Genomic DNA, 55,119 nt, shown 5'->3' with positions numbered 1-55,119 from the left:
ACGGCGTCGGCGGAGCGGGGCACTGTCATGGGGAACACCCTAGTAGGCGGGGGCGCACGGTCTCGACGGTGGCCGTTGGCGTGGCGGCGGAGCCGTCGTCCGGGCGGGGAACGCGGTGCGCGCGGGCGAACCGTCCAGCGCGGCCGAGGTCAGTTCGGCGGGTCGGGCAGCACCCGGAGGTGCCCGCGGCGGCCGGTGCGTCCCGGTCGCGGCGGCGGGGGCAGGTGCTCGCGATACCCGCGCTGGTCGTGCTCCGGCGGCCTGCGGCGCAGCCCGGCCTCGCGGACCGCCTCGGCCAGCGCGGTCAGGTCGTCGTCGTCCGGGGTGCTGAAGCCACCCTCGTGCCGGACCATGTCCCAGCCCTTGGGGGCGGTGATCCGGGAGGCGTGCGTTTCGCAGAGATCCCAGGAGTGCGGCTCGGCGACCACGGCCAGCGGCCCGACCACGGCGGTCGAGTCCGAATAGACGAACGTCAGCGTCGCGACGGCTGGATTCTTGCAGCCGGGCCGGACGCAGCGACGCATGGGGATCACGAATGTGAGAGTAACCCCGTGGGCCCCGTCATGTGGACAGACACGCCTGGGGAATTCGTCGCACCGGCAGCGGAAAGGCATACCACGGACTACTCCTCCTCGTCGTCCGCCGGATCGATGACATCCGGGTCGACCCCGAGGTAGGTGGCGATCTGCTGGACGAGCACCTCGCGCAGCAGATCCACCAGATCGTCCGGATCGCCCGCGCGCAGCTCCAGCGGCTTCCGGAAGAGCACGACCCGCGCCCTGGTCGCGGTGCCGTGCCGATCGATGCCCGCGGGGACCAGCCGGGAGAGCGGCACCGGGCCGTCCGCCACCACCTCGTCCGGCCAGGTGACCGAATCCGGGTGCAGCGGACGGATTTTGGGAACATCATCGACGGCGATGTCCAGTTTGGTCAAGCGGTCGTGCCACTTGGAGTCGAGCGGCGCGAAGGCCTCGAGCACGAGCCGGTCGAACTTCTGCCCCCTGGTGCGCCACGCGGGCACCGTCGGCGGGAGCACCGGACCGCGCAGACCGCGGCCGCGGCGGATCACCGACCTCGCGGTCGGCGGGCGGCGGTGACGGGAACGGGCCATGGCTCGAACCTAGTCGTTCCGCCCGATGTCGTTGCTGTCGCGTGGCACGGCCGCCCGCGCCGGACCCCGGACGCTCGCGCGCCGGGGCGGCGTGAGCGACCGCTCAGACGATGCCGCGCTTGAGCCTGCGCCGCTCCCGTTCGGAGAGGCCGCCCCAGATGCCGAAGCGCTCGTCGTGCGCCAGGGCGTACTCGAGGCACTCGTCGCGCACCTCGCAGCCGAGGCAGATCCGCTTCGCCTCGCGGGTGGAGCCGCCCTTCTCGGGGAAGAACGCCTCCGGATCGGTCTGGGCGCAGAGCGCCCGCTCCTGCCACTGCTCCTCGATCGAGTCGAACATCTCGTCGAAGCCGGTGATGATCAGGCTCAACCGGGGTGGTTCGGCACCGCCCTCGTCCTGGCCACGACCGGTGTCTTCGCAGACGCCACGAACTGCGCCTGCGGTGGAATCGGTGTGCGATACGCCGTCCGGTATGCCCGAAGGGTCCAGCTCAATGGCCATCGCTCCGCCTCCTCACTGTGTGTTAGCGCAGAAAGATTCTTTCCGTCGGACCGATGCGCCCACCGACGGCCCTACCCCGCGACGTAGTCCCGCGGACATCCCCGAACGTGCCGTCCCGATGCGAACAGGTGTTCGAAAACTTGTTCGCGCGTTGATCTCTCGCGCGAACCCGGAATGACATGCTTGTGATTAGACACGCCGGTGCCAGCGGTGGTCAAGCCGATGAAGCTATTCCGTTACTATCCGGCACCGCATTACGCGGCGGGGTCCCCCGAGGGAATAGCAAATGAGCAGCAAATATACCGTCGAGAGTACTCCATCGCGCCAGGGCCTAGGCTCTGCGGATGTGAGTGGACAACGAGCGGATGCCGCGCCGGGCGCGGAGCGGCGGATCGCGGTGCTGGTCGGTGGAGTCGGTGGCGCGCGCTTCCTGCAGGGCGTCCGGGAATTGCTGCCGGATGCCGAGATCTCGGCGATCGTGAATGTCGGCGACGATGTCTGGATGCACGGCCTCCGCATCTGCCCCGACCTTGATACCTGCATGTACACGCTGGGCGGCGGGATCGATACGGAGCGCGGCTGGGGCCGGGTCGGCGAGAGCTGGCACGCGAAGGAGGAGCTGGCGGCTTATCGGGCGCAGCCGGACTGGTTCGGGCTCGGTGATCGAGATATCGCCACCCACCTGATTCGCAGTGAAATGTTGCGTGCCGGGTATCCGCTGTCGGCGGTCACCGAAGCGCTCTGCAATCGGTGGCAACCGGGGGTGAAACTTCTCCCGGCAACCGACGATCGCTGTGAAACCCACGTCGTTGTCGATGACGCGGACAACCCCGGCGAACGTCGCGCGATCCATTTCCAGGAGTGGTGGGTTCGCTATCGCGCGAACATCCGGACCCATGGATTCGCCACAATCGGGGCGGACGAGGCGAAACCCGGACCTAATGTGATCGAAGTCATAGAAGGTGCCGATGCGGTATTACTGGCCCCCTCGAACCCCGTGGTGAGCGTCGGTTCGATCCTCGCAGTTCCCGGTATTCGCGGCGCGCTGCGCACCACCGCGGCGCCGGTGATCGGGCTCTCGCCCGTCATCGATGGGAAGCCGCTGCGCGGCATGGCCGACGAGTGCCTCTCGGTGATCGGGGTGGAGACGACCGCCGAGGCCGTCGGCAGACACTACGGCGCGCGCTCCGGCACCGGCATCCTGGACGGCTGGCTCATCCACAGCACCGACACCGCAGCGATCGACGGCGTCGAGGTGCGCAGCGTCCCGCTGCTCATGACCGATCCCGCCGCGACGGCGGAAATGGTCAAGGCGGCCTTGGATCTGGCGGGGGTGAAGCCGTGACGTTCGAAGCGGGGCACGCACCGGGAAGCGCCGGTGCCGCGGATTCCGGCGGCCTGACCGAGCCGCTCGCCGATCATGCCGCCGGCGAGCTGCGCATCCTGCCGATCACCGGCCTGCCCGAGTTCCGGCCCGGCGACGACATCGCCGCCCACCTGGCCGAGCGGGCCCCCTGGCTCGCCGACGGCGACATCCTCGTGGTCACCAGCAAGATCGTCGCCAAGGTCGAGGGCCGGATCGCGCACGCGCCCAGCGACCCCGACGAGCGCGACGCCGCGCGCCGCGCCCTCGTCGCGCAGGAGGCCGTGCGCGTGCTCGCCCGCAAGGGCCGCACCCTGATCACCGAGAACAAGCTCGGCATCGTGCAGGCCGCCTCCGGCGTCGACGGCTCCAACGTCGAACGCGACGAGCTGGTGCTGCTCCCCGCCGACCCGGACGGCAGCGCCGCCGCCCTGTGCCGCGCGCTCGCCGAGCGGCTCGGTGTCCGGGTCGCCGTGGTGATCACCGACACCATGGGCCGGGCCTGGCGTAACGGCCAGACCGACGCCGCCATCGGCTCCAGCGGCCTGCGCGTCCTGCACGACTACAACGGCGCGATCGACGGGCAGGGCAACGAGCTCCAGGTGACGTTGGTCGCCGTCGCCGACGAACTCGCCGCGGCGGCGGATCTGGTGAAGGGCAAGCTCGGCGGCGTTCCGGTGGCCGTCGTCCGCGGGCTCCCGGTCACCGACGACGGCTCCACCGCCGCCGACCTGATCCGTCGCGGCGAGGAGGACCTCTTCTGGCTCGGCACCGCGGAGGCGATCGAGAAGGGCCGCAGGGAGGCGGTGCTGCTGCGCCGCTCGGTGCGGAGCTTCAGCACCGAGCCGGTCGAGCCGGAGCGGGTGCGCGCCGCCATCGGGGTCGCGCTCACCGCGCCCGCCCCGCACCACACCCGCCCGGTGCGCTTCGTCTGGGTGCGCAGCCCCGAGCTGCGCGCGCGGCTGCTCACCGAGCTGGCCGCCGCCTGGCGCGCCGACCTGACCGGAGACGGGCTCGACCCGGAGCGGATCGAGCGCCGGATCGCCAGGGGCCGCATCCTTTTCGACGCCCCCGAGGTGGTGATCCCGTTCTGCGTGCCGGACGGCGCGCACGACTACCCCGACGCCACCCGTCGCGCCGCCGAGGACACCATGTTCACCGTCGCCGTCGGGGCGGCGGTGCAGGGGCTGCTGGTCGCGCTGGCCGCCGAGGGGCTCGGCAGCTGCTGGATCGGCTCGACCATCTTCGCGCCCGCAGCCACCCGTGCCGTGCTCGGCCTGCCCGCGGAGTGGAAACCGCTGGGCGCCATCGCCATCGGGCACGCGGCGGAGGAGCTCACCGCGCGCTCGCCGCGCCCGCCGGGCGACGGCCTGGTCGAGTTGTGAGCGCGGAGTCGCTGCACGTCTCCGCGACCGCGCTGCTCACGGAGTGGACCCCGGCCGAGCCGGCCGAGCGCTCGCTGCGCGAGGCGATGCTCGCCTTCCTCGGCTCGGCGCCGCGGGGATGTCTGCGTGAGCACGCGCCCGGTCACGTGACGGCATCGGCGGTGGTCTGGTCGCACGACGGCCGCGAGGTGCTGCTCACCCTGCACCCCCGGGTCGGGCGCTGGATCCAGCTCGGCGGGCACTGCGAGGAGGGGGACGACACGGTCGCCGCCGCGGCGCTGCGCGAGGCCGTCGAGGAGTCCGGCATCCCGGACCTCACCCTCGAACCGGGGCTCTACGGCGCCCAGGCGCACCCCATCACCTGCTCGCTCGGGCAGCCCACCCGCCACCTCGACCTGCTCTTCCGGATCACCGCGCCCCCGGGCGCCGTGCCGGTGCGCAGCAGCGAATCGACCGATCTGCGCTGGTGGGCGGTGGATGCGCTGCCGCCGGATTCGGACCTCCTGCTGCACTGACTGTACAAATTCTTCGATTTGTATAGATTGCCGACACGATCGGCGGTATCGTCAATCCAACGCGGTAACGCATGTCACACCGTGCAACCGGGATGGGAGACGACGATGTCCACCGAAGCCGAACCTTCGTCCATCGAGGCGCCCGCGTGGCGCGACACCAAGCGCCTCTACTGGCTCTGGGGGCTGTTCGCCCCCGCGGGGCTGTTCCTCATCGGGCTGCCGACGATCTACCTCTTCAACCGGCTGGGCTGGGAGGGCGCCGCGCACGTTCCGTTCTGGCTCGGGCCGATCCTGATCTACCTGGTCATCCCGATCGCCGACGTCTTCATCGGCCCGGACGGCGACAACCCGCCGGACGAGGTGATGGAGTATCTGGAGAACGACCGGTACTACCGCTACCTCACCTACCTCTACCTGCCGCTGCAGTACGCCTCGCTGATCCTGGCCTGCTACCTGATCACCGCGGACAACCTCTCCTGGCTGCACATCGACGGCGGGCTGTGGACGGTGGACCGGATCGGGCTGGCGGTCACCGTCGGCATCATCGGCGGCGTCGGGATCAACACCGCGCACGAACTCGGGCACAAGAAGGTCGAGCTGGAGCGCTGGCTCTCCCGGATCGCGCTGGCCCAGTCCGGCTACGGCCACTTCTACATCGAGCACAACAAGGGGCACCACGTGCGGGTCGCGACGCCGGAGGACCCGGCCAGCTCCCGGCTCGGCGAGAGCTTCTACCGCTTCTGGCCGCGCACCGTGTGGGGCGGGATCACCTCCTCCTGGCGGCTGGAGAAGGCGCGGCTGGAGCGGACAGGCTCCGGGCCGTGGTCCGTGCACAACGAGGTGCTGAGCGCCTGGGCCATGACGGTGCTGCTCTTCGGCGCGCTCTGCGCGATCTTCGGGATCGGGCTGCTGCCGTACCTGCTGCTGCAGGCCGTCGTCGGGTTCAGCCTGCTGGAGGCGGTGAACTACCTGGAGCACTACGGCCTGCTCCGGCAGCGCACCCCGAGCGGCAGGTACGAGCGCGCCGCGCCGACGCACAGCTGGAACAGCGACCACCTGGTCACCAATATCTTCCTGTACCACCTGCAGCGGCACAGCGACCACCACGCTTACCCGACCCGCCGCTACCAGACCCTGCGCAGCTGGGAGGGCGCCCCGAACCTGCCCGCAGGCTACGCGACCATGATCCTGCTCGCGTACATTCCGCCGCTCTGGCGCAAGGTCATGGACCCGAAGGTGCTCGCGCACTACGACGGCGACGTCACCAGGGCCAATATCCTGCCCGCGCGGCGGGAGCAGGTGCTCGCCCGCTACGGCGCCGCCTCGTGAGCGCATTCCGCTGCCCCGTCTGCGAGTACACCTACGACGAGGCGAAAGGCGAACCGCACGAGGGCTTTCCGGCCGGGACGGCATGGTCGGCGGTACCGGACGACTGGGCCTGCCCGGACTGCGGGGTCCGCGAGAAAATCGACTTCGAGGAGGCTCCGGCATGACCGACTACAAGCTCTACCAGTGCATCCAGTGCGGTTTCGAGTACGACGAGGCGAAGGGCTGGCCGGACGACGACATCGCGCCCGGCACCCGCTGGGACGACATCCCGGACGACTGGAGCTGCCCCGACTGCGGCGCCGCCAAGGCCGATTTCTTCATGGTCGAGATCGAGCGGACGTGACATTTTGACTGCGGCGCATGCCCGTGCCACTGTCGCGGGTATGCCGCGCTCGGGATCAAGGCCTTCGTATCAGGAGGCCGCGCGGGAACTGCTGCGCACCTCGGTGCTCGACGCGGTGCGCGACCTGCTCACCGAGCGCGACTGGTCCAAGATCACCCTCGGTGACGTCGCGACCAGGGCCGGGGTGAGCAGGCAGACGCTCTACAACGAGTTCGGCTCGCGCACCGGCCTCTCCCAGGCCTACGCCCTGCGCCTCGCCGACGACCTGGTCGACCACGTCGCGGCGGCCATCGCCGCGAACGTGGGCGACGCCCGCGCCGCCATCCGCGACGGCATCGCCGACTTCCTGATCGACGCGGCCGGCGACCCGCTGGTCCGCTCGCTCGTCGCGGGCGAGGTGAAGCTGGACCTGCTGCGGCTCATCACCCTGGACGCCGGGCCGCTGCTCGAACACGCGGGGGAGCGGCTGGCCGCGGCGTTCCAGCACAGCTGGGTCGCGGCATCGGCCGCGGAATCCGCGGTGCTCGCGCACGCCATGGTGCGGCTGGCCATGAGCTACATCCCCACCCCGCCCGCGCCCGACCGCGACACCCCCGCGGAGCTGAGCCTGCTGCTCGGCCCGTACGTGGAGGCCATCCTCGCGGCCCGCGCCCCCTCCTGACGAGTTGTCCACAGGCGCCGGATCGGCCCTCGCCTCCGGCTTGTGGACCTTGTAGCCTCGTACGTGAGATCGCTTGGGGGAACCCGACAAATACCGACCGCTGTCATTGTGCTCGTGGCCACGTTTTTGTCTGTAAGGGGGGTGTAACACGCGCGTGATCTGGAACTATTCCTATGACACAGAAAGTACGGCTATACGTAGCGGAGCGAAGGTGCAATCGGCAGACTCACGGGCAGGCTCGTCGCCCGACTCGAAACGGCACCTATGGTTTCTGGGGTTGATCGCTCCCGCCTCGGCGTTGCTGCCCTCGCAGTTGGTGTATCAGACAGGGTTGGCGATCTTCTGGTGGATCGGGCCGTTCATCGTGCTGGTGGCGATCCCGGTGCTGGATTGGCTGGTCGGGGAAGACGGGTCCAATCCGCGCGACGAGGACTACGAACGGTTGTCGGCCGATCGGTACTACCGGTGGTGCACGTATCTGTTCCTCCCGATCCAGATGATCGGGTTGCTGATCGCCTGCTGGATGTGGGCCGGTTCGGAGCTGAGCGTGCTCGACAAGTTCGGGCTCGCCACGACCTTGGGGTTGGTCTCCGGGATCGGGATCAATGCCGCACACGAGCTGGGGCATCGAGTCGAGCATGTGGAGCGGTGGCTGGCGAAGCTCGCCCTCGCCCAGTCCGCGTACGGGCATTTCTTCGTCGAGCACAACCGTGGCCATCACGTGCGGGTCGCGACCCCGGAGGATCCGGCGAGCGCCCGGTTGGGGGAGTCGCTGTACGCGTTCCTCCCGCGCAGCGTGTCGGGGGGGTTCCGATCGGCGATCTCGATCGAGCGTCAGCGCTTGGCACGTAGGGGTGTGCGGTGGTGGTCGCCGCAGAACCACATTCTGCAAGCGTGGTCGATGACGATCGTTCTGTTCGGTGGCCTCGTGCTGGCGTTCGGGGTGGCGATCCTGCCGTGGCTGCTGTTGCAGGCGGTGATCGGTGCGGCGCTGCTGGAGACGGTCAACTATGTCGAGCACTACGGGCTGTTGCGGGAGCGGAAGCCCGACGGCCGCTGGGCGCGGTGCTCGCCGCGGGATTCGTGGAACAGTGATCGTCTGGTGACGAATATCTTCCTGTTCCATCTGCAGCGGCACAGTGATCATCATGCGAATCCGGGGCGGCGGTATCAGACGTTGCGGACCTCGGAGGTGGCGCCGCAGTTGCCCGCGGGGTATGCGTCGATGATCGTGTTCGCGGCGTTCCCGCCGCTGTGGCGACGGACCATGGACCACCGGGTGCTCGCCCACTACCGGGGCGACATCACCAGGGCCAACCTGCAGCCGGCCAAGCGCGAGCAACTGCTCGCGCAGTACGGCAGCGCCGCCTAGCACCCCACATCGCGGCGGGGTGAGGTTAGGCTGCGCTTCATGCTCAAGCGGATTCTGTTCGTCGGTCTCACGGCTGCGCTCGCCACGCTCGGCACCGCCGGTACCGGGCACGCCGAGCCCGCTCGCGGGGTCGTGGTGATCGTGCCCGGCCAGTACCTCGGCGCGCTGCCCTACCAGCCGCTGGCCGCCGCGCTCCGGGCCGACGGCTACGAACCCGTCGTGCTCGACCTGAAGGGCTTCGACATCGCCGCCGACGCCGCTGCCATCGACGGCGCCGTCGCGGCGGCGGCCGCCGCGAATCCGGGGCTGCCGGTCACCCTGACCGGGTTCAGCATCGGCGCGCTCAGCAGCCGGTACTACCTGCGGGAACTCGGCGGCGCCGACACCGTGGCGCGGTACGTCGGGATCGGCGCACCGCAGTACGGCTCGCCCGGCGCCTGCGGGCAGCCCGCCGCACCGGAGGCGTGCCCGGGCACGCCCTTCATGGAGCAGCTGAACGCCGGGGACGACACCCCCGGCGCCACCACCTACTACTCCATTCGCAGCGAGCGCGAATGGAGCGACGGCAGGCTGGACGGCGGCCAGTGCCGCCTCACCCCCTTCCCGACCCTCGGCAACGGCGGTATCGACCACTCGCTGGAACCGGTGCTGCCCGCGGTGCTCGACCAGCTGCGCTCCGCGCTCGCCGGCGGCTGCGCGGGCGAATACGCGGACGAACCGGACGGCGCGATCACCGCGGAGTCCACGCTCTTCCCGAGCGGCGCTCCGTTCGGCTGAGCCGCATCGAATTCGGCTCGGTACGTTCGGCCGCCGCAGCCGGGGACACCCCGGCACGGCACACGACCGAGCGGCTAGCCTTGCCGGGTACCGCCGCCCAATCCCTGGAGAGGCAGATGACGACTTCCGAACTTTCCACTGAAACCGCTTTGACGGCCGATGTCAGCAATGGCATCGACTACAAGGTGGCGGATCTGTCGCTGGCCGAGTTCGGCCGTAAGGAGATCCGGCTGGCCGAGCACGAGATGCCCGGCTTGATGGCGCTGCGCCGTGAATACGCGGAGGTGCAGCCGCTGAAGGGTGCGCGGATCTCCGGTTCGCTGCACATGACGGTGCAGACCGCGGTGCTGATCGAGACGCTGACCTCCCTCGGTGCCGAGGTGCGCTGGGCGTCGTGCAATATCTTCTCCACCCAGGACCACGCTGCCGCGGCGGTCGTGGTCGGCCCGCACGGCACGGTGGACGAGCCAAAGGGCACCCCGGTCTTCGCCTGGAAGGGCGAGACGCTGGAAGAGTACTGGTGGGCGGCGGAGCAGATGCTGACCTGGCCGGGCGAGCCGACGAACATGATCCTCGACGACGGCGGCGACGCGACCATGCTGGTGCTGCGCGGCGCGCAGTACGAGAAGGCCGGGGTCGTGCCGCCCGAGGACGAGGACCACTCCGCGGAGTTCAAGGTCTTCCTGAACCTGCTGCGTGAGCGGCTGGCGACCGAGGGCGGGAAGTGGTCGGCGATCGCGGAGTCGGTGCGCGGGGTGACCGAGGAGACCACGACCGGTGTGCTGCGGCTGTACCAGTTCGCGGCCGCGGGGGAGCTGGTGTTCCCGGCGATCAACGTCAACGATTCGGTGACCAAGTCGAAGTTCGACAACAAGTACGGCACCAGGCACTCGCTGATCGATGGCATCAACCGCGGCACCGATGTGCTGATCGGTGGCAAGAAGGTGCTGATCTGCGGGTACGGCGATGTCGGCAAGGGCTGTGCGGAATCGCTTGCCGGGCAGGGCGCGCGGGTGCAGGTCACCGAGATCGACCCGATCAACGCGCTGCAGGCGCTGATGGACGGCTACGACGTCGTCACCGTTGAGCAGGCGATCGGGCACGCCGATATCGTGATCACCTCCACCGGTAACAAGGACATCATCACCCTCGAGCACATGAAGGCGATGAAGGACCAGGCGATCCTGGGCAACATCGGCCACTTCGACAACGAGATCGATATCGCCGCGCTCGAGCGCTCGGGTGCGGACCGGTTGAACATCAAGCCGCAGGTCGATCTGTGGACCTTCGACTCGGGCAAGGCGATCATCGTGCTGTCCGAGGGCAGGCTGCTGAATCTGGGCAACGCGACCGGGCACCCGTCGTTCGTGATGTCGAACAGCTTCTCCAACCAGGTGATCGCCCAGATCGAGCTGTGGACGAAGCCGGAGGAGTACGACAACGAGGTCTACCGGCTGCCCAAGCACCTGGACGAGAAGGTCGCCAAGATCCACGTCGAGGCGCTCGGCGGCACGCTGACCAAGCTCACCAAGGACCAGGCCGAGTACATCGGCGTGGACGTGGAGGGCCCGTTCAAGCCGGACCACTACCGGTACTGACGCACCGGGCCCCGCCGGGCAGCCGGCGGGGCCCCGCGTAGTCTCCCTGCGCATGGGCACCCTCATCGCGCTGGAAGGGCTGGACGGCTCCGGCAAGCGCACGCTCACCGAGCGGGTCGTCAGCGATCTGGCCGCGCGCGGATCGCGCACCGCCACGCTCGCTTTCCCGCGGTACGGGCGCTCGGTGCACGCCGACCTCGCCGCCGAGGCGCTGCGCGGCGAGCACGGCGACCTGGCCGCCTCGGTCTCCGGCATGGCGCTGCTCTTCGCGCTGGACCGGGCGGGGGCGAAGGACGAGCTGGAGAAGCTGCTCGCCGAGCACGATTTCGTGGTGCTCGACCGCTACGTCGCCTCCAACGCCGCCTACAGCGCGGCCCGGCTCGGCCAGACCGCGGACGGCGAGATCGTCTCCTGGACAGCGGAACTGGAGTACGACCGGTTCGGGCTGCCGCGCCCCGACCTGCAGATCCTGCTCGACGTGCCGACCGAGCTGGCCGCCGAGCGGGCCCTGCGCCGCGGCCGCCTCGACCCCGGCCGCGGGCTCGACGCCTACGAACGCGATGCCGAGCTGCAACTTCGCACCGGCGCGGTGTACCGTGAGCTGGCCGAACGCGATTGGGCCGGTCCCTGGTGGCGCTACCGCCCGGATGACGATCCGGCCACGGTCACCGACCGGCTCGCCGCGGTACTGCGCCGATAGCGTGGCGGGTGCGGTGCGAATTCGCCAGTGTTGGCGTGGCGGCCCGTCGCCCGCCACCGAGATGACAACATAGGAATCATGAAGCCGAAGATTCTGGTCGTCGACGACGATATGGCTCTCGCCGAGATGCTGACCATCGTCCTGCGCGGGGAAGGGTTCGACCCGCACGTGGTCGGCGACGGTACCCAGGCGCTCTCCGCGGTGCGGGAGATCCGGCCGGACCTCGTGCTCCTCGACCTCATGCTGCCCGGCATGAACGGCATCGACGTGTGCCGGGTGCTGCGCGCCGACTCCGGCGTGCCGATCGTCATGCTGACCGCCAAGACCGACACCGTCGACGTGGTGCTCGGCCTGGAATCCGGCGCCGACGACTACATCGTCAAGCCGTTCAAGCCCAAGGAGCTGGTGGCCAGGGTGCGGGCGCGGCTGCGCCGCACCGAGGACGAGCCCTCCGAGCAGCTCTCCATCGCCGACATCGTGATCGACGTGCCCGCGCACAAGGTGACCAGGGACGGCACCCAGATCTCGCTCACCCCGCTGGAGTTCGACCTGCTCGTCGCGCTGGCCCGCAAGCCGCGCCAGGTCTTCACCCGCGAGGTGCTGCTGGAACAGGTCTGGGGCTACCGGCACGCCGCCGACACCAGGCTGGTGAACGTGCACGTGCAGCGGCTGCGCGCGAAAGTCGAGAAGGACCCGGAGAATCCGGAGATCGTACTGACCGTTCGCGGGGTCGGGTACAAGGCCGGACCGCCGTGATCGACCGCCTGATCGCGCGCCTGCGCCCGGCGGTCGAGATCGCCGCGGCGTGGGCGCAGCGCCAGGGCGTCGCACTCGGCCACCTGTGGCGGCGATCGCTGCAGCTGCGCGTCATCGTCTCCACCCTCACCCTCTCGCTCATCGTCATCACCGTGCTCGGCGTCGTGCTCACCAGCCAGATCACCGACCGGCTGCTGGACGCCAAGCTGAACGCGGCGATCGAGGAGATGGAGCGCGCCAGGAACACGGTGGAGAGCCAGCTGGCGGGCGCGCACGGCAACGGCATCCAGCAGCAGCAGCTGGCCGAGGCGCGGGACTCGCTCTCCAACCGCGGCGGCACCGGGCAGTCCGGCGGCGTCGCGGGCAGCTTCGACTCCGCGCTCACCGTCATCGGCGGCACCCCGCCGCAGCAGATGACCTCGGGGCCGGTGCAGGAGGTGCCGGAGGAGCTGCGCCGCTTCGTGCAGCGCAGCCAGATCAGCTACCAGTTCGCCACCGTCGACGACCCGGACGGTTACCGCGGCCGCGCGCTGGTGATCGGCAGCCCGAGCGCCGAGATCCCGACCCTGGAGATCTACCTGGTCTTCCCGCTGGTGAACGAGGAGCGCAGCCTCGCGCTCATGCGCGGCACCATGCTGGTCGGCGGCGCCGTGCTGCTGGTCCTGCTCGCCGCCATCTCCGCACTGGTGACCAGGCAGGTGGTGCTGCCGATCCGGTCGGCCGCCCGGATCGCGGGGCGCTTCGCCGACGGCAGGCTCAAGGAGCGCATGCTGGTCCGCGGCGAGGACGACATGGCCAAGCTGGCGCAGGCCTTCAACGAGATGGCCGAGAGCCTCTCCACCCAGATCAACCAGCTGGAGGAGTTCGGCAACCTGCAGAAGGGCTTCACCTCCGACGTCAGCCACGAGCTGCGCACCCCGCTCACCACCGTGCGGATGGCCGCCGACCTCATCCACAGCAGCAGCGACGAGCTCTCGCCCGCGCTGGCCCGCAGCGCCGAGCTGCTCGTCAACGAGCTGGACCGGTTCGAGGGGCTGCTCAACGACCTGCTGGAGATCAGCCGCCACGACGCGGGCGTCGCCGAACTGCAGGTGGAGTCGCTGGACGTGCGGATGTGTGCCAAGGCCGCCATCTCCACCGTGCGGCACCTGGCCAAGGACGCCGGGGTCGAGGTCGTCGCCGACCTGCCGGAGGATCCGCTGGTCGCCGAGGTGGACCCGCGCCGCGTCGAGCGGGTGCTGCGCAACCTGCTCGCCAATGCCATCGACCACGGCGACGGCAAGCCGGTGCTGATCCGGATGCGCGGCGACCAGCAGGCCAACGCGCTCGCCGTCATCGTCCGCGACCAGGGCGTCGGGCTCCGGCCGGGCGAGGAGAAGCTGGTCTTCAACCGCTTCTGGCGCTCCGACCCCTCGCGCATGCGCCGCTCCGGCGGCACCGGCCTCGGGCTCTCGATCAGCCAGGAGGACGCGCACCTGCACGAGGGCAGACTGGAGGCGTGGGGCGAGCTCGGCAGCGGCGCCAGCTTCCGGCTCACCCTGCCGATGGCCCGCGGGAGCAAGCTCGGCCCGAGCCCGCTGCCGCTGGACGCGCCGCGCAAGGTGCCGATCCGCACCGAGCCCGAACCGGACGAGGCAGACACCGTCCGGCTTCCCCTTGACCCCATCGCGGAGTTCGTCGCGAGTGTGGAGAACGGCACGTACTCCACCGGTCGGGGGTTGGCCGAGAACCGGGACGTACAGTCATGACGATGCGTACCCGACCCCTCGCCGCCGTGCGCCGGGGAGTGATCGGCGTGCTGGTGGCCGCGCTGGTGCTGCTCACCGGCTGCGCCAGCCTGCCGGAGTCGTCGGCCCCGCAGGCGCTCGGCACGCTGGACCGCGAACCGACCTCGGACGGCCCGCCGCCGCCCATCTCCGGCCGCGACCCCGACCTGCTGCTCCGCGACTTCCTGCAGGCCACCGCCACCCCGGCGAACCGGCACGAGGCGGCGCGGCAGTACCTCACCGCGTCCGCCTCCACCCGCTGGGACGACGCGGCCGGCACCGTGATCGTGGAGAAGCCGGACACGCTGCGCGAATCGCGCGGCGGCGACGCCGCGACCTACGTCATCCGGGCGCGCAAGGTCGGCGAGCTCTCCGCGGACGGGTCGTACCGGCCGTCGGACGGCTCGATGCTGGAAAACAAGATCGAGATGACCAGGGTCGGCGGCGAGTGGCGGATCGACGAGCTGCCGGACGGCGTCGTCATGGACAATGCCGCCTTCGCCAAGGCGTACCAGCGGCACGCGCTCTACTTCCTCGACCCGAACGGCAGCTCGCTCGTTCCCGACCTGCGCTGGGTCTCGGTGCCGCCGGCGCAGCGCACCCAGCGCCTGCTCGACCTGCTGCTCGACGGCCCGCAGCCCGCGCTCACCGAGAACGTGCGCACCGTCGTCGCGCCGCCGGTGGCGCTGCGCGGGGCGGTGACCAAGGCCAACGGCGACCCGGAGGAGGTCGGGGTCGGGCTCGGCGGGGTCCGGATCGATCTGGCGGGCGCCGCGGCGCTGGCCCCGCGGGACAAGGAGCTGCTCGCGGCCCAGGTGGTCGCGACGCTCTCGGCGGCCGAGGTGCTCGGCCCGTACGTGCTGCTCGCCGACGGCAAGGCGCTGGACGACCGGTTCGCCGCCAACGGCTGGTCGGTCGCGGATATCGAGCAGTACACCCCCGACGCGCACCTGCGGAACAAGATCGGGCTCTTCGCGCTGCGCAACGGCACGCTGATGCAGGTGCGGGAGACCGGCATCACCCCGGTGCCCGGCTACTTCGGCGGGGTGAACAACCTGCAGTCGGCCGCGCTCTCCGAGGACGGCCAGCTTGTCGCCGCGGTGGCCGCCGACGCGGGCCGCGCCACCCTCATGGTCGGCAGCTACGGCGGCGACGCCTTCCCGGTCGCCGAGGGCGCCACCATCAGCCGACCCACCTGGAACTCGGACGGCAGCGCCGCCTGGGCCGTCGTCGACGGCGAGCGGGTGGTCAGGGCCGCCGCCGACCGGGCCACCGGCACCGTCTCCAAGCAGGATGTCGACATCTCCGCGCTGACCGCGGTCACCTCGGCGCTCTCGCCCCGGCCGCCCATCACCGAGCTGCGGATCTCCGGCAGCGGCGTGCGCGCCGCGCTGATCGCGGACGGCAAGGTGTACGTCGCGGTGGTGGAGCGCCGCCCGGACGGCCGCTACGCCTTCACCGCGCCGCAGCCGCTCGCCGTCGGGCTCAGCACCAGGGCGGTCTCGCTGAGCTGGCTCAGCGGCGACACCATCATCATCGCCCGCGAGGGCAATGTCGACCCGGTGGTCACGGTCTCCATCGACGGCTCCGAGCAGGTCACCCAGACCTCGCAGAACCTGACCCCGCCGATGCGGGTGGTCAGCGCGGCGCTGGACACCTGGTACGTCGCCGATTCCCGCGCGGTGCTGCAGCTGCAGTACGGCCAGCCGGTCACCACCGAGGGGTTCTGGCGCGAGGTACCCGGGCTGACCGGCGAGAACGTGGTCCCGGTGCTGCCAGGCTGATCGGCCCGAGCACCTCCGGCTCGGCGGCGATGCGTCGGCGCTGCCGATCCGGGCGGCGAACCCGTCGTGTCGGTGGCTCCGGCCACACTTGCCGGTCATGCGGACCCTGCTGGATCTGATCCTGCCCGTCGAGTGCGGCGGCTGCGGCCTGCCCGGCCTCCCGTGGTGTCCCGAGTGCGCGAGCGCGCTCGACGGCCCGCCGACCCGGCTGCGCCCGCGCACCGACCCGGGCGTGCCGTGCTGGGCGCTCGGCCCGTACGCGGGGCCGGGACGGCGCGCGGTGCTCGCGCTCAAGGAGCGCGGCCGCCGCGATCTGACGGCCCCGCTCGGCTACGCCCTCGCCCGCGGCCTGCACCGGCTGCGCACCCCCGGCCGCCCGCTGCTGCTGATCCCCGCGCCCGGCCGGGCCGCCGCCGCCCGCCGCCGCGGCGGCGATCCGGTGGCCCGGACAGCGGCGGTGGCGGCGAGTTGGCTGCCCGGTTGCCGGATGGCGCCACTGTTGCGATCGCGGCACGGTACGCGCGATTCGGTCGGGTTGACTCCGGCGCAACGCAGGCGCAATCTGACAGCGCGGGTCGTGGTCAGGCCCGAGGTGCTCGCCACGCTGTCCGGGACAGTGAATCCCCAGGTCTTCCTGGTCGACGATGTGCTGACCACCGGGGCGACCGCGGCCGAGTCGGTCCGGGTCGCGCGACGCTACCGGATACCCATTCATGACGTGCTGGTGACATGCGGAACGTGATCGACGGAAAATTTGCGTGAACAGTGGCGGACCGGTCGCGGGCGGACTAGCGTCGCGAACACACACCCGACACGGGAGTTGGAGGTGGGGCCTCGGACATTCGGTGCCGAGCGGAGAGCCGATCGGCACGATCAATCCCCGCCGCCCGCCATTTCGACGGTGCGGCCCTATCCGGGAGGTACGCGTGACGTCATCACGTCCTTCAGTCCAAGACGCAGATCCTTCGATGCCGCGCGGCGGCACGCTGGACGAACCGGAAACCACCGCCGAGGGAGGAGCCAGCCGGGCTGACATCGTGGTCAAGGGCCGCAATGTCGAAGTGCCCGACCACTTCCGCATCTACGTCGCCGACAAACTCTCCCGACTCGAACGGTTCGACCCGTCGATCTTCCTCTTCGACGTCGAGCTGTTCCACGAACGCAACCGCAGGCAGCGCAAGAGCTGCCAGCGCGTCGAGATCACCGCGCGCGGCAAGGGCCCGATCGTCCGGGCCGAGGCCTGCGCCGACAGCTTCTACGCCGCCTTCGAGTCGGTGACCGCCAAGCTGGAGAGCAGGCTGCGCCGCACCAAGGACCGGCGCAAGGTGCACTACGGCGAGAAGACGCCGCTCTCGGTCGCCGAGGCCACTGCCGAGCTGGTCGACGAGACGCTCTTCGGCCGGAACGGCTCCACGCACGCGCACCCCGACGCCCAGGCCGAGAGCGAGCCCGACCCCTGGGCGCCCGCCGACGAGAACCAGGGCCCCGGCCACATCGTCCGCACCAAGGTGCACTCCGCGGCGCCCATGACGGTCGACGACGCGCTGTACCAGATGGAGCTGGTCGGCCACGACTTCTTCCTGTTCCACGACAAGGAGACCGACCGGCCGTCCGTGGTCTACCGCAGGCACGCCTTCGACTACGGCCTGATCCGACTGGCCTGATCGAGCCCCCGCCTCCAGCCGCCGGCCGGTGCCTCGCGCACCGGCCGGTGGTGTGTCCGGGACAATCCGGCCCGGCGGACCTTACCGTAGGGTAAGTTACGGCCATGGCCTCCACCGCTCGCCGTGCCGTCGTCGTCGCAGGCGCCCGCACCCCCTTCGTCCGCGCCTTCACCGACTTCACCCGGCTCGATTCGATCGCGCTCGCGGACGCCGCCGTCGGCGGGCTGCTCGAGCGCACCGGGCTGGACAAGCAGCTGGTGCAGGCGATCGTCTGGGGCGGTGTGATCCTGCCGAGCGCGGCGCCGAACATCGCCAGGGAGATCGCGCTCGACCTCGGCTTCGACCCCGGCTGCGAGGGCCACACGGTGACCAGGGCCTGCGCCTCCGGGCTACAGGCCGTCACCACCGCGGCCGCCGCCATCGAGCGCGGCGAGTACGACGTGATGATCGCGGGCGGCAGCGACTCCACCAGCAATGCCGAGATCAAGCTGCCGCAGCACGTGGTGCACGCCGCCGCGCCGATCGCGCTCGGCAAGCCGAAGCCGAAGGACTACCTGGCCGCGGTGCGGCAGCTGGCGCCCTTCACCGACATCCTGCCGACCCGGCCGAAGATCGCCGAGCGCACCACCGGCGAGGTGATGGGGGAGTCGGCGGAGAAGATGGCGCGGATCCACGGCATCGGCCGAGCCGCGCAGGACGAGTTCGCCGTCCGCTCGCACCAGCGGGCCGCGGCCGCCATCGCCTCCGGCCGCTTCGACGCCGAGGTGGTGCCGGTGACCACCCCGGACGGTCGCACCGTCACCCGCGACGGCCTGGTCCGCGGCGATACCAGCGTCGAGAAGCTGGCCAGGCTGAAGCCGGTCTTCGCCGCCGACGGCACCGTCACCGCGGGCAATGCCAGCCCGCTCACCGACGGTGCCTCCGCCGTGCTGCTGATGAGCGAGGAGAAGGCCCGCGAACTGGGGCTGACTCCGCTCGCCGCCTTCCGCTCCTGGAGCTACGTCAGCGTCGACCCCACCGACCAGGTGCTGATCGGCCCGGCCATCTCCATGCCGCGCGCGCTGGACAAGGCGGGGCTCGCGCTCGCCGACGTCGACCTGGTCGACATCCACGAGGCGTTCGCCGCCCAGACGCTCTCCGTGCTCGCCGCGCTGGCCAGCGACGAATGGGCCAAGACCCGGCTGGACCGGGAGACCGCGGTCGGCGCGGTCGATCCCGCCAGGGTGAACGTGCACGGCGGCTCGGTCTCGCTCGGCCACCCGTTCGGCGCCACCGGCGCCCGCATGGTCACCACGATGGCCAACGAGCTCGCCCGCACCGGCGCGCAGACCGCGCTGCTCGGCATCTGTGCCGCCGGTGGCATCGGCGCGTCCGCGGTGCTGGAGCGGGTCTGACCGCTGCCGCGCCCCTGGCCCGGTGCCGCCGCGGCTCGGGCGTCCCTCACCCGCCGAACCGCTCCCGGTGCACCGCCTGCTCGAGGGTGCGCCCGGCCCGCCAGCCGAACCGCTCCAGATCCGGCACCTGCTGGAACTCGCGCACCGGACCGACGCAGAGCCAGGCCACCGGCTGCACCCCGGGCGGCAGCCCGACCAGCTCGGCGAGGTGGTCGGCGTCGTAGAACGACACCCAGCCGACGCCGATCTGCTCGGCCGTGGCCGCGAGCCACAGGTTCTGGATGGCGAGCACGGTGGAGAAGATCCCGGTCTCCGGCACCGTGGCGCGGCCGAGCACGTTCGGCCCGCCGCGGGCGTGGTCGTAGCTGACGACGACGCCGGTCCCGCTCTCCCGGATGCCCTCGATCCGGATCGGGTCGAAGGTGGCGGCCCGCTCCGGCGGCAGGCTGTCCCTGAACTCGCGGCGCTTCTCGGCGACGTGGCAGGCAAACCGCTCCAGCGTCGCCGGTTCGCGGACAACGACGAAGTCCCACGGCTGCGAATTGCCGACGCTCGGCGCCCGGTGCGCGGCGTCGAGCAGCCGCCACAGGGTGTCGTCGTCGATCGGGGTACCGGTGAACTCGGCGCGCACGTCGCGGCGCAGGCGGATGGCTTCGTAGACGCTCAGGGCGTGCTGGTGGACATCGTTGGCACACACCCCATCAGTGAATCAGGTTTCCGCACCCCGAACGGCCGAACGGCCCCGCACCGGGCAGGTGCGAGGCCGTTCGGGAAGCGTGGTCAGCGCCGGCTGAGCCGCCGCCTGCCCGCGGTCAGCGCGCTGCGCAGCCCGCGCCGCCGCCCGGTCTCCGGGTCGATGACCGGCACCGCGTTGCCGCCGAACTTGCGCTCCGACGCCGTCTCCGGCGCGTCGTCGGCGGTGGCGCGCAGGTACTTGTTCGGCAGCGAGAGCTTGAGGATGGTGCGCCACGCCTTGAAGTACTGCACCGGCAGCGAGCCGGTGGTGTACGGCAGGTCGTACTTGTCGGCCAGCTCGCGCACCCGCACCGCGATGTGCACGTAGCGGTTGCTCGGCAGGTCGGGGAAGAGGTGGTGCTCGATCTGGTGGCTCAGGTTGCCGGTCATGAAGTGGATCACCGGGCCGCCGCTGATGTTCGCGCTGCCGAGCATCTGCCGCAGGTACCACTGGCCCTTGGACTCGCCGTCGATATCGGCCTTGGTGAACTTCTCCGCGCCGTCCGGGAAGTGCCCGCAGAAGATCACCGCGTTGGTCCAGACATTGCGCACCATGTTGGCGGCGAGGTTCGCGGTCATGGTGCTCTTCCAGGCCGGGCCGGTGAGCGCGGGGAACACCACGTAGTCCTTGGCCATCTGGCGGCCGACCTTGACGAGCACCTCCTGGCGCTTGCGCTCGAACTCCGCGCGCTCGGCGTCGCCCTTGAACCGCCCCGCCGCGACCTTGCCCAGCTCCAGGTGCTGCACCGCGACCCCGAACTCGAAGAAGAGCTGCAGGAGCAGGTTGTACACCGGGTTGCCGAGATTGAACGGCTTCCAGCGCTGGTCCCTGGTGACGCGCAGCAGGCCGTAGCCGATGTCGTCGTCCATGCCGAGCACGTTGGTGTACTTGTGGTGCAGGAAGTTGTGCGTCTGCTTCCAGTGCTTGGACGGCCCGGTGTTGTCCCACTCCCACGAGCTGGAGTGGATCTCCGGATCGTTCATCCAGTCCCACTGGCCGTGCATGACGTTGTGGCCGATCTCCATGTTCTCGATGATCTTGGCCGTGCCGAGCAGGGCGACGCCCGCCAGCCACGCCGGGCGCTTGTTGCCGGCGAAGAGCGCCGTCCGCCCGGCGATCTCGAGGGCGCGCTGCAACCGGATGACGTTGCGGATGTAGCGGGCGTCGGCCGCGCCGCGCGACGACTCGATGTCACGCCGGATCGCGTCGAATTCCTCGCCGAGCGCCTCGACGTCGGTCTCCGTGAGGTGCGCGTACTCCTTGACATCCGAAATAGCCATGGTGGTTACTCTATCGTAAGTTACGAGACCGTAGGTTACGAGTTCTTTGCTCCCGCTGTGGTCTTGGTCACGCGGTTCCCCGGCGCCGCCAACGCCGGGCTCCGACCCGGTCCCGCAGCGTGATCCGGGCCTCGCGCAGCACGTCCTGCTCGTGCCGCGCCTTCTCGCCCAGCGCCTGTTTCGCCTCGCGGAGCACCTGCTTCTCCTGCTCCGCCTTCTGCCGCAGCGCGACCTTGGCCTCGGTCAGCGCGGAGCGCAGGCCGCGACGCTTCCCGGTTGCCGGGTCGACCTGCGCGGGCAGCGCGATGCCAGCGAACTTGCGCTCCGACGAGGTCTCCGGCGCGTCGTCCGCGGTGCGCCGCAGCATGCTGTCCGGCAGCGCCAGCTTGTGGATGGTGCGGAAGGCGAGCAGGTACTGCCTGCCCAGCGAGCCGGTGGTGTAGGGCAGGTCGTACTTGTCGCACAGCTCGCGCACCCGCTGCGCGATCTCCGCGTACCGGTTGCTCGGCAGGTCGGGGAAGAGGTGGTGCTCGATCTGGTAGCAGAGGTTGCCGCTCATGAAGGCCATCGACCGCCCGGCCCGGAAGTTGGCGCTGCCGAGCATCTGCCGCAGGTACCACTCGGCGCGGGTCTCGCCGGTGAGCTGCTCGATGGTGAACTTCTCCGCGCCGTCCGGGAAGTGCCCGCAGAAGATCACCGCGTAGGCCCACAGGTTGCGCACCAGGTTCGCGGTCATGTTGGCCTTCAGCGTGCTATTCCAGGCCGGGCCGGTGAGCGCGGGGTAGAACACGAAGTCCTTGCCGACCTGACGCGCGATCTTGCGCGCGAACTGCACGTTCGGCTCGGAGTTCAGCTGCTTGGGCGGTACCCCGGAGAGCTCCCTGTCGATGTGCCAGTCGTGCAGCGCGATACCCCACTCGAAGGTGGCGGCGAGCACCAGGTTGGCGAACGGCTGCACCAGGTGGACCGGGCGCCACGGCTCGTCCCGCGTCATCCGCAGGATGCCGAAGCCGAGGTCCTCGTCCTTGCCGAGCACGTTGGTGTAGGTGTGGTGCGAGTAGTTGTGCGCCCGCCGCCACTGCGCCGACGGCCCGGTCTGATCCCACTCCCAGGTGCCCGAGTGGATCTCCGGGTCGTTCATCCAGTCCCACTGCCCGTGGCTGATGTTGTGCCCGAGCTCCATGTTCTCGATGATCTTCGCCACCGAGAGCAGGGCGGTGCCGGTGAGCCAGGCCCACCGGTTCCTGCTGCCGAAGAGCACGGCGCGACCGGCGACCTCGAGCCCGCGCTGGGCGGCGATCGTGTGTCTGATGTATTTGGCGTCCCGTGCGCCGCGGGACAGCTCCACCGAACGGCGGATCGCGTCGAGTTCGTCCCCGAGGGTCTCGATGTCGGCGGCGGTGAGGTGTGCGAATGCGCGAATATCGGTGATGGCCACCGGGTTCCCTTTCCCTGCTCGGTCTGTGCTCGAGCGTACCGGTCTCAGACGTCGAGGGTGCAGTCGCCGGCGGCGGCGGAGATGCAGGTCTGTACCTTGTCGCCCTCGCGCCGCTCGTCGCCGTTGCGCAGGTCACGGGTGTGCCCGGCGGTGATGGTGAGCACGCAGGTCTGGCAGATGCCCATGCGGCAGCCGAACGGCATCCGCACGCCCGCCGCCTCGCCCGCCTCCAGCAGGCTGGTCGCGCCGTCGGCGACGGTGCTGCGGTCGCTCCTGGCGAAGGTGACGGTGCCGCCCTCGCCGACCGCGGAGCGCTCCACGTCGAACCGCTCGACGTTCAGCTTGCCCGCGAGCCCGGCTGCGGCCCAGTGCTTCTCGATGTCGTCCAGCATGGCGGCCGGGCCGCAGGCCCAGGTCTGCCGCTCGCGCCAATCCGGGAAGAGGGTGTCCAGGTCGGCCAGCTCGAGCTTGCCGTGCACGCCGGTGAGGTGCAGATGCGAGGTGAAGCCGGGGTGCCGCTCGGCGAGCCCGGTCAGCTCGGCGCCGAACATCACGTCGTCGGCGGTGCGCGCCGAGTGCACGTGCACCACGTCGGTGAAGGCATCGCGCCGATCCAGCGCGCGCAGCATGGACATCACCGGGGTGATGCCGCTGCCCGCGGTGAGGAAGAGCACCTTCGGCGGCGGTGGCGACGGCAGCACGAAGCCGCCCTGCGGGGCGGCCAGCCGCACCACGGTGCCAGGAGTCACACCGTTCACCAGGTGGCTGGAGAGCAGCCCCTCCGGCATCGCCTTGACCGCGATCGAGATCAGCCGCTTGCCGCGCGCCGCCGGGTCGTCGGACCAGTTCGGCGGGGAGGTCAGCGAGTACGAGCGCCAGTGCCAGCGGCCGTCGACCAGCACGCCGAAGCCGATGTACTGGCCCGGCTCGAAGGCCCAGTCGAAGCCCCAGCCCGGCTTGATCACCAGGGTCGCCGAGTCCGCGGTCTCCTTGCGGACCTCCAGCACCCGGCCGCGCAGCTCGCGCGCCGACCACAGCGGGTTCACCAGGTGCAGGTAGTCGTCCGGGAGCAGCGGTGTGGTGATCCGGGCGACCGCGCCGCGCAGTACGTTCAACCGGCCACCTCGGTCGGCCACCTCGGCCGCGGGCTCCTCCAGCCATTGCCGCACATTCTCGAACATCGTCGCCGGTCGTCTCCTGAGTTGCCGCGGGCCCCGTCGGGGCCCGTCCCGTGCCGTCAGGTTACGGCATCGTAGGTTGCCCTGTGGAGACGGCCGGAGCGGCTTTGTGACTACTCCCGAAGGTTCCGATCAGAGCAGCTCGAGCAGGAAGGGCAGCTCCTGGGTGGCGTACCAGGCCAGCTGGTGGTCCTCCGCGTCGCCGAGGGTGAACTCGGCGTCCGGGTCGCCCAGATCGGCGGCATCGATCACCTCGACGGCCTTCGCCACGTCCGCCTCGGCGTCGGCCAGGTCGACGTGCACCGAGGCGATCGTCGCGTACGGCACCGGCCCGGCCAGCCGGACCACCGCGTCGTCCAGGTCCGGCCGCGGGGCCGCGCCGGTGACGTCGGCGGCGATCACCGCGCGGCGCTGGATCGGCGGGGTCTCGGAGTCGTCGGCCTCGGCGGCGAGCAGCCGCAGCGCCGCCCGCGCCGCCTCGCCCATGGCGACCTCGGCCAGCTCCTCCTCGTCGCCGGAGGCGTACGCCTCGCGCAGCGCCGGGGTGACCGCGAAGGCGGTTCCGCTGACCGCGCGCAGCTCGCGGTCGGTGACCAGCGCGCGCAGCATCGCGATGGTCGCGGGCACGTAGACGCGCAGCGGGCGATCGTCAGGCGCAGGCACCGAGCAGCTCCTCCAGGGACTCGTGCACCGACGCGGCCAGCACCCCGAGATCCGCCATCGCGTCGCGGTCGGCGTTGAGCCCGTAGCAGACCTGCCCGTCGTAGGAGGTCAGCCCGAGGCTCAGCGCCTGATTGCGCAGCAGCGGCGACACCGGGTACATCTCCAGCATCCGCGCCCCGCCGATGTACATCGGGGACTGCGGACCCGGCGCGTTGGTGATCACCAGATTGAACGTGTGGTCTGCGAACGTACTCGCCGCCCTGACGCTCATCGCATGCAGGCTGGCCGGGGCGAAGCCGGCCAGGTGCACCAGGGTGCGGGCGCGCACCCCGCGGCGCTGCCTGCCCGCCGCCGCGGTGGCGTGCGTGATGTGCGAGAGCCGCATCACCGGATTCGGCTCGCCGACCGGGAGGTCGATCAGGAACGAGGAGACCTCGCCCGCCGTGTCGCCGGGCGGATCGTTCAGGTAGACCGACATCGGCACCACCGCGCGCAGCGTCGCCGACTCGGTGACGGCCTGGTCCCTGGAGAGCAGCCACTCGCGCAGCGCCCCGGTGATCACCGCCAGGATGACGTCGTTGATCGAGCAGTCGAAGCGGGCCCGGATCCGGCGGTAGTCGGCGAGCTCGGTGCGGACGACGTCGAAGCGGCGGTTGCGGGTCATCCTCGCGTTGAGCGGGCTGTCCGGCGCGCCCGCGGCGGCGGTGCGCACCGCCGACACCACCGAGTCCACCGCCTTGCTCGCCGCGCCGAGGACGGTGAACGCCGCCGTGCCCGCGTCCCTGGCGACCTCGAGCGCCTCCCGCGGCTGCGCCGCCAGGTGGCTCAGGGCGCCCGCGAGCAGCTCGGCGTCGCCCGGCTCGCGGGGCGGGTGCCAGGAGTCGAGGGGGAGGGCGCGCGGGTCGGGGCCGTCGTCCAGGATGACGTGCCCGATCTCCAGCGCCGTCTCGCCGTCGACCAGCGCCGCGTGCGTCTTGGTGAAGACCGCCGTGCGGCCGTCGGCGAGCCCCTCGATCAGGTACATCTCCCACAGCGGGCGGTCCTGGTCGAGCGGGCGCGAGGCGAGCCGCGCCACCAGGTCGTGCAGCTGGACCTCGCTCCCGGGAGCGGGCAGCGCGGAGCGCCGGATGTGGTAGGTCAGGTCGAAGCCGCTGTCCTCCACCCACACCGGCCTGCCGAGTGCCAGCGGGATCGCGCGCACCTTGCGGCGGTACCGCGGCACCATCGCCAGCCTGCCCTCCACCAGATCGAGCAGGCGGTCGTAGTCGAGTGGCCCCTCCAGGATGGCGAGGGAACCGATGTAGACGGGGTTGCTGCCCTGTTCCTGACGGTGGAACGACGCGTCCTGCGCCGTCAGTCTGGTGATCACGCTGCCCGCTGCTCCTTCCGTTGGCTTGCCGCCCATTGTGCGGGCAGGACCGGCTTTTGGCTCGTAGCCTGTGCGTTCGCCGTGTGATCGGCATCATTCTTTACCGTGTCGGGGGTGGGTGGCAGGATGTCGCGCATCGAGCTCGGGGGACTCGGCACAGGGGGAATTCGGATGGAAAGCAAGGTGTCGTTGTCGTGCGCGCCGCACGGGGAGCCGCCGCTGCGGCGTTCCCGGCCGCGACCGGGTTCGCGCGGCCGCACGTCGATCGATCCGGCCACCGGGGACGGCGCGGCTGCCGGGAGCACGGCCGGGCAGCCGGTGCGGGCGGTCGGGGACGGTGCGGCGGTGGTTACCGGGAACGCCGCTGTGCAGCCGGTGCCCGGGCCCGGCGGGGACGCTCGATCGGCGATGTTCCGCGCCCGGAACCATCAGACGGCTCGGCCGTGCGTGCCGGTCCGGCCGGGCCCGCGTTCCGGCACCGAGCGCGATGCGCAGCGCTTCGCCGAGCGGGCGGTGCGCGCGGCGCTCGAGGTGCTCGACGGCCGCCGCCGGGCCATGCACCTGCGCGATATCGCCGATCCCGAGGTGGTCGCCGTGCTGGAGACCTACGCCCGCACCGGCGAGCGGGAGCGCAGGCTCGGCGCCGCCGTGCTGGAGCGGGTGAGCTGCGCGCCGGGCGCGCGCGGCCGGGTCGAGGTGTTCGGCCGGTACCGGCGCGGCGAGCGCGTCTTCGCCGTCGCGGCCTGCCTGCGGGCGCACCGGGGCGGGTGGCGGCTCTGCGTGCTGCGGGTACGGTAGGGCCGGGGCGGTCGGGTGGGTCGTCGCCGCTCGGCGCCCACCGCTCGTCGGCGCCTACCATGGGTGCCGCATTACCATGAAACGTGCCGATGACGACGCGGGTCGCCTCGCCGAACGGCCCGGCCGAACGACGGGACCGCACGACACACCCGCACACCGACCAGAGGACTGACGAGACCCGTGCCTGCGCTGACACTTTCGAGGTTGCTACGGATTGGTGAAGGTCGCGTCGTGAAGCGGCTCGGCCAGGTCGCCGACCAGGTCACCGCGTACGGCTCGGACCTCGAGGAGCTGACCGACGCCGAGCTGCGGGCCAAGACCGACGAGTTCCGCGAACGCTACGCCGACGGCGAAGACCTGGACGATCTGCTGGTCGAGGCGTTCGCGGTGGCCCGCGAGGCCTCCTGGCGGGTGCTGAACCAGAAGCACTACAAGGTGCAGATCATGGGCGGCTCGGCGCTGCACCTCGGCAATATCGCCGAGATGAAGACCGGTGAGGGCAAGACCCTGACCTGCGTGCTCCCCGCCTACCTGAACGCCATCTCCGGCGGCGGCGTGCACGTCGTCACCGTGAACGACTACCTGGCCAAGCGCGACGCCGAGTGGATGGGGCGCGTGCACCGCTTCCTCGGGCTCGAGGTCGGCGTCATCCTCTCCGGCATGACGCCAGCGCAGCGCAGGCACGCCTACGCCGCGGACATCACCTACGGCACGAACAACGAGTTCGGCTTCGACTACCTGCGCGACAACATGACGCACTCGCTGGACGACCTGGTCCAGCGCGGGCACAACTTCGCCGTCGTCGACGAGGTCGACTCCATCCTGATCGACGAGGCGCGGACCCCGCTGATCATCTCCGGCCCGGCCGACGCCTCCTCCAAGTGGTACGCGGAGTTCGCGCGGATCGCCCCGCTGCTCAAGAAGGACCTGCACTACGAGGTCGACATCAAGAAGCGCACCATCGGCGTGCACGAGGCGGGCGTCGAGTTCGTCGAGGACCAGCTCGGCATCGACAACCTGTACGAGTCCGCGAACTCGCCGCTGGTCAGCTACCTGAACAACTCCATCAAGGCCAAGGAGCTGTACAACCGGGACAAGGACTACATCGTCCGCGACGGCGAGGTCATCATCGTCGACGAGTTCACCGGGCGCATCCTGGTCGGCCGCCGCTACAACGAGGGCATGCACCAGGCGATCGAGGCCAAGGAGAAGGTCGAGATCCAGCCGGAGAACCAGACCCTGGCGACGATCACGCTGCAGAACTACTTCCGGCTCTACGACAAGCTCTCCGGCATGACCGGCACCGCCGAGACCGAGGCCGCCGAGCTGCACCAGATCTACAGCCTCGGCGTCGTCCCGATCCCGACGAACCGCCAGATGGTCCGCTTGGACCAGGCCGACCTCATCTACAAGACCGAGGAGGCCAAGTTCGCCGCGGTCGTCGACGACGTCACCGAGCGGCACGAGAACGGCCAGCCGGTGCTGATCGGCACCACCAGCGTGGAGCGCTCGGAGTACCTGTCCAAGCAGTTCACCAAGCGCGGCATCCCGCACAACGTGCTGAACGCCAAGTTCCACGAGAACGAGGCCGCGATCATCGCCGAGGCGGGCCGCCCCGGCGCCGTCACCGTCGCCACCAACATGGCGGGCCGCGGTACCGACATCGTGCTCGGCGGCAACCCGGACATCATCGCCGACATCCTGCTCCGCAAGGAGGGGCTGGACCCGGTCGAGACGCCCGATCGGTACGAGGCCGCCTGGCTGCCCGCGCTGGAGCAGGTCAAGCGGCAGACCGAGGCGGACGCCGAGGCGGTGCGCGACGCGGGCGGGCTCTACGTGCTCGGCACCGAGCGGCACGAGTCGAGGCGCATCGACAACCAGCTGCGCGGCCGCTCCGGCCGCCAGGGCGACCCGGGCGAGTCCCGGTTCTACCTCTCGCTCGGCGACGAGCTCATGCGGCGCTTCAACGGCGCCGCCCTGGAAGCCATCATGACCAGGCTGAACCTGCCCGACGATGTGCCGATCGAGGCCAAGATGGTCTCCAAGGCGATCAAGAGCGCGCAGACCCAGGTCGAGCAGCAGAACTTCGAGATCCGCAAGAACGTGCTCAAGTACGACGAGGTGATGAACCAGCAGCGCACCATCATCTACGGCGAGCGCAACCGGATCCTCCGCGGCGAGGACATGGAGGGCCAGGTCCAGGGCATGATCAGCGACGTGATCACCGCCTACGTGGACGGCGCCACCGCCGAGGGGTACGTCGAGGACTGGGATCTGGAGAAGCTGTGGACGGCGCTCAAGACGCTGTACCCGATCGCGCTGAACCACAAGGACCTGACCGGCGAGACCGAGGTCGGCGAAGCCGGTGATCTGACCCGCGACGAACTGCTCGAGATCCTGCTCGACGACGCGCACGAGGCCTACTCGAAGCGCGCCGATGAGATCGACGGCCTGGCCGGCCAGGGCGCCATGCGCAACCTGGAGCGCCAGGTGCTGCTCTCCGTGCTCGACCGCAAGTGGCGCGAGCACCTCTACGAGATGGATTACCTCAAGGAGGGCATCGGCCTGCGCGCCATGGCCCAGCGCGACCCGCTGGTCGAGTACCAGCGCGAGGGCTTCGACATGTTCACCGCCATGCTGGAGGGGCTGAAGGAGGAGTCGGTCGGCTTCCTCTTCAACCTCCAGGTCGAGGTGCAGCAGCCGCAGCCCGCCGGTGTCGCCGTCGATCCCGGCCTGCGCTCCCCGGTCGGTGCAGGCGCCCCCCGCCCCCTCCCCACCCAGGAGGCGCCCGCCCAGGCAGCGCCGAGCGGCGCCCCCGCCGCCCTGCTCGCCAAGGGCATCGAGGACTCCGGGCCCCGCGGTCTCAGCTACTCCGGCCCGGACGAGGGCGGGCGCACCGCCGTGCACACCGACGACGAGGAGTACGGCGGCGACAGCTCCGGCTCCCGTCGCGAGCGGCGCGAAGCCGCGCGGACGGAGACCCGCGGTAAGCGCGGCCCGAAGAGCCGCCGCAGGCACTGATCTCTGCTCGAAGGCGCCCACCGAACCTCGGCGGGCGCCTTCGCTGTTCCCGACAACTGCTCTGACCAGCGCTGATGAGCGAGTGCTCGGCGAGGTCGACGCCATGCGGGAGGAACTGCTGCGCAGCACACCGACCAAGTGGACGGGCGGACTGCGCAAGTTACTGGTTGCGCTTCAACTCGATCGCCTACCACCAGCAGGCGCAGACCGTGCACGCGCGCTTCGAGCGCTCCGGGCGGGCGTGGGCGGGGCTGGCGGAGTTCGCCGCCGCGGAGCAGCTGGATCCGCGCTCGTGCGGCTCCACGACCCCTACGTCGACTGAGTAGTGCTGTCCGTCTTGCTCGGCGGCTCCCACTCGAACGGCTGCACCACGGCGAAACCGGGGCCGTGGAAGGCGTACTGGAACGCCTCGCCGCTGCCGCCGCGCAGCATGGACTTCAGGTTCATGCTGGAGACCACCTTGGGCGCCAGGTTCGCCGACCAGGCCACCGCGGCCTGGGTGTCCACGTAGGTGGGCTGTGTACTGCAATCCAGCACAACGGGTTTGCCGACCGCGCAGAGCGCGACGGTTCCGGTGCCGGTGACCGTGGTGTTGAACAGCCCGCCGGTGAAGAACCCGGCGCCCTTGACCCGGTTGATGTCCCACTCCAGCGCGGCGTCGAAGGCCAGCAGATTGGTGCCGTTGACGCTCAGCGCGTCGCCGGTGAGGTCGATGAGGAAGACGTGCCCGGCCTGGTTGGCGAAGAACACCTCGCCCTGCCCGGAGACCCGCATGAGCGGCACGTCCTCACTGGTGACCATCCGCTTGAGCAGCTTCCCGACGCTGCCCGACCCCTGGTGGTCGAAGCGGATATCGCCTTGGTAGGCGACCATCGCCCCCTTCACCGCGAGCACATCCGGCCCGAGCCCCACCCGCAGCATCTGGGAGTTCTGCAGCGAGAACCGCTGCTGCGCCTGCACCTCGAGATTGACCTGGTCGAACAGTACGCTTCGCATGGTTTCCAGGGTACGGAGCGCGGGGTCGGGTTCGCCGAGCCTCGGTCAGCCCGGCAGCGCGGCGAAATTCTCGGCGCAGCGCGGACAGACCGTGAGCCGGTCGGGGTCCCGGGTCGGGACGAAGACCACTCCGCACATGGCCCGGACCGCCTTGCCGTCCACGCTCGCCTCGGCGATATGGCTCCTGTGCGTGTAGTGGCTGACCGTGCCGTGTTCGGCGAACAGGGTCTCGTCCCGCCCGCCGACGGCGACGAGACGGTTGTACTGCCTGCTCCGATGCCCGGGCTCCGCCATCACGAAGTAGTGATTGCCGTGGCGATCCCAGTCCTGCACCGGCGGCGCGATCGAGATGAGGACGCGTTCGATTGCTCGCCATCCCCAAGTGCTCACCTGATGTTCGGAGCGGAGGTCGACGGTGAGGAAGAAGTCCTCGCGCGGTGTTCCGTCCTCGCGGACGACGTCGAGTTCGATGTCGACGGTACCGATGGCGATCGGCTTCGACGGATGTGGCAGCGCGATGCGGGTACTCGCCGCTTTCCCGAGGCGGTCGAGGGCCTGGGCCACCTCGGACTGCAGCGTCAGGTGCCATCGAGTGAGAGCCGCTGCGGCGGTTTCCCGTTTCAGCAGCAACACATCGTGTTCGGTGGGAAGCAGCGCGGTCGCCCCGGAGCCGATTCGTCTTTCGAGCACCTGATAGAAGTCGTCCTCGTCGCGATGGCCGCCCTTCGCCAGGCCGGCGGAGAGGATCCAGCGCACGCCGGAATCGGGATCGGTCCAGATTCCGGCTCGCCACTGCGCGTTCCGCAACTCCTGCAGCCGCAGCTCTCCCGAGCTCTTGATGAGTCGCGGCGCCGGATCCCCCAGTGGATCGGAGCCGTACAGCTCGACCGCTTTACGCAACAGCGGATGCGGCAGCTCGGCCACGGGGTGCAATTGCTGCCACCTGCGCTCGGCTATGGCGCGGAGATGATCGGGATCTTCCCAGCCGGTGGGCAGATCTTCAGCGAGCAGCCGCAGCGTCGGCCGCGCTCGGCGGTTGTGCTCCATTGATCCATCGTGCCAAGACATTCGAGGTTCCGGCGGGCGCAACACCCGGTGTCCGTCGTTCGACCTACAGCTCGTCCATCAGCTCCGCGATGGCGGCCTCTCGATCGGCATCCGTTCTGGCGAAGCGCTCGGCGAGCTCACGGCGATCGCGGTCCCGTTCGGCGGCGAAGATCACGACATCCTTGACGTAGAGACGCCGATCGCGACCGACGTGATGGAACGGCACCGCTCCCCTGTCGAGCAGCTTGTAGAGGTGGGTGCGGCTCATGCCGAGCCGTTTCGCCGCCTCGGCGGGGGTACACGTCGCGGTGTCGTCGAACACCGCGACATTCATCCCGGTCAGGGCGCCCTTGCTCATCTCGAGCAGAGCGTCGCGCAGTTCGGAGGGGGCGAGCGTACTGGCGAACGAGTGGAGTGCGTCGAGCTGGCCGTCCGGGACGCTCGCGGCCTTCACTTCGTGAATGGCGGCAGCCATCGCAGGTCTCCTCGGGCGAGTGGTGTGCTCAGATGTCACATCAGCATTAGATGTCACAGATGAAACTACAACTCGTGGTTGTGGCTTGTCAACCGCAGTTCGATCCCGGAGCGGCCGCGACCAGGTCGTCCACACTTCCGGACATGAGCACCCGCACCTGCGCGGTCAGATGTTCGATCGGCCAGTCCCACCAGGCCAGGTCGAGCAGCCGGGCGATGTCGGCATCGGGGTAGCGCATGCGGAGGACGCGGGCCGGGTTGCCACCGGCGACGGCGTAGTCGGGGATGTCGCGGGTGACGACGGAGCCCGCGGCGACGATCGCGCCGTTGCCGATCCGCACGCCGGGCATGACGGTGACCCCGTAGCCGAGCCAGACGTCGTTGCCGAGCACGGTGTCGCCGCGGTTCGGCAGCTCCATGAGCAGGTCGATGTGCTTGGCCCAGCCGCCGCCGATGGTGGGGAAGGGGAAGGTGGACGGGCCGTCCATGCGGTGGTTGGCGCCGTTCATGATGAACCGCACCCCGGTGGCGAGCGCGCAGAACCGGCCGATCACCAGCTTCTCGGGGCCGTAGTGGTAGAGCACGTTGGCGGTCTCGAAGGCGGTCGGGTCACCGGGGTCGTCGTAGTACGAGTACTCGCCGACCTCGATCAGCGCCGAGGTGACCAGCGGTTTCAGCAGCACTACCCGGGGTTGCCCGGCCATCGGGTGCAGGGTGGTCGGGTCCGGTGCGGTCACGGGGGCTCCTCGGCGTCGGCGGGCGGTGCGACGGTAGCCCACCGATCGCCGGGAGCGACAGCGCTTTTCGGCTCAGGCCCGGTTCTCGGGGCAGTACGCCTCGACCGCGGCGTAGACGAAGAGGTACGGGAACTCGATCGTCTCGCCCGCCGATTCGGCCAGGTAGATGTGCTCGTCGGGGGAGTTGCCGACCGCCGTCAGGTAGTCGCACTGGGTGCGCGCCAGTGTGATCGCCGCGTCCTGCACCGCCGCGGTCTCCTCGTCGTAGTGGCTGTCCCGGAGGAACTGCCGGTCCGCGGCGCTGTGCGGGGTCGTGCTCCCGACGATGTTCGACTGCGGGGCGGCGAGGGCGGCGGGCCCGCCGCCGAGCAGCAGCGCGGTCGCGGCGATGGCGGTGACGAGAGTGCGCATGGGGCCTTTCGGTTGGTTATCCGGGAACGGGCGGGACCTGCGGCACGGCGCCGTAGACGGGGTGGAACGGCCGCACGGCGACCGTCGTCATGCGTTGCGGCGCAGCCGGATACGCGGGCGAACCGTACAGCTCGGGCAGCGGCCCGGTGCGGCCATCCCTCGGGTCTGGGGTGGGCAGCGGGTCGGGCGATCCGGACATTCGAGACGGCTTTCTGTCGAGCGAGAGCAGCGCGCTTGAGAACGCCGCCGATCGGGTACTCCAGCTGGCGGCGGTCCGAACGGTAGTGGAAAAGGCTGCCGGAATGCCGGTTTCACCCGTCCGAGCAGCGACTGTTCGGGGCGTCACCGGCGGGTGGTCGGGGCTCGCCGGTGCGCCGGTGTGGTCGGTTTTCCCGCACCGGGAAAAGCCGGGCGGTCTGCAAGTTTCGCGGGTCAGCCGCGCCGGGCGTGGAAGTACTTGGCGATCACGTCGGCCGGGATCTCGACATTGCCCTCGTCCTGCTCGACGTACTCCTGCCAGGCGGGCTCGGCCTGCGTCATATTGCGCAGTTTCCAGCCCGCGATGCCGCCGTAGGTGTTCCAGACCTTGGTCAGGAAGCGGGTGGTGTCGGCGTCGACGGCGTCCCAGTGGAACGGGTCGTCCTCGGCGAGCACCACCCAGGCCGCGCCGAACCCCTCGAACTCGCGGAAGACCGCGGGCACAACCGGCCCGGAGCGCCAGGCCTGCACCGGATCCTCGAAGAGCGGCGCCTCGTACTCGGCGAGGTGGTGCCCCTGCGCGTAGTAGAGCAGCTTCTGCAGCTTGAGGTTGGAGACCCCGGCGTCCTCGGTGGTCGCCCAGTCGACGAACCAGCGGGCGATGGTCGGCGCCGGATAGCAGGGCACGGGTTCCGGCGTTCCCATGACATGCTCCTGCCCGTCGACGTTCTCTCCCCGTGTCGTGCAAGCCGAGTTTACGGCCGGGAAGGTGCGGCGCCGCCGTTTTCCGTTGTCACCAGGGATCGTTCGAGTTCAGCGCCACCAGCAGGCGGCGGATGGCGGCCACTCGGCGCTCCTTTCCCGGCAGCTCGTCGAGCGCGCACTCCGGGTCGGCGGGCGGGCCGAGGTGGGTGCAGCCGCGCGGGCAGTCCTCGATGGCGTCGGCGAGGTCGCTGAAGGCGGCGATCACGTCGTCCGGGGTGATGTGCGCGAGGCCGAAGGAGCGGACGCCGGGGGTGTCGATCACCCAGCCGCCGGAGGGGACCGGCAGCGCCACCGACTGAGTGGAGGTGTGCTTGCCCTTGCCGACCCCCGACACCTCGCCGACAGCGCGGAAGGCATCCGGCACCAGGCGGTTGACCAGCGTGGACTTGCCGACCCCCGAGTGCCCGATGAAGGCGGTGAGCCGGCCGGTGATGCGGTCGAGCACCGGCTGCAGCGGGTCCTCGATACCGCCGTGCACGATGATCAGGTCCAGGTCGGCGAAGTCGGTGGCGAAGTCGGACTCGGCGGCGAGGTCGTCCTTGGTCAGGCAGAGCACGGGCTGCAGCCCGCCGACGAAGGCGGCGACCATGGTGCGCTCAACGAAGCCGGTGCGCGGCGGCGGGTCGGCCAGCGCGACCACGATGAAGAGCTGCTCGGCATTGGCGACGACGATCCGCTCGAAGGGGTCGGTGTCGTCGGCGGTGCGGCGCAGCACGGTGCTGCGCTCGGTAACCCGGACGATCCTGGCCAGCGTGTCCGGCGCGCCGGAGAGATCGCCGACCACGTCGACCAGGTCGCCGACCACGATCGGGGTGCGGCCGAGCTCCCGCGCCCGCATGGCGACCAGGCGCCGCTCCGGGTCGCCCGCGAGCACGCAGCCCCAGCGTCCGCGGTCCACCGCGACCACCATCGCCTGCTCGGCGTCGCTGTGCAGCGGGCGGGTCTTGGTGCGCGGGCGCGACCGCCCGCCGGGGCGGATCCGGACGTCGGATTCGTCGTATGAGCTGCCCGCCGAGCGGTTCTGCCTGCTCAGCGCGGTACGCCCTGTCCGGCCGGTGCCGGGTCGAGCATGCGCTCCCAGAGCGCGACGAAATCGGGCAGCGTCTTGGCGGTGGTGCCGATGTCCTCGATCCGCACGTCCGGCACCCGGAGCCCGAGGATCGCGCCCGCGGTCGCCATCCGGTGGTCGGCGTAGGAGTGCCAGGTACCGCCGTGCAGCTCGGCCGGCTCGATCTCCAGCCCGTCCTCGGTCTCGGTGACCTTGCCGCCGAGCCGGTTGATCTCGGTGGAGAGCGCGGCCAGCCGGTCGGTCTCGTGCCCGCGCAGGTGCGCGATGCCGCGCAGCCGCGAGGGCGAGTCGGCGAGCGCGGCGAGCGCGGCGACGGTCGGGGTCAGCTCGCCGACGTCGTGCAGGTCGATATCGATGCCCGCCAGCCGCTCCGGGCCGCGGACGGTGAGCACGCCGTCGACGATCCCGGCCTCGCCGCCCATCCGGACCACGATCTCCCTGATCACGTCGCCGGGCTGGGTGGTGAGCCGCGGCCAGTGCGGGATGCTGACCTCGCCGCCGGTCACGGCGGCCGCGGCCAGGAACGGGGTGGCGTTGGAGAGGTCCGGCTCCACCTCGCGGTCGAGCGCGCGGATCGGGCCGGGCAGCACGGTCCAGGTCTGCGGGGCGCGCGGGTCCTCCGGCGCCTCCACCTTGACGTCGGCCTGGCGCAGCATCTCGACGGTCATCTCGATGTGCGGCATGGACGGCAGCGCCGCGCCGCTGTGGTGCACCGTGATGCCATCGGAGAAGCGGGCCGCGGAGAGCAGCAGCCCGGAGACGAACTGCGAGGAGCCGGAGGCGTCGATGGTCACCGGGCCGCCGCGCAGCCCGCCGGCGCCGCGCACGGTGAACGGGAGCTTGTCGCCGGTGATGTCGGCGCCGAGCTCGCGCAGGGCGTCCAGGATGGTGCGCAGCGGGCGGACCCTGGCCTGCGCGTCGCCGTCGAAGTGCACCTCGCCGGTGGCCAGCGCGGCCAGCGGCGGAAGGAACCGCATCACCGTGCCCGCGAGGCCGCAGTCGACGGTGCCCGCGCGCAGCGGGGCGGGGGTGACCACGAGGGTGTCGCCGTCGCCGGAGATGCCTGCGCCGAGCGCGCGCAGCGCCTCGATCATGAGGTTGGTGTCCCGGCTGCGCAGCGCGCCGGTGATGGTGGAGGGGCCGTCGGCGAGCGCGGCCAGGACGAGTGCCCGGTTGGTGATCGATTTCGATCCGGGCAGGGTCACGGTCGCGTGCACGGGGACATCGACTTGGGGCGCTGGCCAGAGACTCACCGGTCCATCTTCTCCCATGTGAGTGACAACTCGTGCACGCGGTACGGGCCGGAGCCGCCCCTCGACGGTTCCGGCCCGCGGATGGAGTGCGTGGCCGACGCCGTTGTCGCGCCACGCACCCCCGCCCCTGAATCGGGGCGGTCCGGCCCCTTACTTGTTGCGGCCGTGCAGCACCGGGACGACCTTGCGCAGCAGGTTCACGGTGGATTTGGTCCGGCTGAAGCTCAGCAGCGCCATGCCGGGCACGGTGAACTTCTGGATCGCGATCGAGTGCGGGCGGGCGAACTCCTTCAGCCCCGGCTCGCCGTGGATCCGGCCGATGCCGGAATCGCCGACGCCGCCGAAGGGCAGCCCCGGGATGGCGGCGAAGCCGAGCACCGAGTTCACCGAGGTGGCGCCGACCCGCAGCCTGCGCGCGATCTCCAGCCCCCTGCTCTTCGAGAAGACCGCAGAGGAGAGGCCGTACTTGGAGCTGTTGGTCAGCTCGATCGCCTCGTCGATGCTGTCCACCGTGCGCACGGTGACGGTCGGGCCGAAGGTCTCCTCGACCACCGCCTCCGACGACTCGTCCACGTCGACGAAGACCACCGGCTCGATGAACGCGCCCTTGATCGACTCCGGGCCGCCGAGCACGGCCTTGCCACCGCTGGCCAGCGCCGCGTCGATGTGCTTGCGCACGATCTCGATCTGGCTCGGCATGGTCATCGGGCCGTAGTTGGCGTCGTCGCCGGAGCCCGGCTTGACGTTCTTCAGGATCCGGGTGAGCTCGGCGACGAAGGGCTCGCGCACCGAGCGCTCCACGTACACCCGCTCGACACCCGCGCAGGTCTGGCCGCTGTTGCCGGCCGCGCCGAACGCCACCGCGTCGGCGGCGGCCTTGACGTCGGCGTCGGCGGCGACGATCACCGCGTCCTTGCCGCCGCACTCCAGCAGCACCGGGGTGAGCCGCTCGGCGGCCGCGGCCATGATCTTCTTGCCGGTCGCGGTGGAGCCGGTGAAGGCGATCTTGTCGATATCGGCCTTGACCAGCTCGGCGCCGGTCGCGCCGAAGCCGTTGATCGGGACGAAGACGCCGTCCGGCAGCTCCGGGTTGGCCGCGCGGAAGGCCTCGGCGAGGAAGTTGCCGATGCCGGTGGAGAACTCGCTCGGCTTGAACACGACGGTGTTGCCCGCGGAGAGCGCGTACGCGATCGAGCCGTTCGGGGTGTAGACCGGGTAGTTCCAGGGGCCGATGATGCCGACCACGCCGAGCGGGCGGTACTCCAGGCGCGCCGAGAAGTTGGACATCAGCGGCCCGGAGGCGATGCGCTTGGGGCCGAGCACCTTCTTGGCGTTCTTGGCGGCCCAGGCGATGTGCTCCAGCGCGAGCATGAGCTCGAGGAAGGCGTCGTCGTGCGTCTTGCCGGTCTCCCGGTGGATGAGATCGGTGAAGGCGTCCGACTCGCTGACCAGCCGGGTCGACCAGCGCAGCAGGGCCTTGCGGCGGTCGTCGAAGCTCAGCGCACCCCAGGCCGGGGCGGCGGCGCGGGCCTTGGCGACGGCCGCGCGCACCGCGTCCGCGTCGGCGATCGGATAGGTGGCGATGACCTCACCCGTGGCCGGGTCGACCGATTTCAACGCCGTGTCGGGAGCGGCCGGGGTGGTCTCGGTGGTTGTCACGGTGGGTTCTCTCCTTGTGCCTGGGTTGGCCGGTCGGTGCGCGACCGGCGCGTGAGGGTGGCGTGCGTCACCACCGCTGAGAGAATGCTAGGCCATATTTCTCACCAGGTCACCCCTGGTGTAGTCGATTGTTCCCGACGGTGTCGGCGCGTGGTGGGACTATCGAAGGATGTGCGGACGATATGCGACCACGACCGATCCAGGGCGGTTGGCAGCGGAGCTGGACGCCATCGACGAGGTCGGGGCCACCGAGACCATCCCCAACTACAACGTCGCGCCGACCACCCAGGTACTCACGGTGGTGCGCAGGCACGACCACGAGCGGCCGGACGACGAACCGCGGCTGCGGGTGCGCCGGATGCGCTGGGGGCTGATCCCGCTGTGGACCAAGGCCGCCGAGCCCGGCGTGCCCGTCAAGGGGAAGCCGCTGTTCAACGCGCGGGCGGACAAGGCGGCTACCACCCCGTCGTTTCGCGACGCGGTGAAGAAGCGGCGCTGCCTCGTCCCGATGGACGGCTGGTACGAGTGGCTGGTCGAGCCCGGCGCCGGGAAGGGCAAGGCCGCCAAGCAGCCGTACTTCATGGCCGCGGCCGATGGGGAGCGGCTGTACATGGCCGGGCTGTGGTCGGTGTGGCGCGATCGCGCGGTGCCGGACTCCGCGCCGCTGCTCTCCTGCACCATCCTCACCACCGACGCGGTCGGCGAGCTGACCCGCATCCACGACCGGATGCCGCTGCCCATGCCGCGCGCGCACTGGGACGCCTGGCTGGACCCGGACCACCCCGCCCCGGCGGAGCTGCTCGTCACCCCCGGCGCGGATGCGGTCGCCGACATCGTGGCGCGCCCGGTCTCGCCGCTGGTGAACAGCGTGCGGAACAACGGGCCTGAGCTGCTCGAGCCGGTCGACCCGAGCGCGCGGTCCGGGCAGATCAGCCTGCTCTGAGGCTCAGAGCGGGCAGTCCACCGCCGGGTTGGCGACGCTCAGCCCGCACTTGGCCGCGTCCGCGAGCAGGTCGATGATCTCGGCGGCCAGGTCGCCGCCGTACTCCGCCGCGCGGTCACCGGGGTTCGCGCCGCGGTCGGGGGCGTCGTCCGCGCCCTTGCCGTCGAACGGGAAGTCGGCCACCGGCGTCACCGCGGGCGCGGCGGTGGCCTGGGCGCCCGCCATCCCGGTCAGTGCGGCGGCGGTGCACAGGGCGGCGAGCAGGCGGGACGCGGACATTCGACATCACTCCTCGGTTCGGCGCGGACGCGGTGATACGGATCACGTATACCCCGAGCGTGGCAGTGGAATCGCGAGCGGCGGCGCCGGATCCGCCGCGCGCGGGGCGTCGCTAGGCGGCGATGGCCGCCGTCCGGGCGGAGGTAAGCCGGACCAGGTCGGCGGGGGCGAGCTCGATCTCCAGGCCGCGGCGCCCGGCGCTGCACAGCACCCGATCCCAGCCGAGCGCGGATTCGTCGATCACCGTCGGCAGCCGCCTGCGCTGGCCGAGCGGGGAGATGCCGCCGAGCACGTAGCCGGTGCTGCGCTGCGCGGCGGCGGCGTCCGCCATGACCGCCTTGCCCGCGCCGAGCGCGGCGGCCGCGGCCTTGAGCGCGAGCGAGCGCGGCACCGGGACGACGGCCACCGCGAGCCCGCCGGTGTTCAGGCTGATGACCAGGGTCTTGAAGACCTGCTCGCCGACGATGCCGAGCTCCGCGCAGAGGGCATCCACCGCCTCGGTGCCGTAGGAGTCCGCGCGCGGGTCGTGGCTGTAGGCGTGCACCCGGTGCGCGACGCCCGCCGCCGTCAGCACCGTGGTCGCGGGGGTGGCGGCTCCTGGCATGTGCGCAACGGTAGCGGGAACATGGCACGGTGCTCGCGGTGTTGCATGCCGTGAGAGAGCGAACCAACCGAAGGAGGAGTGGTGCCCGTTCTGGTCGAGGAACGCCCGGCGTGGGTCGCGGCTTCGCCGAATGCCCTGCGGTTCCCGGTCGCCGCGGAACTGCCGGTAGATTTGGCGGGTACGGCGACCGAAGGGACTCGTGTGACGAGCGACGATGACACCGGAGCCGGCCCCGCGGACGACAGCGGCGCCGGACAGGAGAGCGACGACGCGCGGTCCCAGCGGTTCGAGCGCGACGCGCTACCGCTGCTCGACCAGCTCTACGGCGCCGCGCTGCGGATGACCAGGAACCCGGCCGATGCCGAGGACCTGGTGCAGGAGACCTACATCAAGGCGTTCCAGGGCTTCAAGTCCTTCCGGGAGGGCACCAATCTGCGTGCCTGGCTCTACCGGATCCTGACGAACACCTACATCAACTCCTACCGCAAGAAGCAGCGCCAGCCCGCGCAGTACCCCACCGAGGAGATCACCGACTGGCAGCTCGCGGCAACCGCCGAGCACACCTCGACCGGGCTGCGCTCCGCCGAGGTGGAGGCGCTGGACGCGCTGCCGGACGACGACATCAAGGCGGCGCTGCAGGAACTCCCCGAGGAGTTCCGGATGGCGGTGTACTACGCCGACGTCGAGGGCTTCCCGTACAAGGAGATCGCCGAGATCATGGGCACTCCGATCGGTACGGTGATGTCCCGGCTGCACCGCGGGCGCAAGCAACTCAAGGGGTTGCTCGCCGATGTGGCGCGCGAGCGGGGGTTCAACCGGGCGGATCGGCAGGAGGTCAGGCAGTGAGCGAGCTGGACGAGGGCACGCCCGAACCCGACCTGGAGCTGGACTGCACCGCGGTCCTCACCGACGTCTGGCTGATGCTGGACGGCGAGTGCGACGCCGCGACCAGGGCCAGGCTGCAGCACCACATGGAGCACTGCTCGCCGTGTATCGAGGCGTACGGCATCGAGGAGAAGATCAAGGGCCTGCTCAGCCGCAAGTGCGGCGGCGACCGGGCGCCCGAGTCGCTCCGCGACCGGCTGACGCTGGAGATCAGGCGATCGGTCACGATCACCCGGATCGACCGCGCCGACCAGGGCTGATATCGAAAAACGAGCGGCACGCGCCTCCGGTGGAGGAGCGTGCCGCTCGTGCGTTCGGGCCGCGATTCAGGAATTGGGCCGCTTGCCGTGATTGGCCGCGTTCCCCTTGCGGCTGCGCTTCTTACGTCCGCGCTTACCCATAGGTAGTCTCCCTTCTGACTGATTCACGGCCATTCTTCCACGTGTGGTTGGCTGTAACCGCAGCGGATGGGCCGATGCGAGGACGGGGTGTCATGGCTGAGGAAGTGCGTGCGGAGATGGTCTCCACGGTGCTGACCGTCGAGGTCGCGGTGGGTGACGCGGTGCGGACCGACCAGACCCTCGTCCTGCTGGAGTCCATGAAGATGGAGATCCCGGTGCTCACCGAGTCCGACGGCGAGGTCACCTCGATCGCGGTCGAGCCCGGCCAGGTCCTGCAGCAGGGCGACCTGATCGCCGTCATCTCCTGATCCGGAGCGTTCGTGGCCACTCTGAGTGAACTGCTCGCCGAACATACCGACCTCCCCGGCCTCGCCGTCGACCACCTGCAGCGGGTGGTGGGTGACTGGCAGCTGCTGGCCGACCTCTCCTTCGCCGACCTGCTGCTCTGGGTCGGGGCGGGCCCGATCGATGACGGGGCCGACATCGTCTGCGTCGCGCAGTGCCGCCCGACCACCGCGCCCACCGTGCACCTGGAGGACCGGGTCGGCACCGCCGCGTCCAGGGGCGAGCACGCCCCGGTCTTCGAGGCGCTGCGCACCGGGCGGATCGTCCGGGCAGACAGCGAGACCGAGGCCGAGGGCGTCTATCACCCGCACCCCTCCTACGCGCTGCGCGAGGCCATCCCGGTGCGCTGCGGCGACGACGTGATCGCGGTGCTCAGCCGGGACACCGACCAGCAGCGCTCCCGGGTGCGCAGCGCGCTGGAGACCGCCTACATGGCCTGCTCCGACGACCTGTGCCAGATGATCGCGGACGGCACCTTCCCGACCACCGAGGACCGCGCGGCCACGCACTCCAGCCCGCGCGCAGGCGACGGCTTCATCCGGCTGGACACCGGCGGCACCGTCGTCTACGCCAGCCCGAACGCGCTCTCCGCCTACCACCGGATGGGGCTGCAGAGCGATCTGGCCGGTCAGGACCTCGCCATCACCACCCGCTCGCTGGTCACCGACCCGTTCGACGCGCAGGAGGTGGTCGGCGACATCCAGGCCGCGCTGGCCGGGCGCACCGGGCGGCGGATGGAGGTGGAGGCGCGTGGCGCGACCGTGCTGCTGCGCACCCTGGTACTGCGCCCGCACGGCGACCTGGCCGGCGCCGCGGTGCTGGTGCGCGACGTCACCGAGGTCAAGCGCCGGGACCGCGCGCTGCTCAGCAAGGACGCGACCATCCGGGAGATCCACCACCGGGTGAAGAACAACCTGCAGACCGTCGCCGCGCTGCTGCGGCTGCAGGCCCGCCGCACCGAGAACCCGGAGGCGCAGGTCGCGCTCACCGAGTCGGTGCGCCGGGTGACCTCCATCGCCTCGGTGCACGAGATGCTCTCCATGTCGGTGGACGAGGAGGTCGACCTCGACGAGGTGGTCGACCGGCTGCTGCCGATCATGGCCGACGTGGCAACCGTGCACACCGCGCGGATCAAGGTGCGCCGCGCCGGTTCGCTCGGCGTCTTCTCCGCCGAGCGGGCGACGCCGCTGGTCATGGTGCTGACCGAGCTGGTGCAGAACGCCATCGAGCACGCCTTCGACGCCGGCGAGAACGGCACCGTCACCATCCGCTCGGAGCGCTCCGCGCGCTGGCTCGACGTGATCATCAGCGACGACGGCCGCGGCCTCCCGCCCGGCTTCAGCCTGGAGGCGTCGGACCGGCTCGGCCTGCAGATCGTGCGCACCCTGGTGACCGCCGAGCTGGGTGGCTCGATCGGGCTGCACCCCGGCGCCGACATCGGCACCGACGCGGTGCTCCGGGTGCCGCTCGGCAGGCGGCAGGGGCGCTAGCAAACCGGCGCGGGAAGCAGAGAAGCCCGGCACCACGGGGGTGCCGGGCCGGGTGGCATCCGCCGAGCCGGGCTGGGCTCGGTTTCAGCCTGCCGTCGAAACTAGACGACGGTGCGGGTGCGGGTGCGGGCGTTGCGACGCTTCAGCGCCCTGCGCTCGTCCTCGCTCATACCACCCCACACGCCGGCGTCCTGCCCGGACTTCAGGGCCCAGGAAAGGCAGTCGGCAGTGACAGGGCAGCGAGCGCAGACCAGCTTGGCATCGGCAATCTGCGCGAGCGCCGGACCACTGTTTCCCACCGGGAAAAACAGCTCAGGGTCCTCGTCGCGACAGATGGCATTGTGGCGCCAGTCCATTCCACTGCTCCTTGTCTGGGCGCCCCGAAAGACGCTTTGGTTTGTTGGTGATCAGTTCACTTGTGCGTATCGAATGTTTCCGCACGGTTGCTTGTGAATGCTTTCACGAACACCGTAGATGTCAATAGGTCCGCGGTGCACCGTGTGGAAGCTCACGCTGTGAAGGAACCCCTCGGGGATCCTGCTCGGTCCTTTGTACTCGCTATACCCGATTCGTGCAGCCCAACCGGGCGGGTTCGGCCGGGATCACACCGGAGGGAGCGGCGGCGGGGCGATGACGCCGAGCCGGTCCGGCACCGCGGTGAACTCCACCGCGGTGCGCTTTCCGAGGTAGTCGCCATCGATTTGCAGGCCGATCGGCTCGTGCGCCTCGACCCGCACCGACTTCACGTCGTCGTCCCGGAAAAGGTTACGTGACTTGGGGTTTCCCCCCGGTCGGAGGAGCTGCCCGGCGAGCAGAACGGTGGGCACGACGGCGGTGGTGCGGACCGCGAAGAGCCCGAGCCCGGTCTCGAACCTGGTGCCCGGGTTGGTGTGCACCGGGGTGCTCTCCAGGTAGGTCCACGGTGTGGTGTTGGTGACGAAGGCGTAATGCACATCATCGATCGGTCCGTGGCCGGGGATATGCAGCCGGACCCTCGGTTCCCGGCCTTTCGCCCGGAAGAACTCGCGGACGGTGGTACGGACGTACCGCGCCGGCGTCGCGGCCCTGCCCCTGGCCCGGCTCGCGTCGATCGCCGCGCAGACGTCGGCGTCCAGCCCGACACCGGCGCTGAAGGTGAACCAGCGGTCCTCGGCGAGGCCGAGCCCGATCCTGCGGTCCGAGCCGGTGCCGAGCAACCCGATGAGCTGGTTGGTAGCTGTCACCGGGTCCGGGGAGATGCCGAGCGCGCGGGCGAAGACGTTGGCCGAGCCGCCGGGGATCACGCCGAGCCGGGGCAGCCAGGCCTCGCCGTCGTCCACCGCGGGCAGCGGCAGGAAGCCGTTGATGGTCTCGTTGACGGTGCCGTCGCCGCCGTGCACGACGATCAGGTCCATCTCGTTCGTCGACGCCCACTGCGCCAGCTCGGCCGCGTGGCCGCGGTGCTGGGTGTGCGCGACGGTCAGCTGGGTCCGGCTCTCCAGTGCGTGCGCCAGCAGATCGCGGGTCGCGGCGGTGGTGGAGGTGGCGTTGGGGTTGACGATGAGCAGCGTCCGCACACCGGAAGCCTAGTTGGCGGAGTACGCCGGTGCCGCCGGGGCGGCCATCGCTAGGCTGGGCGGGTGGTCGAGAGCGACGAGAACGAGGTGCCCGGTGCGCGCGCCGCGACGCCGAACTCGGTGCGCGGCGCCGGCGCCCTGGTGGCGCTGCAGGGCACGGTGGCGGTGGTGGTGGTGATCGTGCTGGTCGTGCGCGGCCTGCGGGGGTACGACCAGAGCCAGGCCAGCGGGTACGGCACCGCGGCCTGGTTCGGCATCCTCGGCGGCGCGGTGCTCGCCGCCGGGATCGCGCTGCTGGCCGGGCAGCGCTGGGGCCGGGCCATCGCGGTGATCGCGCAGGTCCTGCTGCTCCCGGTGACCTGGTCGCTGCTCACCGATTCGCACCAGCCGCTGCTCGGCGCGGTACTCGGCGTGATCGTCGTCTCCGCCCTCGTCCTGCTCTTCGCGCCGGGCACGAACCGCTGGATGGCCGAGGAGTACGGAGTCGACGCGCCCTGAGTCAGGGCCCGTCGCGCAGCGCGTCCCGGCACAGCCGGTCGGCCGCGCGGGTGGTCTCCGGCAGCCGGAAGCGCGGCGTCAGGGCGAGGACGAGGGCGCAGGCGGAGTCCGGGTCCGCGCGGTGCCCGACCGAGACGAACACCGGCTTGACGCCGTCCTGGGTGCGCAGCGCCCGGCCGACCACGTCGCCGTCCACCGTGACGTCGGCGCTCGCGCCGCGCTCGCGGCCGGGCTCGGCGTGCTCGCCCCAGGCGTTCTTCGCGACGCCGACGGTTGGCAGCCCGGTCAGCACGCCGAGGTGGCAGGCGAGGCCGAAGCGGCGCGGGTGCGCCAGCCCGTGCGCGTCGCAGATCAGCACGTCCGGCGGGGTGGCGAGCTGTTCGATGGCGCGCAGCGCGGTCGGGAGCTCGCGGAAGGCGAGCAGCCCGGGCAGGTAGGGGAAATCGGTGTGGCCGTGCGCGACGGCCGTGGCGACCGGCAACAGGGTCGCCGCGTCCAGCACGACGACCGCGGCGGCCACCGCGCCCGACTCGGTGTAGGCGGAGTCGAGCCCGGCGACGGTGCGGATGCGCGCGGGTAGCGGGGTGATCGCCACCCGGTGCCGCAGCCGCTCCTGCAGCGCGACCGCTGCGTCCGCGTCGGCGGGCAGCTCCGGTGCGGGAAGCCGCATCAGCCCCGGTCCGCGGTGGCGGCGAGGTCGGTGAGGGCGGTGCCCGCGAGGCGGTAGCCGATCCAGTCGTCCTGGGGGACGGCGCCGAGCGCGCGGTAGAACTCCAGGGATGGGGTGTTCCAGGTGAGCACGGACCAGGCCACCCGGCTGTAGCCCCGGTCGACCGCCTCGGCGGCCAGCGCGGTCAGCAGGGCCTTGCCGTGGCCGCTGCCGCGGGAATCCGGCGTGACGTAGAGATCCTCCAGGTAGATGCCGTGCACGCCGTCCCAGGTGGAGAAGTTCAGGAACCAGACGGCGCTGCCGACGACCCGCCCGTCCGGCTCCTCGGCGACGTGCGCGAAGAGCGCGGGTGCCGGGCCGAAGAGCGCGCCGTGCAGCTGCTCGACGGTGAGCGTGCACTGGTCGGCGGCCTTCTCGTACTCGGCGAGGTCGTGCACCAGCCCGACGATGGCGGGAATGTCGGAGGGGACTGCGCGGCGGATCACTCGGGGGCTCCTTCGGGTTCGGGGACGGTGCCGACCAGGTTGTGCGCGTGCAGGGTGCGGACCTCCCGGTCGAAGCCGAGCACCGAGATCCCGCCGGTCGACATCGCGAAGCGGCGCCCCTCCAGCACCGGGAGCTCGTTCCAGCGCGCGATCAGCGCGCGGGAGAAGTGGCCGTGGCCGACCAGCACCACGTCCCGCGCGGGCAGCTCGGGGAGTACCAGGCGCAGCACCGCGTCGGCCCGCGCGGTCACCTGCGCGGCCGATTCGCCGCCCGGCACGGCGCCGGTCCAGATGGTCCAGTCCGGGACGGTCTCCCTGATCTCCTCGGTGGTGCGGCCCTCGTAGTCGCCGTAGTCCCACTCGGCGAGGTTCTCGTCCACGACGTCCGGGGTGAGCCCGGCCAGCTCGGCGGTGTGCCGCGCGCGCTGCCTGGGGCTGGTGAAGACGAGCGGGGTGCGCAGGGCGAGCCCGGCCAGGACCGGGCCCGCCGCCGCGGCCTGGCGCTCGCCGAGCGCGGTCAGCGGCAGGTCGGTGCGGCCGGTGTGTTTGAGCAGCGTCGACCACGGGGTCTCGCCGTGCCGGAGCAGTACGAGCCTGGCCTCGTCGAGTGCGGACATGGCACCCATCATGTCCCCCCGCGCTCAGCCGAGGGCGTGCACCCGGCCGTCGCGCAGCTCCAGCACCGTGGCACCGCTCACCGCGAGCGCCACCGGGCCGGTGCTCGCACCGCGGTCGACCGGGATCCGGCCGAGCACCTCGCCGGTGATCGGGTCGAGGACGAGGACGGCGCCGGGTGCGGGCAGCAGCAGCCTGCCCGCCATGGTTGCGGGCGAGCCGATCGCCTCGGTGGCCACCCAGAGCGGGTCGAACGAGCTCACGTTCAGCGCGATCACGCTGTTGCCGGTGAAGAGCAGCGCGGCCGAGCCGACCCGGGTCAGCGTCGCCGACTCGGCGAGCGGCGCGGAGAGCTCGTGCGTGGTGACGCCGTTGCCGGTGCCGTCGAAGACCTCCAGCCGCGGCGTCACCACGGTGCCGTCCGGGCCGGGGCCGCCGGGCAGCGCGACCAGGACGCGGTTCTCGGTCACCGCGAGCACCCGCGCCCCCGGCGCGTCCGCGCCGGGGCCGGTGAGCACCCGGGAGCCGAACTCCTCGGGCACGGTGTTGTCCTTCGGCGCCGGGTCGAGCACGGTGAGCCGGGTGGAGGCGTCGTCGGGGCAGCGCTCCAGCACCGCGATCCGGGCGGCGGAGGAGGCCGCCGAGCGCAGCTCGCAGTCGTGCCGCGGCTGGGTCTTCACGTTCACCGGGGCGTCCACGTAGCCGTACTCGAGGGTGCGCACCAGGTCCGAGCGCCAGACCTCCAGCCTGCGGTCGCCCGCGGCGAGGGTGTAGGTGCCGTCAACCGTGAGCCGGATCTCGCCGTCCAGGTAGCTGCTGCGCGCGGTGCGCCTTGCGCCGGTGTCCGCGGCGAGCATGGTCGTCTGGCTGCAGCCGCGGTCGTCGCGGTAGGTGGCGATGACGGTGCCGAACTGGGTCTCCAGGCCGCAGAGCGGGAGGTCGCGGCGGTAGTGCCAGAGCTCGGCGCCGGTGCCCGCGTCGCGGCCGGTGACGGTGCCGCCGTCGCCGGTGATCAGCACGGAGCCGGAGACCAGGACCCTGGCCGAGACCGGGTCGGGGGCCTGCCACAGCTCGCGCAGCGCGGTAGGGACCGTGCCCGCCGCCGGCGGGGGCGCCACGGTCGTCGCCGCCGTCGCCGAATCGGTCTGCCGCGCGCCCGAGTTGACCCAGACCACCAGGGCGGCGAGCAGCACGAGCACGGCGATCCCGGCGGTGGTCAGGAGGTCGGCGCGGGTCTGCCGCTCGGGTTCGAGCACGCACGCGAGCGTAGCGCAGGGGTTTGCCGCGCCCGGGGCTGAGCGCTCGCGCTGCTCCGGAGACGCGACCGCCGGCGCACCGTGATCGGTGCGCCGGCGGTTCGGGGGTGAACTCAGGCTTCGGCGGTGGCCTCGGCCGGGGCGGCCGCGCCCTCGCCGGCCGGCTTGCGCCGCCTGCGGCGACGTCGGGCGGGCTTGTCGCCGGAGTCGTCGGAGTCCGCCGACTCGGCGGTGCCGTCGGCCGCGGCGTTCCCGTCGGCGGCGGCGTTGCCGTCGACCTTGGCGGTGCCGTTGACCTCGGCGTTGCCGTCGGCCGCGGCGTTGCCGTCGACCTCGGCGGGGGTGTCGCGATCCGCCGCGATGGCGGAAGCGCCTGCCGTCACGGTGTCGTCCGCCGCGCCGTCCGCGCCGTCCGCGCCGGACACCTCGGCCACCGCGTCGTCCGCACCGCGACGCCTGCGACGGCGCTTGCGCGCGGGCGCATCGGCGGTATCGGCCGCCGAGCCGCCATCGGCGACCTGGGCGCCTTCGGCGCCGGAATCCAGGGGCTGCCCGGCCCGCGTCCGCCGCCGCGACCGATTACCGCGCGGCTCCCGCGCAGGCCGCTCGACGACGACCGCGTCGTCGTCCCGCTCGACCCGCGCCTTGCGCAGCGTGCCGGTGACCCCCTCCGGTATGCCGAGCTCGGCGAAGAGGTGCGGCGAGCGCGAGTAGGTCTCGACCGGCTCCGGCATGCCGAGCCCGAGCGCCTTGTCGATCGCGGCCCAGCGGTTCAGCTCGTCCCAGTCGATGAGCGTGACGGCGACGCCGGTGCGCCCGGCCCGGCCGGTGCGGCCGATCCGGTGCACGTAGGTCTTCTCGTCCTCCGGGCACTGGTAGTTGACGACGTGCGTGACGTCGTCGATGTCGATGCCGCGCGCCGCGACGTCGGTGGCGACCAGCACGTCGATCTTCCCGCTGCGGAACCGGTCCAGCGCCTTCTCCCTGGCGACCTGCCCGAGGTCGCCGTGCACCGCGCCGACCGCGAAGCCGCGCTCGGCCAGGTCGTCGGCGACCTTCTGCGCGGTGCGCTTGGTCCGGGTGAAGACCATGGTGGCGCCGCGGGTCTCCGCCTGCAGGATCCGCGCGACCAGCTCCGCCTTGTCCAGCGCGTGCGCCCGGTAGACGAACTGCGTGGTGCGCTCGTGGATCGCGGAGTCGTGCGGCTCCTCGGCCCTGATGTGCGTCGGCCTGCTCAGGAAGGTGCGGGCCAGCGTGATGATCGGGCCGGGCATGGTGGCCGAGAAGAGCATGGTCTGCCGCTTCTCCGGGACCATGGTCAGGATCCGCTCGATGTCGGGCAGGAAGCCCAGGTCGAGCATCTCGTCGGCCTCGTCCAGCACCAGCACCCCGACCTTGCCGAGGATCAGGTGCTGCTGGTCGGCCAGGTCCTGCAGCCGGCCGGGGGTGCCGACCACCACGTCGACGCCGGCGCGCAGCGCGGCGATCTGCGTGTCGTACGGGCGGCCGCCGTAGATCGAGGTGACCTTCAGCGCGCCCTGGTGGTTGCGCAGGTACTTGCTCGCGTTCTCCAGGTCCTGGGTGACCTGGATGCACAGCTCCCTGGTCGGCACGATGACCAGTGCCCGCGGGGTGCCGTCCAGCGGCGCGGTGCCGTCGGCGCTGGCGATCCGGTGCAGCAGCGGAACGCCGAATCCGTAGGTCTTGCCCATTCCGGTGCGGGCCTGGCCGATCAGGTCCTCACCTGCGAGCGCCAGCGGCAGGGTGAGTTCCTGAATGGCGAAAGTACGTTCGATTCCCCGCTCGTCGAGCGCGCGGACGATTTCGTCGCGCACCCCCAATTCGGCGAATGTGGGAGCAGTGTGGGTCGCGTCCAGTTCCGCGGTCAGCAGCGTCTCCGCCAGCCCCGGTTCCTGTTCGACAGTGATCTTGCTCAGGTTCGTGCCTTTCCTCGTCGATCGCATCAGCGCGCACGAGGTGTGGGGGCCGGTGGCCCGCGACGACCACGTTTCTCCTCGGACGACACCCGCTCGGCTCGCTGCCGGACGATCGGGGCAGGCAGCCCCTGGCGGGGCCCGCTCGCAGGATCGTCGGCGCGGCGCGGCAGTGCCGCGGATTCGGTGCGCGCACATTTCCTGGCAACGGAGTCCCGAGATCGGGCGCGTTTCCCCGGGTCCATTACCCGGCAAACTTCCGTTGTCCGCAATGATTGTAGCGTGCTATTGTTCCGCGCTCGGAATGCCGGGTTCGCACAATTGCGTCCGCCCGCCCGTTTGTCCTCGGTGAACGCCCACGTACGCTGCCGCGCATGGCAATTCATCCGGCCCGTCGAATCTGGACCACGCTCGAGCCGCTGCACGATGTGGTGTATTTCGGGGCCGGGGTCAAGGAGGCCGGTACCGCCGTCGGGCTGCGCGGGTACTGGCAGACCTACTTCGCCTTCCGGGCCGCGCCGCTCGGCGCCGTCGGCCCGGCCGCGGTGCTCGCCACCTTCGCCGGATTCCACCGTTCCATGGTCACCAGGGCGCTGCCGGACGCCTGGACCCGCGCGACCCCGGAGACCTGCCTGACCGCCCGCTCCGCGATCGCCACCGAGCTGCTCCGCGGCGCTGGCGCCGGTGCGGCCGAGTGCGCCCGCGCGGTCGAGCTGCTCGCGCCGGTGCAGCGCGCCGCCGACCCCACCGGCCGCCCGCTCTTCGCCGCCAACGCGGCGCTGCCGCTCCCCGCCGACCCGGTCGCCGCGCTCTGGCAGCTGGCGACGGCGCTGCGCGAGCACCGCGGCGACGGGCACGTCGCCGCCCTGGTCGGGGCCGGTGTCACCGGTCGGCAGGCGCTGGTGCTGCAGGCGGCGGCGGGCAAGACGCCGGTCTCGGTGATCCGGCCCGCGCGCGGGGTCTCCGAGCGGGAGTGGGCGGACGCGGTGGACGAGCTGCGCGCCGCCGGGCTGGTCTCCGGCGAGCCGGACGGCCCGACGCTCACCGGCAGCGGCTCCGCGCTGCTGCAGCGGGTCGAGCGGGTCACCGACGAGGCGGCCTGGAACGGCGCGCTCGCCGCGCTGCCCAGCGACGCCGCCACCGAGCTCACCACCTCGCTGGCGCCGCTGGTCGACGCGGTGCAGCGCGAGATCGTCCCCGCGGTGAGCCCGGTCGGGCTGCGGCGGGAGTGACGGCGTGGTCCTCGTCACGAAACCGAGTTACCCGGTACCGGCGGTACCGTGATGTGCGAGATTGCCGCGGTGAGCATCGTCGCCGCTGTTTCCCGCGCCGCCCGCAACGCGCTGGCGCTGACCCCGCTCGGCTCCGGCGTCGGAGCGCCGGAGCCGATGCCGTCCGACGTGCTGTGTGCCGAGCCGCACCTGACCCTGCGCCGCTACCACCACCGGGGCCCCGCCGACGCCCCCGCGGTGCTCCTGGTCCCGCCGCTGGCCGCCCCCGCGAGCTGCTTCGACCTGCGGCCGGGGCAGAGCGTGGTCGAGTTCCTGCGCGGCTCCGGCCGGGCGCCGTACCTGGTCGACTACGGGCCGGTGGGGTACGCGGACCGGCGGATGGGGCTGGCGGACTGGATCGACCGCATCCTGCCGGAGTCGGTGCTGCGCACCTCGGCGGATCGCGGCGGCGCCCCGGTCGACCTGGTCTGCTGGTCGCTCGGCGGCACGCTCGCGCTGCTCACCGCGGCCGCGCACCCGGAGCTGCCGATCCGCTCGGTCACCGCGGTCGGCTCGCCGCTCGACTACCGCAGGATGCTCGGCGTGCCGCAGCTGCGGCTGCTGGCCGCGCCGACCGGCGGGCAGCTCACCTCGGCCGCGATCCGGGTCGCGGGCGGCGTGCCCGCGCCGCTGACCAGGCTCTCCTACCGCCTCTCCGCCTGGGACCGCGAGCTCACCCGGCCGTTCTTCGTCGCGAGCAACCTGGCGAACACCGACGCGCTGGCCAAGATGCAGACCATCGACCGGTTCCTGGCCGACATGGCCGGCTACCCCGGCCGCTTCATGGACCAGGTCTGGCGGCGCTTCGTGCTGGCGGGCGACCTCGAGTCCGGCGTGCTCCGGCTCGGCGCGCGCCGGATCGCGCTGGCCGACGTCGCCGCGGCGGTGCTGCTCGTCGGCGGCCCGCGCGACGCCATCACCCCGGCGGGCGCGGTGCAGGCCGGGCTGCGCACCCTGACCGGCGCCCGCGCGGTGCGGTACGAGACCGCGCCCGGCAGCCACCTCGGCATCCTGACCGGCCCCGACGCCGCTCACTCCACCTGGACCTACCTGGACAAATTCCTCACCGAACAGGTCGAGGTGGCCGGTGGGGTCGCGCCGGTCCGGTAGCGGGCTACCCTGTGCGCATGGGAGTCGAGTCGCCTGCTGCCGACGTGTCCTCGTCCGAGTCGGCCGTGCCCGCCGAGCACCCCGGGGTGAACGATCTCTTCGCGGTCCTCGCCTACGGCGAGATCTCCGCCTTCTACCGGCTGGCCCAGGAGGCCGCGCTCTCGCCGACGCTGTCGGGCAAGGTGCTCGCGGCGAAGATGGCGGCGGCCGAGATGCGGCACTTCGGCACGTTGCAGACCGCGCTCGCCGAACGCGGCGTCGACGTCTACGCGGCGATGGACCCCTTCATCCGCGCGCTCGACGACTACCACGCCTCCACCGACCCGTCGACCTGGCTGGAGTCGATGGTCAAGTTCTACGTCGGCGACGGGATCGCCGCCGACTTCTACACCGAGATCGCGGGCTCGCTGCCCACCGAGGTCGGCGCCGTGGTGCGCGACGTGCTCGCCGAGACCGGGCACTCCCAGTTCGTCGTGGACGAGGTGCGGAACGCGGTGCAGGAGAACGGGTCCGAGCGGGATCGGCTCACGCTCTGGGGGCGCAGGCTGCTCGGCGAGGCGATCACCCAGGCGCAGTACGTGATGGCGCAGCGGGACGAGCTCACCGAGCTGGTGCTCAACGCCACCGGCGACCTGAACGGCATGGCGAAGTTGATCGAGCGCATGCAGGCCGGGCACGCGGCCAGGATGTCCGCGCTCGGCCTGTGAAAGGGGCCGGCGCATAGGCGCGGGCCCGGCCCAGGCTGCCGGGCGGGGCTACACCGTTCCGGATGGCCGGGGCAGGGCTGCGTCGAGCCGGGCGTGTCCGAGGGTGGCGCCGCCCGCTACTCGTTGACCGCGCGGTCGCCGCGCACCAGCCGGAGCCCCCGCTCGCGGGCGAGCCCGCGGTCGGGCAGCCACACCACGACGGTGTGGTCCCGCTGCGTCTCCAGCAGCTCCGCGGTGATCGTGACGGTGCCGTGCACCGGGTGCTCCAGCCGCAGCGGGGTCGGGGCGGGCTCGGCTGCCAGCCGCGGCTGCCAGCGCTGCGCGAACTCCGGGATCTGCCGCAGGTCGTCGATGATCTCGCGCAGCTCCCGGTCCGCGGGCCAGCGGGTGCTGGCCCGGTAGAGCATGGCGGTGAAGGCCTCGGCGACGGCGGCCCGGTTGCGCAGTACCCGGCGCGCGGTCTCGTGCCGGAAGACCCAATACGCGAGGTCGCCGGGGTGGTCGAGCAGGCCGAGCGGCTCGGCGAACTCTTCCCAGGCCCGGTTGCCGGTGAGCACGGTGAGGCCGCGGCCGAGCACGAAGGCCGGGGTGGGGTCGAGCGCCCGGATGATGGCCTCGACGCTCTCCGGGACCACCCGCACCGGGGCGTCGGCGCCCGGGCAGCGCTCCTCGCGGCCCGCGGTGAGCGCGAGCAGCCCGAAGTGGTGCCGCTGCGCGTCGTCCAGCAGCAGCGCGCCCGCCAGCGCCTCCACCACGGCGAGCGAGGGGTTCATGTCCCGGCCCTGCTCCAGCCGGGCCAGGTAGTCCACGCTCACCCCGGCGCGCACCGCGACCTCCTCGCGGCGCAGCCCGGGGGTCCGGCGGCGGCCCGCGCCGGGCAGCCCGACGTCGGCGGGGCGCAGCTCGGCCCTGCGCGCGACGAGGAACTCGGCGAACCTGTTGCCTGACATCGCTCCATGATGCCGAATCCGAGGAGCGCCAACCTCGCCCTGTCGGGGCCAGGATAACCGCGGCCTTGGTACCCCCGCCGGGTACGGGCACCGTGGAGCCATGACCACGAGCACGAACGACACCCTGCTGAAGCCCGGCGCCTGGACCCTGGACGCCCATCACTCCTCGGTCGGCTTCACCGTCCGGCACCTCGGCATCGCCAAGGTGCGCGGCCGGTTCACCAGCTTCGAGACCGAGTTCGCCGTCGACGAGGCCGGGCTCGCCACCCTCGGCGCCGGCATCCAGCTCGATTCCTTCGACACCGGCAACCCCGCCCGCGACGAGCACGTGCGCGCCGCCGACTTCCTCGACGTCGCCAACCGCCCCACCCTGACCTTCCGCGCCACCGCGCCGGTGCGGGTCGCCGAGACCTTCACCGTCGAGGGCGAGGCCACGCTCGGCGACAGGAGCACCCCGGTGACGCTGGAGGTGGAGTGGGGCGGCGTCCAGCAGTTCCCCGGCGACGAGAAGCTGCACGCGGGCTTCTCCGCCACCGGCAGCATCGACCGCACCGCGCTCGGCGTCGGTGCGCCCGCGCCCGGTTTCCTGAGCAGCGCGGTCAAGATCGAGCTGGAGATCCAGCTGGTGGAACCGGCCTGAACTGTTCGCTGACAGCGGAGCGGCCGTGTGCCGGGCCCGGCGCGTGCTCGACTAGCCTGGGACCGACAGCACAGGACTCTAGGTTCGGAGGTTGGCCGTGGAGGTCAAGATCGGTATTTCGGATAGCCCGCGGGAGCTCGTGATCGCCAGCTCGCAGACCCCGGCCGAGGTCGAGTCCCTGGTCAGCGGCGCGCTCGCCGGCGAGAACGGGGTGCTGTCGCTGACCGACGAGAAGGGCCGCAAGTACCTGATCCAGGCCGCCAAGGTGGCCTACGTCGAGATCGGCGCCTCCGCCGCGGGCCGGGTCGGCTTCGCCGCCGTCTGAACCTCTCGCCGACGACGAGGGCCCCGCACCGATATCGGTGCGGGGC

61 protein-coding genes (1 of these 61 only partly in view) are annotated in these 55,119 nt (G+C 71.2%); 31 read left to right on the top strand and 30 right to left on the bottom strand.

Annotated elements, in window-relative coordinates; genetic code table 11:
* From ACFUJ1_RS27795 to ACFUJ1_RS27780, 4 genes are all read right to left on the bottom strand, one after another.
* Positions 1 to 29, bottom strand: the 5' end (the start) of a protein-coding gene (locus ACFUJ1_RS27795; protein ID WP_378650115.1) for a phosphomannomutase/phosphoglucomutase. The gene continues 1,348 nt to the left of window position 1, outside the view; the window shows 29 of its 1,377 coding nt (coding positions 1-29); its start codon is at positions 27 to 29; its stop codon lies beyond the left edge, outside the window.
* Between the two features lie 120 nt (positions 30 to 149).
* Positions 150 to 524, bottom strand: coding sequence for a DUF3499 domain-containing protein (locus ACFUJ1_RS27790; protein WP_233020986.1), 375 nt, complete (start codon positions 522 to 524; stop codon positions 150 to 152).
* A gap of 98 nt (positions 525 to 622) precedes the next feature.
* Positions 623 to 1,111: a metallopeptidase family protein gene (locus ACFUJ1_RS27785; protein WP_357026163.1), complete on the bottom strand. Its 489-nt coding sequence runs from the start codon at positions 1,109 to 1,111 to the stop codon at positions 623 to 625.
* A gap of 103 nt (positions 1,112 to 1,214) precedes the next feature.
* Positions 1,215 to 1,448 (bottom strand): WhiB family transcriptional regulator, encoded by a 234-nt coding sequence (locus tag ACFUJ1_RS27780; protein WP_157103768.1) that lies wholly within the window; start codon positions 1,446 to 1,448, stop codon positions 1,215 to 1,217.
* A 448-nt stretch (positions 1,449 to 1,896) separates the two neighbouring features.
* Between ACFUJ1_RS27780 and cofD the strand changes: the two genes are divergently transcribed.
* From cofD to ACFUJ1_RS27695, 17 genes are all read left to right on the top strand, one after another.
* Entirely contained in the window at positions 1,897 to 2,955 is a 1,059-nt protein-coding gene (gene cofD / locus ACFUJ1_RS27775) for a 2-phospho-L-lactate transferase (protein WP_378650113.1), read from the top strand.
* A gap of 53 nt (positions 2,956 to 3,008) precedes the next feature.
* The gene (locus tag ACFUJ1_RS27770) at positions 3,009 to 4,358 is read left to right on the top strand and encodes a coenzyme F420-0:L-glutamate ligase (RefSeq protein ID WP_378650186.1); all 1,350 of its coding nucleotides are present in this window, start codon (positions 3,009 to 3,011) and stop codon (positions 4,356 to 4,358) included.
* Positions 4,355 to 4,873, top strand: coding sequence for an NUDIX hydrolase (locus tag ACFUJ1_RS27765; RefSeq protein WP_378650111.1), 519 nt, complete (start codon positions 4,355 to 4,357; stop codon positions 4,871 to 4,873). Before ACFUJ1_RS27770 ends, ACFUJ1_RS27765 begins: the two co-directional genes overlap by 4 nt.
* A gap of 105 nt (positions 4,874 to 4,978) precedes the next feature.
* Positions 4,979 to 6,202 carry an alkane 1-monooxygenase gene (locus tag ACFUJ1_RS27760; RefSeq protein ID WP_378650109.1) on the top strand — a complete coding sequence of 408 codons (1,224 nt, stop codon included), beginning with the start codon at positions 4,979 to 4,981 and terminating at the stop codon, positions 6,200 to 6,202.
* Positions 6,199 to 6,366 (top strand): rubredoxin, encoded by a 168-nt coding sequence (locus ACFUJ1_RS27755; protein ID WP_233020157.1) that lies wholly within the window; start codon positions 6,199 to 6,201, stop codon positions 6,364 to 6,366. The genes ACFUJ1_RS27760 and ACFUJ1_RS27755 overlap by 4 nt, the downstream gene beginning before the upstream one ends.
* Positions 6,363 to 6,545 (top strand): rubredoxin, encoded by a 183-nt coding sequence (locus ACFUJ1_RS27750; protein WP_233020156.1) that lies wholly within the window; start codon positions 6,363 to 6,365, stop codon positions 6,543 to 6,545. The genes ACFUJ1_RS27755 and ACFUJ1_RS27750 overlap by 4 nt, the downstream gene beginning before the upstream one ends.
* Before the next feature lie 40 nt (positions 6,546 to 6,585).
* Positions 6,586 to 7,206: a TetR/AcrR family transcriptional regulator gene (locus ACFUJ1_RS27745; RefSeq protein WP_378650106.1), complete on the top strand. Its 621-nt coding sequence runs from the start codon at positions 6,586 to 6,588 to the stop codon at positions 7,204 to 7,206.
* Between the two features lie 211 nt (positions 7,207 to 7,417).
* Positions 7,418 to 8,578 (top strand): alkane 1-monooxygenase, encoded by a 1,161-nt coding sequence (locus ACFUJ1_RS27740; protein WP_378650104.1) that lies wholly within the window; start codon positions 7,418 to 7,420, stop codon positions 8,576 to 8,578.
* Between the two features lie 39 nt (positions 8,579 to 8,617).
* A complete protein-coding gene (locus ACFUJ1_RS27735) occupies positions 8,618 to 9,355 on the top strand; it encodes an esterase/lipase family protein (RefSeq protein WP_378650102.1) in 738 nt (245 codons plus the stop codon).
* 116 nt (positions 9,356 to 9,471) lie between these two features.
* Positions 9,472 to 10,953, top strand: a complete 1,482-nt coding sequence (ahcY, locus tag ACFUJ1_RS27730; protein WP_378650100.1) for an adenosylhomocysteinase — start codon at positions 9,472 to 9,474, stop codon at positions 10,951 to 10,953.
* Positions 10,954 to 11,005: 52 nt separating this feature from the next.
* Positions 11,006 to 11,653 (top strand): dTMP kinase, encoded by a 648-nt coding sequence (locus ACFUJ1_RS27725; RefSeq protein ID WP_378650098.1) that lies wholly within the window; start codon positions 11,006 to 11,008, stop codon positions 11,651 to 11,653.
* Between the two features lie 78 nt (positions 11,654 to 11,731).
* Entirely contained in the window at positions 11,732 to 12,409 is a 678-nt protein-coding gene (gene mtrA, locus ACFUJ1_RS27720) for an MtrAB system response regulator MtrA (protein ID WP_378611603.1), read from the top strand.
* Positions 12,406 to 14,157, top strand: coding sequence for an MtrAB system histidine kinase MtrB (mtrB, locus tag ACFUJ1_RS27715; protein ID WP_378650096.1), 1,752 nt, complete (start codon positions 12,406 to 12,408; stop codon positions 14,155 to 14,157). The genes mtrA and mtrB overlap by 4 nt, the downstream gene beginning before the upstream one ends.
* The gene (gene lpqB / locus ACFUJ1_RS27710; protein ID WP_378650094.1) at positions 14,154 to 15,959 is read left to right on the top strand and encodes an MtrAB system accessory lipoprotein LpqB; all 1,806 of its coding nucleotides are present in this window, start codon (positions 14,154 to 14,156) and stop codon (positions 15,957 to 15,959) included. The genes mtrB and lpqB overlap by 4 nt, the downstream gene beginning before the upstream one ends.
* Positions 15,960 to 16,056: 97 nt before the next feature.
* On the top strand, positions 16,057 to 16,701 hold the full coding sequence (locus ACFUJ1_RS27705; RefSeq protein ID WP_378650092.1) for a ComF family protein: 645 nt from the start codon (positions 16,057 to 16,059) through the stop codon (positions 16,699 to 16,701).
* Positions 16,702 to 16,927: 226 nt separating this feature from the next.
* Entirely contained in the window at positions 16,928 to 17,623 is a 696-nt protein-coding gene (gene hpf, locus ACFUJ1_RS27700) for a ribosome hibernation-promoting factor, HPF/YfiA family (protein WP_378650091.1), read from the top strand.
* Between the two features lie 104 nt (positions 17,624 to 17,727).
* Positions 17,728 to 19,017, top strand: a complete 1,290-nt coding sequence (locus ACFUJ1_RS27695) for an acetyl-CoA C-acyltransferase (protein ID WP_378650089.1) — start codon at positions 17,728 to 17,730, stop codon at positions 19,015 to 19,017.
* Between the two features lie 46 nt (positions 19,018 to 19,063).
* Here ACFUJ1_RS27695 and bluB read toward each other — a convergent pair whose 3' ends face one another.
* From bluB to ACFUJ1_RS27665, 6 genes are all read right to left on the bottom strand, one after another.
* Positions 19,064 to 19,684 (bottom strand): 5,6-dimethylbenzimidazole synthase, encoded by a 621-nt coding sequence (bluB, locus tag ACFUJ1_RS27690; RefSeq protein WP_378650184.1) that lies wholly within the window; start codon positions 19,682 to 19,684, stop codon positions 19,064 to 19,066.
* A 113-nt stretch (positions 19,685 to 19,797) separates the two neighbouring features.
* On the bottom strand, positions 19,798 to 21,033 hold the full coding sequence (locus tag ACFUJ1_RS27685) for a fatty acid desaturase family protein (RefSeq protein ID WP_378650087.1): 1,236 nt from the start codon (positions 21,031 to 21,033) through the stop codon (positions 19,798 to 19,800).
* 67 nt (positions 21,034 to 21,100) lie between these two features.
* Positions 21,101 to 22,471 (bottom strand): fatty acid desaturase family protein, encoded by a 1,371-nt coding sequence (locus ACFUJ1_RS27680; protein ID WP_378650085.1) that lies wholly within the window; start codon positions 22,469 to 22,471, stop codon positions 21,101 to 21,103.
* Between the two features lie 44 nt (positions 22,472 to 22,515).
* Positions 22,516 to 23,652, bottom strand: coding sequence for a ferredoxin reductase (locus ACFUJ1_RS27675; protein WP_378650083.1), 1,137 nt, complete (start codon positions 23,650 to 23,652; stop codon positions 22,516 to 22,518).
* A 129-nt stretch (positions 23,653 to 23,781) separates the two neighbouring features.
* A complete protein-coding gene (locus tag ACFUJ1_RS27670; protein ID WP_378650182.1) occupies positions 23,782 to 24,288 on the bottom strand; it encodes a DUF6912 family protein in 507 nt (168 codons plus the stop codon).
* Positions 24,289 to 24,298: 10 nt separating this feature from the next.
* A complete protein-coding gene (locus tag ACFUJ1_RS27665) occupies positions 24,299 to 25,681 on the bottom strand; it encodes a wax ester/triacylglycerol synthase family O-acyltransferase (protein ID WP_378650081.1) in 1,383 nt (460 codons plus the stop codon).
* A 447-nt stretch (positions 25,682 to 26,128) separates the two neighbouring features.
* Here ACFUJ1_RS27665 and ACFUJ1_RS27660 point away from each other — a divergent pair, with 447 nt between their 5' ends.
* The 3 genes from ACFUJ1_RS27660 to ACFUJ1_RS27650 all read left to right on the top strand — a co-directional run bounded on the left by ACFUJ1_RS27660 (position 26,129) and on the right by ACFUJ1_RS27650 (position 29,826).
* The gene (locus ACFUJ1_RS27660; protein ID WP_378650079.1) at positions 26,129 to 26,479 is read left to right on the top strand and encodes an Rv3235 family protein; all 351 of its coding nucleotides are present in this window, start codon (positions 26,129 to 26,131) and stop codon (positions 26,477 to 26,479) included.
* A 180-nt stretch (positions 26,480 to 26,659) separates the two neighbouring features.
* Positions 26,660 to 29,500, top strand: a complete 2,841-nt coding sequence (secA, locus tag ACFUJ1_RS27655; protein ID WP_378650077.1) for a preprotein translocase subunit SecA — start codon at positions 26,660 to 26,662, stop codon at positions 29,498 to 29,500.
* A 167-nt stretch (positions 29,501 to 29,667) separates the two neighbouring features.
* The gene (locus tag ACFUJ1_RS27650; protein ID WP_378650075.1) at positions 29,668 to 29,826 is read left to right on the top strand and encodes a hypothetical protein; all 159 of its coding nucleotides are present in this window, start codon (positions 29,668 to 29,670) and stop codon (positions 29,824 to 29,826) included.
* Here ACFUJ1_RS27650 and ACFUJ1_RS27645 read toward each other — a convergent pair.
* From ACFUJ1_RS27645 to ACFUJ1_RS27605, 9 genes are all read right to left on the bottom strand, one after another.
* On the bottom strand, positions 29,810 to 30,496 hold the full coding sequence (locus tag ACFUJ1_RS27645) for an AIM24 family protein (RefSeq protein ID WP_378650073.1): 687 nt from the start codon (positions 30,494 to 30,496) through the stop codon (positions 29,810 to 29,812). The genes ACFUJ1_RS27650 and ACFUJ1_RS27645 overlap by 17 nt on opposite strands.
* A gap of 45 nt (positions 30,497 to 30,541) precedes the next feature.
* Positions 30,542 to 31,543 carry a DUF3039 domain-containing protein gene (locus ACFUJ1_RS27640; protein WP_378650072.1) on the bottom strand — a complete coding sequence of 334 codons (1,002 nt, stop codon included), beginning with the start codon at positions 31,541 to 31,543 and terminating at the stop codon, positions 30,542 to 30,544.
* Between the two features lie 64 nt (positions 31,544 to 31,607).
* Positions 31,608 to 32,018, bottom strand: coding sequence for a helix-turn-helix domain-containing protein (locus ACFUJ1_RS27635; protein WP_378650070.1), 411 nt, complete (start codon positions 32,016 to 32,018; stop codon positions 31,608 to 31,610).
* An 88-nt stretch (positions 32,019 to 32,106) separates the two neighbouring features.
* Entirely contained in the window at positions 32,107 to 32,721 is a 615-nt protein-coding gene (locus ACFUJ1_RS27630) for a CatB-related O-acetyltransferase (protein ID WP_378650180.1), read from the bottom strand.
* A 105-nt stretch (positions 32,722 to 32,826) separates the two neighbouring features.
* Positions 32,827 to 33,165 (bottom strand): DUF732 domain-containing protein, encoded by a 339-nt coding sequence (locus ACFUJ1_RS27625; protein WP_378650068.1) that lies wholly within the window; start codon positions 33,163 to 33,165, stop codon positions 32,827 to 32,829.
* Between the two features lie 432 nt (positions 33,166 to 33,597).
* On the bottom strand, positions 33,598 to 34,068 hold the full coding sequence (locus ACFUJ1_RS27620; RefSeq protein ID WP_378650066.1) for a Panacea domain-containing protein: 471 nt from the start codon (positions 34,066 to 34,068) through the stop codon (positions 33,598 to 33,600).
* 88 nt (positions 34,069 to 34,156) lie between these two features.
* Positions 34,157 to 35,209 carry a ribosome small subunit-dependent GTPase A gene (gene rsgA / locus ACFUJ1_RS27615; protein ID WP_378650178.1) on the bottom strand — a complete coding sequence of 351 codons (1,053 nt, stop codon included), beginning with the start codon at positions 35,207 to 35,209 and terminating at the stop codon, positions 34,157 to 34,159.
* Positions 35,158 to 36,468 (bottom strand): 3-phosphoshikimate 1-carboxyvinyltransferase, encoded by a 1,311-nt coding sequence (gene aroA, locus ACFUJ1_RS27610; protein WP_378650064.1) that lies wholly within the window; start codon positions 36,466 to 36,468, stop codon positions 35,158 to 35,160. The genes rsgA and aroA overlap by 52 nt, the downstream gene beginning before the upstream one ends.
* Before the next feature lie 132 nt (positions 36,469 to 36,600).
* Complete coding sequence (locus tag ACFUJ1_RS27605; protein WP_378650062.1) at positions 36,601 to 38,109, bottom strand: aldehyde dehydrogenase family protein; 1,509 nt, start codon at positions 38,107 to 38,109, stop codon at positions 36,601 to 36,603.
* Positions 38,110 to 38,278: 169 nt separating this feature from the next.
* Between ACFUJ1_RS27605 and ACFUJ1_RS27600 the strand changes: the two genes are divergently transcribed.
* Positions 38,279 to 39,052, top strand: coding sequence for an SOS response-associated peptidase (locus tag ACFUJ1_RS27600; RefSeq protein WP_378650060.1), 774 nt, complete (start codon positions 38,279 to 38,281; stop codon positions 39,050 to 39,052).
* Between the two features lie 3 nt (positions 39,053 to 39,055).
* On the opposite strand, the gene ACFUJ1_RS27595 is transcribed toward ACFUJ1_RS27600, so the two are convergent.
* Both ACFUJ1_RS27595 and ybaK read right to left on the bottom strand, forming a co-directional pair.
* Positions 39,056 to 39,331, bottom strand: a complete 276-nt coding sequence (locus tag ACFUJ1_RS27595; RefSeq protein WP_378650058.1) for a hypothetical protein — start codon at positions 39,329 to 39,331, stop codon at positions 39,056 to 39,058.
* A 112-nt stretch (positions 39,332 to 39,443) separates the two neighbouring features.
* Positions 39,444 to 39,935 (bottom strand): Cys-tRNA(Pro) deacylase, encoded by a 492-nt coding sequence (ybaK, locus tag ACFUJ1_RS27590; RefSeq protein WP_378650056.1) that lies wholly within the window; start codon positions 39,933 to 39,935, stop codon positions 39,444 to 39,446.
* Positions 39,936 to 40,136: 201 nt separating this feature from the next.
* On the opposite strand from ybaK, the gene ACFUJ1_RS27585 reads away from it, so the two are divergent.
* Positions 40,137 to 40,781, top strand: a complete 645-nt coding sequence (locus tag ACFUJ1_RS27585) for a sigma-70 family RNA polymerase sigma factor (RefSeq protein WP_233020128.1) — start codon at positions 40,137 to 40,139, stop codon at positions 40,779 to 40,781.
* Positions 40,778 to 41,080, top strand: coding sequence for a mycothiol system anti-sigma-R factor (rsrA, locus tag ACFUJ1_RS27580; protein WP_378650053.1), 303 nt, complete (start codon positions 40,778 to 40,780; stop codon positions 41,078 to 41,080). Before ACFUJ1_RS27585 ends, rsrA begins: the two co-directional genes overlap by 4 nt.
* A 66-nt stretch (positions 41,081 to 41,146) precedes the next feature.
* Here rsrA and ACFUJ1_RS27575 read toward each other — a convergent pair whose 3' ends face one another.
* The gene (locus ACFUJ1_RS27575; protein ID WP_110293457.1) at positions 41,147 to 41,221 is read right to left on the bottom strand and encodes a 50S ribosomal protein bL37; all 75 of its coding nucleotides are present in this window, start codon (positions 41,219 to 41,221) and stop codon (positions 41,147 to 41,149) included.
* Positions 41,222 to 41,313: 92 nt separating this feature from the next.
* Between ACFUJ1_RS27575 and ACFUJ1_RS27570 the strand changes: the two genes are divergently transcribed.
* A complete protein-coding gene (locus ACFUJ1_RS27570; RefSeq protein ID WP_233020127.1) occupies positions 41,314 to 41,529 on the top strand; it encodes a biotin/lipoyl-binding carrier protein in 216 nt (71 codons plus the stop codon).
* A 12-nt stretch (positions 41,530 to 41,541) separates the two neighbouring features.
* Entirely contained in the window at positions 41,542 to 43,056 is a 1,515-nt protein-coding gene (locus ACFUJ1_RS27565) for a sensor histidine kinase (RefSeq protein ID WP_378650051.1), read from the top strand.
* A gap of 101 nt (positions 43,057 to 43,157) precedes the next feature.
* Here the strand turns inward: ACFUJ1_RS27565 and ACFUJ1_RS27560 are convergent, their stop codons facing one another.
* Complete coding sequence (locus ACFUJ1_RS27560; protein ID WP_067659745.1) at positions 43,158 to 43,412, bottom strand: WhiB family transcriptional regulator; 255 nt, start codon at positions 43,410 to 43,412, stop codon at positions 43,158 to 43,160.
* 246 nt (positions 43,413 to 43,658) lie between these two features.
* On the bottom strand, positions 43,659 to 44,612 hold the full coding sequence (locus tag ACFUJ1_RS27555) for a diacylglycerol/lipid kinase family protein (RefSeq protein ID WP_378650049.1): 954 nt from the start codon (positions 44,610 to 44,612) through the stop codon (positions 43,659 to 43,661).
* Between the two features lie 63 nt (positions 44,613 to 44,675).
* Between ACFUJ1_RS27555 and ACFUJ1_RS27550 the strand changes: the two genes are divergently transcribed.
* Positions 44,676 to 45,110 (top strand): hypothetical protein, encoded by a 435-nt coding sequence (locus ACFUJ1_RS27550; RefSeq protein ID WP_378650047.1) that lies wholly within the window; start codon positions 44,676 to 44,678, stop codon positions 45,108 to 45,110.
* Between the two features lies 1 nt (position 45,111).
* On the opposite strand, the gene ACFUJ1_RS27545 is transcribed toward ACFUJ1_RS27550, so the two are convergent.
* The 5 genes from ACFUJ1_RS27545 to ACFUJ1_RS27525 all read right to left on the bottom strand — a co-directional run bounded on the left by ACFUJ1_RS27545 (position 45,112) and on the right by ACFUJ1_RS27525 (position 50,103).
* Complete coding sequence (locus ACFUJ1_RS27545) at positions 45,112 to 45,780, bottom strand: endonuclease V (protein ID WP_378650046.1); 669 nt, start codon at positions 45,778 to 45,780, stop codon at positions 45,112 to 45,114.
* Positions 45,780 to 46,265: a GNAT family N-acetyltransferase gene (locus ACFUJ1_RS27540; RefSeq protein ID WP_378650044.1), complete on the bottom strand. Its 486-nt coding sequence runs from the start codon at positions 46,263 to 46,265 to the stop codon at positions 45,780 to 45,782. The genes ACFUJ1_RS27545 and ACFUJ1_RS27540 overlap by 1 nt, the downstream gene beginning before the upstream one ends.
* On the bottom strand, positions 46,262 to 46,882 hold the full coding sequence (locus tag ACFUJ1_RS27535) for an acid phosphatase (RefSeq protein ID WP_378650042.1): 621 nt from the start codon (positions 46,880 to 46,882) through the stop codon (positions 46,262 to 46,264). Before ACFUJ1_RS27535 ends, ACFUJ1_RS27540 begins: the two co-directional genes overlap by 4 nt.
* A 24-nt stretch (positions 46,883 to 46,906) precedes the next feature.
* Complete coding sequence (locus tag ACFUJ1_RS27530) at positions 46,907 to 48,136, bottom strand: hypothetical protein (RefSeq protein WP_378650040.1); 1,230 nt, start codon at positions 48,134 to 48,136, stop codon at positions 46,907 to 46,909.
* Positions 48,137 to 48,249: 113 nt separating this feature from the next.
* Positions 48,250 to 50,103, bottom strand: coding sequence for a DEAD/DEAH box helicase (locus ACFUJ1_RS27525; protein WP_378650176.1), 1,854 nt, complete (start codon positions 50,101 to 50,103; stop codon positions 48,250 to 48,252).
* A gap of 341 nt (positions 50,104 to 50,444) precedes the next feature.
* On the opposite strand from ACFUJ1_RS27525, the gene ACFUJ1_RS27520 reads away from it, so the two are divergent.
* From ACFUJ1_RS27520 to ACFUJ1_RS27510, 3 genes are all read left to right on the top strand, one after another.
* Positions 50,445 to 51,302, top strand: a complete 858-nt coding sequence (locus tag ACFUJ1_RS27520; protein WP_378650038.1) for a hypothetical protein — start codon at positions 50,445 to 50,447, stop codon at positions 51,300 to 51,302.
* A gap of 69 nt (positions 51,303 to 51,371) precedes the next feature.
* On the top strand, positions 51,372 to 52,451 hold the full coding sequence (locus ACFUJ1_RS27515) for an alpha/beta hydrolase (protein WP_378650036.1): 1,080 nt from the start codon (positions 51,372 to 51,374) through the stop codon (positions 52,449 to 52,451).
* 17 nt (positions 52,452 to 52,468) lie between these two features.
* Positions 52,469 to 53,158, top strand: coding sequence for a ferritin-like fold-containing protein (locus ACFUJ1_RS27510; RefSeq protein WP_378650034.1), 690 nt, complete (start codon positions 52,469 to 52,471; stop codon positions 53,156 to 53,158).
* A gap of 116 nt (positions 53,159 to 53,274) precedes the next feature.
* Here ACFUJ1_RS27510 and ACFUJ1_RS27505 read toward each other — a convergent pair whose 3' ends face one another.
* Positions 53,275 to 54,108 (bottom strand): helix-turn-helix transcriptional regulator, encoded by an 834-nt coding sequence (locus ACFUJ1_RS27505; RefSeq protein WP_378650032.1) that lies wholly within the window; start codon positions 54,106 to 54,108, stop codon positions 53,275 to 53,277.
* Positions 54,109 to 54,208: 100 nt separating this feature from the next.
* Here ACFUJ1_RS27505 and ACFUJ1_RS27500 point away from each other — a divergent pair, with 100 nt between their 5' ends.
* Both ACFUJ1_RS27500 and ACFUJ1_RS27495 read left to right on the top strand, forming a co-directional pair.
* Entirely contained in the window at positions 54,209 to 54,748 is a 540-nt protein-coding gene (locus ACFUJ1_RS27500) for a YceI family protein (RefSeq protein ID WP_378650030.1), read from the top strand.
* Between the two features lie 97 nt (positions 54,749 to 54,845).
* On the top strand, positions 54,846 to 55,073 hold the full coding sequence (locus ACFUJ1_RS27495) for a DUF3107 domain-containing protein (protein WP_233020114.1): 228 nt from the start codon (positions 54,846 to 54,848) through the stop codon (positions 55,071 to 55,073).
* Positions 55,074 to 55,119 lie beyond the last annotated feature (46 nt).

This window comes from Nocardia sp. NPDC057227, assembly GCF_042669725.1.
GTDB lineage: Bacteria > Actinomycetota > Actinomycetes > Mycobacteriales > Mycobacteriaceae > Nocardia > Nocardia asteroides_A.
This window is presented reverse-complemented; position numbering and strand designations above follow the sequence as displayed.

Coding starts and splice junctions, on each gene's coding strand:
- ACFUJ1_RS27780 (WP_157103768.1), bottom strand. CDS start 1,448: ATGTTCGACTCGATCGAGGAGCAGTGGCAGGAGCGGGCGCTCTGCGCC.
- ACFUJ1_RS27620 (WP_378650066.1), bottom strand. CDS start 34,068: ATGGGAACGCCGGAACCCGTGCCCTGCTATCCGGCGCCGACCATCGCC.
- ACFUJ1_RS27595 (WP_378650058.1), bottom strand. CDS start 39,331: ATGTCCGCGTCCCGCCTGCTCGCCGCCCTGTGCACCGCCGCCGCACTG.
- ACFUJ1_RS27560 (WP_067659745.1), bottom strand. CDS start 43,412: ATGGACTGGCGCCACAATGCCATCTGTCGCGACGAGGACCCTGAGCTG.
- ACFUJ1_RS27725 (WP_378650098.1), top strand. CDS start 11,006: ATGGGCACCCTCATCGCGCTGGAAGGGCTGGACGGCTCCGGCAAGCGC.
- aroA (WP_378650064.1), bottom strand. CDS start 36,468: ATGGGAGAAGATGGACCGGTGAGTCTCTGGCCAGCGCCCCAAGTCGAT.
- ahcY (WP_378650100.1), top strand. CDS start 9,472: ATGACGACTTCCGAACTTTCCACTGAAACCGCTTTGACGGCCGATGTC.
- ACFUJ1_RS27745 (WP_378650106.1), top strand. CDS start 6,586: ATGCCGCGCTCGGGATCAAGGCCTTCGTATCAGGAGGCCGCGCGGGAA.
- ACFUJ1_RS27505 (WP_378650032.1), bottom strand. CDS start 54,108: ATGTCAGGCAACAGGTTCGCCGAGTTCCTCGTCGCGCGCAGGGCCGAG.
- ACFUJ1_RS27630 (WP_378650180.1), bottom strand. CDS start 32,721: ATGGCCGGGCAACCCCGGGTAGTGCTGCTGAAACCGCTGGTCACCTCG.
- ACFUJ1_RS27685 (WP_378650087.1), bottom strand. CDS start 21,033: ATGGCTATTTCGGATGTCAAGGAGTACGCGCACCTCACGGAGACCGAC.
- ACFUJ1_RS27705 (WP_378650092.1), top strand. CDS start 16,057: ATGCGGACCCTGCTGGATCTGATCCTGCCCGTCGAGTGCGGCGGCTGC.
- ACFUJ1_RS27625 (WP_378650068.1), bottom strand. CDS start 33,165: ATGCGCACTCTCGTCACCGCCATCGCCGCGACCGCGCTGCTGCTCGGC.
- ACFUJ1_RS27760 (WP_378650109.1), top strand. CDS start 4,979: ATGTCCACCGAAGCCGAACCTTCGTCCATCGAGGCGCCCGCGTGGCGC.
- ACFUJ1_RS27510 (WP_378650034.1), top strand. CDS start 52,469: ATGGGAGTCGAGTCGCCTGCTGCCGACGTGTCCTCGTCCGAGTCGGCC.
- ACFUJ1_RS27790 (WP_233020986.1), bottom strand. CDS start 524: ATGCGTCGCTGCGTCCGGCCCGGCTGCAAGAATCCAGCCGTCGCGACG.
- ACFUJ1_RS27545 (WP_378650046.1), bottom strand. CDS start 45,780: ATGCGGCTTCCCGCACCGGAGCTGCCCGCCGACGCGGACGCAGCGGTC.
- ACFUJ1_RS27750 (WP_233020156.1), top strand. CDS start 6,363: ATGACCGACTACAAGCTCTACCAGTGCATCCAGTGCGGTTTCGAGTAC.
- ACFUJ1_RS27640 (WP_378650072.1), bottom strand. CDS start 31,543: ATGGAGCACAACCGCCGAGCGCGGCCGACGCTGCGGCTGCTCGCTGAA.
- ACFUJ1_RS27600 (WP_378650060.1), top strand. CDS start 38,279: ATGTGCGGACGATATGCGACCACGACCGATCCAGGGCGGTTGGCAGCG.
- ACFUJ1_RS27645 (WP_378650073.1), bottom strand. CDS start 30,496: ATGCGAAGCGTACTGTTCGACCAGGTCAATCTCGAGGTGCAGGCGCAG.
- ACFUJ1_RS27735 (WP_378650102.1), top strand. CDS start 8,618: ATGCTCAAGCGGATTCTGTTCGTCGGTCTCACGGCTGCGCTCGCCACG.
- ACFUJ1_RS27675 (WP_378650083.1), bottom strand. CDS start 23,652: ATGTTCGAGAATGTGCGGCAATGGCTGGAGGAGCCCGCGGCCGAGGTG.
- ACFUJ1_RS27695 (WP_378650089.1), top strand. CDS start 17,728: ATGGCCTCCACCGCTCGCCGTGCCGTCGTCGTCGCAGGCGCCCGCACC.
- ACFUJ1_RS27520 (WP_378650038.1), top strand. CDS start 50,445: ATGGCAATTCATCCGGCCCGTCGAATCTGGACCACGCTCGAGCCGCTG.
- ACFUJ1_RS27535 (WP_378650042.1), bottom strand. CDS start 46,882: ATGTCCGCACTCGACGAGGCCAGGCTCGTACTGCTCCGGCACGGCGAG.
- ACFUJ1_RS27635 (WP_378650070.1), bottom strand. CDS start 32,018: ATGGCTGCCGCCATTCACGAAGTGAAGGCCGCGAGCGTCCCGGACGGC.
- ybaK (WP_378650056.1), bottom strand. CDS start 39,935: ATGCCAGGAGCCGCCACCCCCGCGACCACGGTGCTGACGGCGGCGGGC.
- cofD (WP_378650113.1), top strand. CDS start 1,897: ATGAGCAGCAAATATACCGTCGAGAGTACTCCATCGCGCCAGGGCCTA.
- hpf (WP_378650091.1), top strand. CDS start 16,928: ATGCCGCGCGGCGGCACGCTGGACGAACCGGAAACCACCGCCGAGGGA.
- mtrA (WP_378611603.1), top strand. CDS start 11,732: ATGAAGCCGAAGATTCTGGTCGTCGACGACGATATGGCTCTCGCCGAG.
- ACFUJ1_RS27500 (WP_378650030.1), top strand. CDS start 54,209: ATGACCACGAGCACGAACGACACCCTGCTGAAGCCCGGCGCCTGGACC.
- ACFUJ1_RS27785 (WP_357026163.1), bottom strand. CDS start 1,111: ATGGCCCGTTCCCGTCACCGCCGCCCGCCGACCGCGAGGTCGGTGATC.
- ACFUJ1_RS27570 (WP_233020127.1), top strand. CDS start 41,314: ATGGCTGAGGAAGTGCGTGCGGAGATGGTCTCCACGGTGCTGACCGTC.
- lpqB (WP_378650094.1), top strand. CDS start 14,154: ATGACGATGCGTACCCGACCCCTCGCCGCCGTGCGCCGGGGAGTGATC.